Annotated in this window: 59 protein-coding genes (1 of these 59 running past the window's edge); 49 read left to right on the top strand and 10 right to left on the bottom strand. The window is 38.7% G+C overall.

The window, feature by feature from the left end:
• The 4 genes from K1I43_RS00285 to K1I43_RS00270 form a co-directional block, all read left to right on the top strand.
• Positions 1-444: the 3' portion of a proline dehydrogenase family protein gene (locus K1I43_RS00285; RefSeq protein ID WP_009362545.1), read on the top strand. The gene continues 471 nt to the left of window position 1, outside the view; only the last 444 of its 915 coding nucleotides appear in the window; the start codon falls outside the window, past its left edge; its stop codon occupies positions 442-444.
• 85 nt (positions 445-529) lie between these two features.
• Entirely contained in the window at positions 530-1,987 is a 1,458-nt protein-coding gene (putP, locus tag K1I43_RS00280) for a sodium/proline symporter PutP (protein ID WP_019418467.1), read from the top strand.
• A 109-nt stretch (positions 1,988-2,096) separates the two neighbouring features.
• Entirely contained in the window at positions 2,097-3,341 is a 1,245-nt protein-coding gene (locus K1I43_RS00275; protein ID WP_019418468.1) for a GntP family permease, read from the top strand.
• Between the two features lie 104 nt (positions 3,342-3,445).
• Positions 3,446-4,435 carry a CapA family protein gene (locus K1I43_RS00270; RefSeq protein ID WP_483297889.1) on the top strand — a complete coding sequence of 330 codons (990 nt, stop codon included), beginning with the start codon at positions 3,446-3,448 and terminating at the stop codon, positions 4,433-4,435.
• Between the two features lie 176 nt (positions 4,436-4,611).
• On the opposite strand, the gene K1I43_RS00265 is transcribed toward K1I43_RS00270, so the two are convergent.
• Complete coding sequence (locus K1I43_RS00265; RefSeq protein WP_220382585.1) at positions 4,612-5,028, bottom strand: universal stress protein; 417 nt, start codon at positions 5,026-5,028, stop codon at positions 4,612-4,614.
• 223 nt (positions 5,029-5,251) lie between these two features.
• On the opposite strand from K1I43_RS00265, the gene K1I43_RS00260 reads away from it, so the two are divergent.
• A complete protein-coding gene (locus K1I43_RS00260; RefSeq protein WP_220382584.1) occupies positions 5,252-6,721 on the top strand; it encodes a SulP family inorganic anion transporter in 1,470 nt (489 codons plus the stop codon).
• Between the two features lie 21 nt (positions 6,722-6,742).
• On the opposite strand, the gene K1I43_RS00255 is transcribed toward K1I43_RS00260, so the two are convergent.
• Complete coding sequence (locus tag K1I43_RS00255; RefSeq protein ID WP_042894122.1) at positions 6,743-7,117, bottom strand: zinc ribbon domain-containing protein; 375 nt, start codon at positions 7,115-7,117, stop codon at positions 6,743-6,745.
• Between the two features lie 159 nt (positions 7,118-7,276).
• Between K1I43_RS00255 and K1I43_RS00250 the strand changes: the two genes are divergently transcribed.
• Positions 7,277-7,939, top strand: coding sequence for a DUF975 family protein (locus K1I43_RS00250; RefSeq protein ID WP_163151296.1), 663 nt, complete (start codon positions 7,277-7,279; stop codon positions 7,937-7,939).
• Between the two features lie 30 nt (positions 7,940-7,969).
• On the opposite strand, the gene K1I43_RS00245 is transcribed toward K1I43_RS00250, so the two are convergent.
• The gene (locus tag K1I43_RS00245; RefSeq protein WP_220382583.1) at positions 7,970-9,076 is read right to left on the bottom strand and encodes a GGDEF domain-containing protein; all 1,107 of its coding nucleotides are present in this window, start codon (positions 9,074-9,076) and stop codon (positions 7,970-7,972) included.
• A gap of 347 nt (positions 9,077-9,423) precedes the next feature.
• Here K1I43_RS00245 and mqo point away from each other — a divergent pair, with 347 nt between their 5' ends.
• From mqo to K1I43_RS00190, 11 genes are all read left to right on the top strand, one after another.
• A complete protein-coding gene (gene mqo, locus K1I43_RS00240) occupies positions 9,424-10,914 on the top strand; it encodes a malate dehydrogenase (quinone) (RefSeq protein ID WP_220382616.1) in 1,491 nt (496 codons plus the stop codon).
• Positions 10,915-11,112: 198 nt separating this feature from the next.
• On the top strand, positions 11,113-11,559 hold the full coding sequence (locus K1I43_RS00235; RefSeq protein ID WP_035050645.1) for a MarR family winged helix-turn-helix transcriptional regulator: 447 nt from the start codon (positions 11,113-11,115) through the stop codon (positions 11,557-11,559).
• 67 nt (positions 11,560-11,626) lie between these two features.
• Positions 11,627-12,487: a permease gene (locus tag K1I43_RS00230; protein ID WP_009362558.1), complete on the top strand. Its 861-nt coding sequence runs from the start codon at positions 11,627-11,629 to the stop codon at positions 12,485-12,487.
• Between the two features lie 18 nt (positions 12,488-12,505).
• The gene (locus tag K1I43_RS00225) at positions 12,506-12,661 is read left to right on the top strand and encodes a hypothetical protein (RefSeq protein ID WP_220382582.1); all 156 of its coding nucleotides are present in this window, start codon (positions 12,506-12,508) and stop codon (positions 12,659-12,661) included.
• Between the two features lie 325 nt (positions 12,662-12,986).
• Positions 12,987-13,742 carry an HIRAN domain-containing protein gene (locus tag K1I43_RS00220; RefSeq protein ID WP_220382581.1) on the top strand — a complete coding sequence of 252 codons (756 nt, stop codon included), beginning with the start codon at positions 12,987-12,989 and terminating at the stop codon, positions 13,740-13,742.
• 372 nt (positions 13,743-14,114) lie between these two features.
• On the top strand, positions 14,115-14,606 hold the full coding sequence (locus K1I43_RS00215; RefSeq protein WP_220382580.1) for a hypothetical protein: 492 nt from the start codon (positions 14,115-14,117) through the stop codon (positions 14,604-14,606).
• Positions 14,607-15,079: 473 nt separating this feature from the next.
• Positions 15,080-15,331, top strand: coding sequence for a type II toxin-antitoxin system HicB family antitoxin (locus K1I43_RS00210; RefSeq protein ID WP_220382579.1), 252 nt, complete (start codon positions 15,080-15,082; stop codon positions 15,329-15,331).
• A gap of 360 nt (positions 15,332-15,691) precedes the next feature.
• Positions 15,692-17,023 carry an IS4 family transposase gene (locus K1I43_RS00205; RefSeq protein ID WP_220382578.1) on the top strand — a complete coding sequence of 444 codons (1,332 nt, stop codon included), beginning with the start codon at positions 15,692-15,694 and terminating at the stop codon, positions 17,021-17,023.
• 321 nt (positions 17,024-17,344) lie between these two features.
• The gene (locus tag K1I43_RS00200) at positions 17,345-20,533 is read left to right on the top strand and encodes a helicase-related protein (RefSeq protein WP_220382577.1); all 3,189 of its coding nucleotides are present in this window, start codon (positions 17,345-17,347) and stop codon (positions 20,531-20,533) included.
• A complete protein-coding gene (locus K1I43_RS00195) occupies positions 20,530-23,976 on the top strand; it encodes an Eco57I restriction-modification methylase domain-containing protein (RefSeq protein WP_220382576.1) in 3,447 nt (1,148 codons plus the stop codon). The genes K1I43_RS00200 and K1I43_RS00195 overlap by 4 nt, the downstream gene beginning before the upstream one ends.
• Before the next feature lie 130 nt (positions 23,977-24,106).
• Positions 24,107-24,514 carry a hypothetical protein gene (locus tag K1I43_RS00190; RefSeq protein ID WP_220382575.1) on the top strand — a complete coding sequence of 136 codons (408 nt, stop codon included), beginning with the start codon at positions 24,107-24,109 and terminating at the stop codon, positions 24,512-24,514.
• A gap of 78 nt (positions 24,515-24,592) precedes the next feature.
• Here the strand turns inward: K1I43_RS00190 and K1I43_RS15605 are convergent, their stop codons facing one another.
• Both K1I43_RS15605 and K1I43_RS15600 read right to left on the bottom strand, forming a co-directional pair.
• Entirely contained in the window at positions 24,593-25,123 is a 531-nt protein-coding gene (locus K1I43_RS15605) for an IS630 family transposase (protein ID WP_370628342.1), read from the bottom strand.
• An 8-nt stretch (positions 25,124-25,131) separates the two neighbouring features.
• Positions 25,132-25,650, bottom strand: coding sequence for a helix-turn-helix domain-containing protein (locus K1I43_RS15600; RefSeq protein ID WP_255571752.1), 519 nt, complete (start codon positions 25,648-25,650; stop codon positions 25,132-25,134).
• Between the two features lie 181 nt (positions 25,651-25,831).
• On the opposite strand from K1I43_RS15600, the gene K1I43_RS00180 reads away from it, so the two are divergent.
• The 7 genes from K1I43_RS00180 (at position 25,832) to K1I43_RS00150 (ending at position 34,143) form a co-directional block, all read left to right on the top strand.
• Positions 25,832-27,799 carry a DUF262 domain-containing protein gene (locus K1I43_RS00180; protein WP_220382574.1) on the top strand — a complete coding sequence of 656 codons (1,968 nt, stop codon included), beginning with the start codon at positions 25,832-25,834 and terminating at the stop codon, positions 27,797-27,799.
• Between the two features lie 138 nt (positions 27,800-27,937).
• Complete coding sequence (locus K1I43_RS00175) at positions 27,938-28,822, top strand: Rpn family recombination-promoting nuclease/putative transposase (protein WP_116052102.1); 885 nt, start codon at positions 27,938-27,940, stop codon at positions 28,820-28,822.
• Between the two features lie 15 nt (positions 28,823-28,837).
• Positions 28,838-29,065 (top strand): hypothetical protein, encoded by a 228-nt coding sequence (locus K1I43_RS15840; protein ID WP_035065755.1) that lies wholly within the window; start codon positions 28,838-28,840, stop codon positions 29,063-29,065.
• 319 nt (positions 29,066-29,384) lie between these two features.
• Positions 29,385-29,900, top strand: coding sequence for a hypothetical protein (locus K1I43_RS00165; RefSeq protein WP_019418711.1), 516 nt, complete (start codon positions 29,385-29,387; stop codon positions 29,898-29,900).
• 233 nt (positions 29,901-30,133) lie between these two features.
• Entirely contained in the window at positions 30,134-31,351 is a 1,218-nt protein-coding gene (locus K1I43_RS00160; protein ID WP_116052101.1) for an RNA-guided endonuclease InsQ/TnpB family protein, read from the top strand.
• Between the two features lie 206 nt (positions 31,352-31,557).
• Positions 31,558-33,531, top strand: coding sequence for a Piwi domain-containing protein (locus K1I43_RS15835; protein ID WP_238148413.1), 1,974 nt, complete (start codon positions 31,558-31,560; stop codon positions 33,529-33,531).
• A 147-nt stretch (positions 33,532-33,678) separates the two neighbouring features.
• A complete protein-coding gene (locus tag K1I43_RS00150) occupies positions 33,679-34,143 on the top strand; it encodes an NUDIX hydrolase (protein WP_033383479.1) in 465 nt (154 codons plus the stop codon).
• Between the two features lie 256 nt (positions 34,144-34,399).
• Here the strand turns inward: K1I43_RS00150 and hepT are convergent, their stop codons facing one another.
• Positions 34,400-34,807 (bottom strand): type VII toxin-antitoxin system HepT family RNase toxin, encoded by a 408-nt coding sequence (hepT, locus tag K1I43_RS00145; protein WP_026011738.1) that lies wholly within the window; start codon positions 34,805-34,807, stop codon positions 34,400-34,402.
• Entirely contained in the window at positions 34,797-35,192 is a 396-nt protein-coding gene (gene mntA / locus K1I43_RS00140; RefSeq protein WP_019417965.1) for a type VII toxin-antitoxin system MntA family adenylyltransferase antitoxin, read from the bottom strand. Before mntA ends, hepT begins: the two co-directional genes overlap by 11 nt.
• Positions 35,193-35,412: 220 nt before the next feature.
• Between mntA and K1I43_RS00135 the strand changes: the two genes are divergently transcribed.
• From K1I43_RS00135 to K1I43_RS00030, 23 genes are all read left to right on the top strand, one after another.
• Positions 35,413-36,285, top strand: coding sequence for an Rpn family recombination-promoting nuclease/putative transposase (locus K1I43_RS00135; protein ID WP_116052100.1), 873 nt, complete (start codon positions 35,413-35,415; stop codon positions 36,283-36,285).
• Positions 36,286-36,353: 68 nt separating this feature from the next.
• Positions 36,354-36,575 carry an RpnC/YadD family protein gene (locus K1I43_RS00130; RefSeq protein WP_019417955.1) on the top strand — a complete coding sequence of 74 codons (222 nt, stop codon included), beginning with the start codon at positions 36,354-36,356 and terminating at the stop codon, positions 36,573-36,575.
• Positions 36,576-36,896: 321 nt separating this feature from the next.
• A complete protein-coding gene (locus K1I43_RS00125) occupies positions 36,897-37,658 on the top strand; it encodes an IclR family transcriptional regulator (RefSeq protein WP_019417954.1) in 762 nt (253 codons plus the stop codon).
• Complete coding sequence (gene pxpB, locus K1I43_RS00120) at positions 37,645-38,391, top strand: 5-oxoprolinase subunit PxpB (RefSeq protein WP_019417953.1); 747 nt, start codon at positions 37,645-37,647, stop codon at positions 38,389-38,391. Before K1I43_RS00125 ends, pxpB begins: the two co-directional genes overlap by 14 nt.
• Positions 38,369-39,022, top strand: a complete 654-nt coding sequence (locus K1I43_RS00115) for a 5-oxoprolinase subunit C family protein (RefSeq protein WP_370628340.1) — start codon at positions 38,369-38,371, stop codon at positions 39,020-39,022. The genes pxpB and K1I43_RS00115 overlap by 23 nt, the downstream gene beginning before the upstream one ends.
• Complete coding sequence (locus tag K1I43_RS15830; RefSeq protein WP_370628339.1) at positions 39,015-39,374, top strand: 5-oxoprolinase subunit C family protein; 360 nt, start codon at positions 39,015-39,017, stop codon at positions 39,372-39,374. Before K1I43_RS00115 ends, K1I43_RS15830 begins: the two co-directional genes overlap by 8 nt.
• 2 nt (positions 39,375-39,376) lie before the next feature.
• Positions 39,377-40,135: a 5-oxoprolinase subunit PxpA gene (pxpA, locus tag K1I43_RS00110; protein WP_220382573.1), complete on the top strand. Its 759-nt coding sequence runs from the start codon at positions 39,377-39,379 to the stop codon at positions 40,133-40,135.
• A 165-nt stretch (positions 40,136-40,300) separates the two neighbouring features.
• Positions 40,301-40,702, top strand: a complete 402-nt coding sequence (locus K1I43_RS00105) for a gamma-glutamylcyclotransferase family protein (RefSeq protein WP_220382572.1) — start codon at positions 40,301-40,303, stop codon at positions 40,700-40,702.
• 2 nt (positions 40,703-40,704) lie between these two features.
• Positions 40,705-40,863: a hypothetical protein gene (locus tag K1I43_RS00100; protein WP_220382571.1), complete on the top strand. Its 159-nt coding sequence runs from the start codon at positions 40,705-40,707 to the stop codon at positions 40,861-40,863.
• 353 nt (positions 40,864-41,216) lie between these two features.
• A complete protein-coding gene (tnpA, locus tag K1I43_RS00095; protein ID WP_220382570.1) occupies positions 41,217-41,618 on the top strand; it encodes an IS200/IS605 family transposase in 402 nt (133 codons plus the stop codon).
• 5 nt (positions 41,619-41,623) lie between these two features.
• A complete protein-coding gene (gene tnpB / locus K1I43_RS00090) occupies positions 41,624-42,763 on the top strand; it encodes an IS200/IS605 family element RNA-guided endonuclease TnpB (RefSeq protein WP_220382569.1) in 1,140 nt (379 codons plus the stop codon).
• A 168-nt stretch (positions 42,764-42,931) separates the two neighbouring features.
• Positions 42,932-44,071, top strand: coding sequence for a conserved virulence factor C family protein (locus tag K1I43_RS00085; RefSeq protein ID WP_220382568.1), 1,140 nt, complete (start codon positions 42,932-42,934; stop codon positions 44,069-44,071).
• Between the two features lie 44 nt (positions 44,072-44,115).
• Complete coding sequence (locus tag K1I43_RS00080) at positions 44,116-44,487, top strand: VOC family protein (RefSeq protein ID WP_220382567.1); 372 nt, start codon at positions 44,116-44,118, stop codon at positions 44,485-44,487.
• Positions 44,488-44,951: 464 nt separating this feature from the next.
• Entirely contained in the window at positions 44,952-45,377 is a 426-nt protein-coding gene (locus K1I43_RS00075) for an NUDIX domain-containing protein (RefSeq protein ID WP_220382615.1), read from the top strand.
• 163 nt (positions 45,378-45,540) lie between these two features.
• Positions 45,541-47,223, top strand: a complete 1,683-nt coding sequence (locus K1I43_RS00070) for an AAA family ATPase (RefSeq protein WP_255571751.1) — start codon at positions 45,541-45,543, stop codon at positions 47,221-47,223.
• 23 nt (positions 47,224-47,246) lie between these two features.
• Entirely contained in the window at positions 47,247-47,687 is a 441-nt protein-coding gene (locus tag K1I43_RS00065) for a DUF1257 domain-containing protein (protein ID WP_220382566.1), read from the top strand.
• 10 nt (positions 47,688-47,697) lie between these two features.
• Positions 47,698-47,910 carry a DUF2997 domain-containing protein gene (locus tag K1I43_RS00060; protein ID WP_220382565.1) on the top strand — a complete coding sequence of 71 codons (213 nt, stop codon included), beginning with the start codon at positions 47,698-47,700 and terminating at the stop codon, positions 47,908-47,910.
• Positions 47,911-47,914: 4 nt separating this feature from the next.
• The gene (locus K1I43_RS15825; RefSeq protein ID WP_220382564.1) at positions 47,915-48,604 is read left to right on the top strand and encodes a ComEA family DNA-binding protein; all 690 of its coding nucleotides are present in this window, start codon (positions 47,915-47,917) and stop codon (positions 48,602-48,604) included.
• Positions 48,604-49,230, top strand: coding sequence for a 4Fe-4S single cluster domain-containing protein (locus K1I43_RS00050; protein WP_220382563.1), 627 nt, complete (start codon positions 48,604-48,606; stop codon positions 49,228-49,230). The genes K1I43_RS15825 and K1I43_RS00050 overlap by 1 nt, the downstream gene beginning before the upstream one ends.
• 282 nt (positions 49,231-49,512) lie before the next feature.
• Positions 49,513-50,292: a GNAT family N-acetyltransferase gene (locus tag K1I43_RS00045; RefSeq protein WP_019417944.1), complete on the top strand. Its 780-nt coding sequence runs from the start codon at positions 49,513-49,515 to the stop codon at positions 50,290-50,292.
• A 72-nt stretch (positions 50,293-50,364) separates the two neighbouring features.
• The gene (locus K1I43_RS00040) at positions 50,365-50,793 is read left to right on the top strand and encodes a thiol-disulfide oxidoreductase DCC family protein (protein ID WP_083842731.1); all 429 of its coding nucleotides are present in this window, start codon (positions 50,365-50,367) and stop codon (positions 50,791-50,793) included.
• A gap of 28 nt (positions 50,794-50,821) precedes the next feature.
• On the top strand, positions 50,822-51,805 hold the full coding sequence (locus K1I43_RS00035; protein WP_019417942.1) for a TlpA family protein disulfide reductase: 984 nt from the start codon (positions 50,822-50,824) through the stop codon (positions 51,803-51,805).
• 212 nt (positions 51,806-52,017) lie between these two features.
• Positions 52,018-52,725, top strand: coding sequence for a DsbA family oxidoreductase (locus K1I43_RS00030; protein ID WP_019417941.1), 708 nt, complete (start codon positions 52,018-52,020; stop codon positions 52,723-52,725).
• Between the two features lie 236 nt (positions 52,726-52,961).
• Here the strand turns inward: K1I43_RS00030 and pdxR are convergent, their stop codons facing one another.
• Positions 52,962-54,341 carry a MocR-like pyridoxine biosynthesis transcription factor PdxR gene (gene pdxR, locus K1I43_RS00025; RefSeq protein ID WP_220382562.1) on the bottom strand — a complete coding sequence of 460 codons (1,380 nt, stop codon included), beginning with the start codon at positions 54,339-54,341 and terminating at the stop codon, positions 52,962-52,964.
• Between the two features lie 119 nt (positions 54,342-54,460).
• On the opposite strand from pdxR, the gene K1I43_RS00020 reads away from it, so the two are divergent.
• Both K1I43_RS00020 and K1I43_RS00015 read left to right on the top strand, forming a co-directional pair.
• On the top strand, positions 54,461-55,078 hold the full coding sequence (locus K1I43_RS00020) for an FMN-binding negative transcriptional regulator (RefSeq protein WP_019417938.1): 618 nt from the start codon (positions 54,461-54,463) through the stop codon (positions 55,076-55,078).
• 29 nt (positions 55,079-55,107) lie between these two features.
• Positions 55,108-55,743 (top strand): LysE family translocator, encoded by a 636-nt coding sequence (locus tag K1I43_RS00015; protein WP_019417937.1) that lies wholly within the window; start codon positions 55,108-55,110, stop codon positions 55,741-55,743.
• Between the two features lie 82 nt (positions 55,744-55,825).
• Here K1I43_RS00015 and K1I43_RS00010 read toward each other — a convergent pair whose 3' ends face one another.
• A complete protein-coding gene (locus K1I43_RS00010) occupies positions 55,826-56,206 on the bottom strand; it encodes a hypothetical protein (RefSeq protein ID WP_019417936.1) in 381 nt (126 codons plus the stop codon).
• Entirely contained in the window at positions 56,203-57,177 is a 975-nt protein-coding gene (locus K1I43_RS00005) for a ParA family protein (RefSeq protein ID WP_009360896.1), read from the bottom strand. Before K1I43_RS00005 ends, K1I43_RS00010 begins: the two co-directional genes overlap by 4 nt.
• Positions 57,178-57,671 lie beyond the last annotated feature (494 nt).

Below are 57,671 nucleotides of genomic sequence, written 5' to 3'. Positions count from 1 at the left end.
GGAACGGTCATTCAAGCATATTTATATCGCGCTGAACAAGATGTAAAAGATTTGAAAGGAGTATCGCTTCGTTTAGTGAAAGGAGCGTATAAAGAGCCGCCAGAAGTGGCGTTTCAAGAAAAACAACAAATTGATGAGAACTACATGAATATGATTCGTCTTCACTTATTAAGCGGAAGTTATACAGCGATTGCCACACATGATCATCATATTATTGAAAAAGTAAAAAAGTTTGCGAAAGAAAATAATATTCCGCGTAACCAATTTGAGTTTCAAATGTTATATGGCTTTCGAACAGATATGCAACAACAGCTTGCAAAAGAAGGCTATACGATGCGCGTATACGTTCCATTCGGGAATGATTGGTTCGGCTATTTCATGCGCCGATTAGCAGAACGTCCACAAAACGTCGCGTTCGCATTAAAAGGCTTTTTTGGAAAATAATTTTTTGTACAAATTGTGAACATATTTTAGTATAATGATACGTACAAAGGGGTTTTTATAGACAACAAAGGAAGGGGAGATTGTTTTGGTTATTACATCTGTCGTTGTGTATATGGTGGGGATGTTATTCATCGGATATTGGGCGTATAAACGGACATCGAACTTGTCTGATTATATGTTAGGCGGACGAACGCTCGGTCCAGCCGTTACCGCATTGAGCGCGGGAGCATCGGATATGAGCGGTTGGTTGTTGCTCGGATTGCCGGGAGCGATGTATGCGCAAGGGTTAAGCGCTTCATGGATTGTGATCGGATTAGCCCTTGGAGCGTATGCGAACTGGTTATACGTTGCTCCACGTTTACGAGTATATACAGAAGTAGCGAACGATTCGATTACGATTCCATCGTTTTTAGAAAACCGTTTCGGTGATACATCGAAGTTATTGCGTCTCGTTTCTGGATTCGTCATTATGATTTTCTTTACCTTTTACGTTTCTTCTGGTCTCGTTTCTGGCGGGGTCATGTTTAAAAATTCGTTTGGCACAGATTATCATACAGGATTATGGATTGTAGCTGGTGTTGTTGTCGCATACACATTGTTCGGGGGATTTTTAGCGGTCAGTTGGACGGACTTTGTGCAAGGACTCATTATGTTTATTGCGCTTATTCTCGTGCCGGTTGTGACGCTTATGCACATTGGGGGATTAACTGAAACGACGACAACGATTCGCGATATGGATCCGAACTTGCTTGATTTGTTTAAAGGGACAAGCGTTGTCGGTATCATCTCGCTATTTGCATGGGGACTTGGCTATTTCGGTCAGCCGCACATTATTGTTCGTTTTATGGCGATTTCATCAGTGAAAGAAATGAAACAAGCGCGCCGCATCGGAATGGGCTGGATGATCTTTTCATCTGTCGGTGCGATGTTAACAGGTCTTTTTGGAATCGCTTACTTTAAACAAGCAGGCATGAAGTTGGAAGACCCAGAAACAGTATTTATTAAACTTGGGGAAATTTTATTCCATCCGCTTATTACAGGATTTTTACTTGCAGCCATTTTAGCGGCAATTATGAGTACGATTTCATCTCAATTGTTAGTGACATCTAGTTCACTAACGGAAGATTTATATAAAATTTTATTCCGTCGCTCAGCGTCTGATAAAGAGCTTGTATTTGTCGGTCGCTTATCTGTCCTACTTGTATCGATTGTTGCCTTGTTGCTCGCATACGAGCAAAATAATACCATTTTAAATCTTGTCGGTTATGCATGGGCAGGATTTGGGGCTTCATTCGGTCCTGTGATTATATTAAGCTTGTACTGGCGCCGTATGACAAAATGGGGAGCGCTTGCGGGAATGATTGCAGGAGCAACGACAGTCATCGTCTGGGCGAATTCCTCATATGCAAGCGTCATGTACGAAATGGTGCCGGGCTTTATCGCCAGCTTTGTTGCAATTGTCATTGTCAGCTTATTCACAGCTACACCTGAAAAACGTGTGACAGAGCAATTTGATACGTTTAAACGTACGATTTCATCATAAGAAAAAGGTGTCCGAACAGGGCACCTTTTTTGTGCTTGCATGACTTCGAGCAATGCTCATACAATGGGATTATATATATTTTTTGTAATTATGTGCATAGAAAGGGGAGTTGACAGTGAACACATTTGGAGCAATGATCGCATTTTTACTAGCTATTATTTTTATTTTACGGAACGTTCCGGTAGGGTATGGGATGATGTGTGGGGCGTTTATTGGCGCTTTACTTGGTGGGGCTTCGATCGATGAGGCCGTTCGTTTCATGATAGATGGTGCAAAAGAAATGATCCCTTCTATTTTGCGCATGTTAGCTGCTGGTGTGCTAGCTGGCGTATTCATGCAATCAGGGGCGGCTGTCGCGCTGGCAGAAAAACTTGTGCAAGCGTGTGGAGAAAAATATGCACTGTTTACGCTATGTTGTACAGCGATGATGTTAACGGCTTGTGGAGTGTTTGTTGATGTTGCCATTATGACAATTGCCCCTGTTGCGCTTGCAATTGCGCATCGGCTTGAGCTGTCGCGCTTTGCGATATTGCTTGCATTAATTGGTGGAGGAAAAGCAGGGAATATCATTTCCCCGAATCCGAACACGATCGCCGCAGCAGAAGCGTTTCATGTGCCGCTTTCTTCATTGATGATTGCAGGCATCGCGCCAGCAGTTGTCGCCCTTTTTGTCACGTATCAACTTGCGAAACGATGGTCTCGTGACGTCGTACATAGCGTACAAGTCGAAACAGTGAAAAAAGAAACACTTTCATGGCAAAAGGCAATCGTTGCCCCTCTTGTTGCCATTAGTCTGTTGTTGCTCCGTCCACTTTTTAGCATCGCGATTGATCCGCTCATCGCATTGCCAGCCGGTGCGCTCGTTGGCGTAGTTGTAATGAATAAAACGAATGAGCTAAACATGTTTTTGCGCGTGGGTATGGAAAAAATGAGCGATGTTGTGTTGATGCTTATAGGTACAGGAACGCTAGCCGGCGTCATAGCAAATTCATCGTTACATGAAACGTTTATGGATACGTTTCAGTCGCTCGGCCTTTCTCCATATGTCATCGCTCCGCTCGCCGGTGCATTATTATCAGGCATGACTGCATCAACAACAGCCGGTGCGGCAGTAGCGAGCCACGTATTCGGAAAAGCATTAATGGAAGCAGGCGTCTCCCCGCTCGCCGGTGCGGCGATGGTACATGCGGGCGCAACGGTGCTTGATCATTTGCCACACGGCAGTTTTTTTCATGCTACAGCAGCAAGCGTGCATATGTCACCGAAAGAGCGTCTCCAATTGCTTCCGTCTGAAACGCTCATCGGCTTAACGATTGCAGCAACATCTACGATTGTTTTTACTTTACTTTTATAAAACAATGTTCTAAATCATCAACAAATAAAATAAAAAAAGGACTTTCCATCCATATGTAGAAAAATGATATATGAAAGGGGAGTGGGGAAGTGAGAAACGTATATATTTTTGTATTTGTCTGTCTGTTCTTATTTGCACATCCTGCTTGGGCGCAAGGAGAAACGAGCATTACATTAAGCGTTGCTGGCGATGTGACGCTTGGTCGCGATGACAACTATGGCTATACATATTCGTTTGATCATGAAGCGAAAAAAAATGGTCTTGCTTTTTTTACAAAATATATTGAACCGATTTTTAAGAAAGATGATTTTACAACCGTCAATTTGGAAACAACGTTAACAAATGCAACGCAAAAAGCGGAGAAAAAGTTTCGTTTTCGAGGCGATCCGTCGTACGTTAACATTTTAACACGCGCGAGCATTGAAGGGGTCAATCTTGCCAATAATCATACGTTGGACTATGGACAAAAAGGATATATAGATACGATTGCTACGTTAAAACGAGCGAACGTCGGATATTTCGGGAACGGAATACGGCTTGTAAAGACCGTCAAAGGAGTGAAAATCGGTGCGCTCGGCTATAAAGGATGGAGCGATACGAAGGCGGTGCGACAGCAAATGGCAAACGACATAGATGCCCTACGAAAACAAGGAGTCCAAATCGTTCTCGTTCATTTCCATTGGGGTGAGGAGCGAAGCTATGTGCCAAATAGCACGCAAAAAGCGTTAGGGAAATTTGCGATCGATAGCGGAGCAGATCTTGTCGTTGGCCATCATCCGCACGTCATTCAAGGAATGGAGCAATATAAAGGAAAAATGATCGTTTATAGCTTAGGCAACTTTATGTTTGGAGGCAATAAAAATCCGAGCGATAAAGATACGTTCGTTTATCAACAAACATTTTATTTTGTTAACGGAAAAAAACAGCCGAAAACAACGATTCGCATCATTCCATTTCGCATCTCATCTGTCACGACGCGAAACAACTATCAGCCGATTCCACTTCAAGGAAAAGAAGCAAGTCGCGTAAAAACAAAAATTGTTCATCTATCAGCAAAAATTAACAAACCAACATGGCTCGTATATGAAAAATAAAGTATAATGGAAAGAAAAGGAGTTGATTTTATGTACATCGGGGACATTGTATTTCAACTCGTGATGCTCGGCACGTTGTTTGGGGTTTTTGCTGTGTTTGTTTTTGGTTCTGTATGGTTGATGCGATCTATAAAGGGAAAAAGAGGGTAAAAAGTTCGGCAGGCGCCGAACTTTTTTTACTTTACAATTAATACGGGTGCGTCTACTCGTTTAGCGACTTTATGACTCACGCTTCCTAACACCATTTCTTGTAACGTATTTAATCCGCGACTACCGACAATGACAAGATCAAAGGGATGCGCGTTTGCAAATTCAACAATCGCAGGTCCTGGTTCTCCTCTTAACAGACGAATTTCGTACGGAATGTTAGCTTCTTTCAGCAACGCTTCAGTTGAAGATAAACGTTTTTTACGCATCGCTTCGCGTTCTTCTACGTTTCCTTCTAGCAATACGTCTGTTTTCGCTGTCGTTGTGTTAATGACATACACAACAGTGACCGTTGCTTTTTGAATGTATGAACAAAGTTCAATTGCTTTTTTTGTCGCGCGTAAAGCATGTTCAGAGCCATCTGACGCAAGTAAAATGTTTTTCATTGTTTCAACCTCGCACCTATTTTTGTTCATTATATCGTCTAATGAAAGCTTTTTCAAAAAAATTTTTTGGTATCGCTTTCTTTGTTGATATGTATGCATGTATAGCCGTTTTTAAGCCGTTATAAAAGATTGAGCATGTGAACAATGTTATGTATAATCGGCTTTGTTGTGTACGGGACGCTTCTTTACGGAAGAAGCAATATAAAAAGGAAAGAGGGGTTGTATGTTTAAACATTGGAAGGAAGAATGGTTTGGAAATATAAGAGGAGATGTATTAGCTGGACTAGTCGTTGCACTTGCGCTTATTCCAGAAGCGATTGCATTCTCGATTATCGCAGGTGTCGATCCGATGGTTGGTTTATACGCTTCCTTTTGTATGGCGGTCGTCATCTCTTTCGTTGGCGGAAGACCGGGGATGATTTCTGCAGCAACGGGGGCAATGGCGCTTGTTCTTGTTAGTTTAGTCGCAGAGCACGGTTTACAATATATGCTGGCAGCTACAATTTTAACAGGTGTCATTCAAATTGTTTTAGGTTTACTTAAAATCGGGAATATATTGAAATTCATTCCTCGTCCAGTTATGATCGGATTCGTTAACGCGCTTGCTATTTTAATTTTTGCTGCTCAATTGCCACATTTCCAAGGAGAATCTTGGGTGATGTATGCACTTGTTGCGCTCGGTTTGATCATTATTTACGTTTTCCCGCGCATCACAACAGCGATCCCATCTCCGCTTGTTGCGATTATCGTCATTACAACGATCGCTTTCGTAGCTAAATTAGATGTGCGCACCGTTGGAGATATGGGGGCCATTTCTGCAACATTGCCGAGCTTTTTGATTCCGAATGTGCCATGGACTTTTGAAACGCTTATGATTATTTTTCCTTATTCATTATCTCTTGCGCTTGTTGGATTAATTGAATCTCTTTTAACGGCACAAATTGTCGACGATTTGACCGATACAGAAAGCGATAAAAATAAAGAGTCGCGCGGACAAGGAATTGCTAATATTGTGGCCGGTTTCTTTGGCGGTATGGCAGGCTGTGCGATGATTGGACAATCGGTTATTAACGTAAAATCAGGTGGGCGCGGTCGCCTTTCTACCCTCGTGGCGGGTGTGTTTTTAATGGTGCTTATTGTGGTGTTTAACCGTCTTGTTGTTGCGATTCCACTTGCGGCGCTCGTTGCCGTTATGATTATGGTGTCGATCAGTACGTTTGACTGGGGTTCGATACAACGACTCGCTAAAGTGCCAAAGGCAGATGCTTTCGTCATGATTATTACTGTTGCCACAGTGGTAATCACGCATAACTTAGCGATCGGAGTGATTGCTGGAATGATGTTAAGTGCGTTATTTTTTGCAGCAGATATGTCTAAAGTGAAGGTGACGAAAACGATAAAAGGTGACATCGTAACATATGATGTAGAAGGCACGCTCTTTTTCGCCTCCGCGAATGATTTTGTCCGTGCGTTTTGCTACAATGACGATGTGAAAAAAGTAAACATTAACTTGGCGAAGGCGCGTATTAAAGATGAAACAGGTGTGCATGCGATCGACCGCGTCGTCATAAAAATGCACCAAAACGGCATAGAAGCGAATGTCATCGGCTTAAGTGAAGCGTGCGAAACGCTTGTAAATCGCCTTGCGCTCTACAACAAGCCAGGAGGTCTTGAACAAACGATTGGACATTAAAACCGAGCGATATGCTCGGTTTTATAATGCCTTTCCGCAAGATGGACAAAAGCGAAAATCTGTTTGTACGTTTGTTCCGCAGTATGGGCAAAACTTCCCTTCTTCATGATGGGCGAAGCGAGCATTTAGCGGATCTTTTTCTTCATTTTCGTCAACGATATCGACGATGGACATCCGTTCTTTCCCTGTAGCGTTTTTATAATGATATACCGCCTGAAAAATACCGATACCAATAACGATCAATCCGAAAAAAGGAAAGATTTGTGTTCCTGCAATTGGAGATTCTTTTGTAATGGAAAAAGTCATAAACGTCCAAAATATCCCGAATAAAATGGTGGCGATACTGCCGATAAATCCTTGCATGGACGGTCCACGGCCAGGCTTTATACTTTTCATATGTATTCCCTCCAATTTGTTTGATACATCCATTATATACAAGAAATAGAGGAAGTTCATGTTGTTTTTAAATAAAAGGAGTAGAATGTATGCTAGAATGAGTATTGATGCCATAAAATATATGGTAAGCATCATGGCACAGAAGGAGGGTTTTATGATATGTCATTATCATCATTAAGGCGTGAAGCGAGGAAAGCATTGAAAGGAAAATGGGGGAGCGCGGTGCTTCTCATACTTGTTTATGCCCTTGTAACGATGGTTGTTCCTTTCGGTGTTGAGGTTGTGTTCAGTGGAGGATGGGAAGCGTGGCTTTATCAAGAAACTGTACCGGCATCTGCCTCGATTGTAAGCATGTTTGTTTCGTTTGCACTCATCCCGCTTAGTGTCGTCTTGTATTGGGTGTTTTTAGATGCGTATCGCAATGAGCCCATTCGTATCGCTCCGCTATTTACTGTTTATCAAAACGGAAAATTAGCTTTAAAGCTGATTGGTACTTCGCTTTTATTCGGGCTTTTCGTCTTTTTATGGAGTTTATTGCTCATCATCCCGGGAATTATTAAATCGTTATCTTACTCACAAACGTTCTTTTTATTAAAAGATCATCCAGAGTACAGTGCACTTCAAGCGATTAGCGAAAGTAAAAAACGAATGAAAGGGTATAAAGGAAAGTTATTTTTACTATATTTGAGCTTTATCGGTTGGGGACTTCTCTCAATGCTCACGTTTGGTATCGGATTTTTATGGCTCGTCCCATACATCTACACATCGCTTGCTGCGTTTTATGATCAATTTATTCGTACGCAAGAAGCACCGGCTGAATAAAACGAACAAGGGCGCCCTTGTTCGTTTTATTTATATTGCTGAGACAACGACACGATTTCTTCCGAGTTGTTTTGCTAGATAAAGCGCTTGATCGGCTTTCGGATAACAATGTTGGAAAGAATGAATGGCTTGAGCAATACCGAAGCTTGCGGTGATATGAATCGTATGTTCTTTGTATTGAAATGGATATTTTTCGATGTTTTCGCGCAACGTTTCGGAAAGATCTTGGGCTTTTTTGATGTTTGTTTTAGGTAAGAAAACAATAAATTCTTCCCCGCCGAGTCGTGCTGAAAGATTCGGATGTTGAAAATATTGTTTAATGATGGTAGATAAAACTTTTAGTACTTGATCTCCTGCAGGGTGACCGAAATGGTCGTTGACATGTTTAAAGAAATCAATGTCAATGATTAAGATGCTTGCGTCTTCGTGATTTGATTCATTTAAATACGTATTAACGAGATCTGCAAAGTGGGTACGGTTAAATAAACCGGTTAAGCGATCTTGGATCGCTAAAGCTTGAAGGGATGCATTTTTTTCTGCTAGTTGTTGTTGCTCTATATTTGTCAGCAGTAGTTGTTTGTAGTTTTTTGTGTAATTCCTCCAAACGATAAGGGAAGCTCCAAAACCTAATCCTTCTGGAATGACGAGATGGGTTGGAACATGTGTGATCCATTCAAATAGTGTAGGTGCGTCATGAGAAGATAGCACAATGGCGGAGGCGATAAATGTCAGTACATACATGATTACCCCGACTAGTGGAGGGATGAGAAATAGCACGCCCATTCCAATGCAACCGATCCAAAGTGCATTCATATATTGATCATGTATGCTTAGTAAAATACTAAGGAAGAGATGGAGCATGAAGTAAGCCGCTTGGATGATATATGCTTTTTTTGTTCCTTCCGATTTCTGTCTCCTTACATAATAAAACAATAGTCCGAAGCATATGTTTGTGATGATGATGAAAGGAAGTGAATCGTAACCGTAAACTATATATTGCTTGTTTTTAAGTCTCTCGATTAATGAAAGTAAAAAATATATGATCGTTATGATGGCGATCGCCCAACTTAATTTGTATAAGCGATCGATGTTCGTTTTGCTTGCGGCTTTGAGTAAACGGTCATTAAAAAATGTCATCTCTTTCATCTCCTTATGGCGATATATGTCGAGAGATGTCGATTATATTGTTAACTCATTATAACACGAGACATTGAGTCCGTGTTTTTATTTTCTGAAAAAATTTTGACGAGATGTCGCTTGATTTAAAAATAAAGCTAGTAAAATATCGAATTGTTTTGTAAAATCATTAAAAAAAGAATATTGTTTCTTTTTGTCGAACATATGCAAGGGTAGAGGTGTTTTGATTTAACGATATAACCACGTTTGTAAAATAAACAATAATAGTGACATACTATAATTGAAATGTGTTATAATAAATACGGAGAAGTTTTTGATCGAATCGATGGGATTTAGGGGGTCCAATGATGAAAACAGATGTCATTTTAATTGGTGCGGGGATTATGAGTGCGACTTTAGGGACGTTGTTAAAAGAATTGGCACCAGAGTGGGATATTGCGGTATTTGAAAGATTAGATCAACCAGCAGATGAAAGTTCGAACGAATGGAACAATGCCGGAACCGGACATGCCGCACTTTGTGAACTAAACTACACAGTGGAAAAAGTGGACGGATCAGTTGATATAAGCAAAGCGATTAAAATTAACGAACAATTTCAAGAGTCGCTACAATTTTGGTCTTATCTCGTTCAAAATAAGCACATTCGCAACCCGAAGGACTTTGTTATGCCAATCCCGCATATGAGTTTCGTGCAGGGAGAAGAAAACGTCGCGTTTTTAAGAAAGCGCTTTGAACAGATGGCTAATCATCCGTTATTTAAGGGGATGGAGTTTTCTGACGATCCGCAAAAATTGAAAGAGTGGATTCCGCTGATGATGGAAGACCGCATCGTCACAGAACCGATTGCTGCCACGCGCATGGAGTCAGGGACAGATGTGAACTTTGGGGCTTTAACGCGCATGTTATTTGAACATTTAGAACATAAGCATGTCAATTTATATTATAAACATCATGTTGAAGATATGAAACGGACAAGCGACAATTTATGGGAAGTAAAGGTGCGCAACCTCACAACCGGCGAGGTCGAAGTCCATACAGCGAAGTTCGTCTTTATCGGTGCAGGCGGCGGAAGCTTACATTTACTACAAAAATCCGGCATCCCTGAAGGAAAAGGAATCGGTGGATTCCCGGTAAGCGGACTATTTATGGTGTGCAACAATCCGGATATCATTGCCCAACATCATGCGAAAGTGTACGGAAAAGCGAAAGTTGGTGCACCGCCGATGTCTGTCCCACATTTAGATACGAGATTCATAGGCAATGAGAAAATGTTATTATTTGGACCGTTCGCTGGGTTTTCACCAAAGTTTTTAAAGAACGGTTCGATATTCGACTTAATTACGTCTGTCAAACCGCACAACGTGTTGACGATGCTTGCAGCAGGGGCGAAAAACATGGCGCTTACAAAATATTTAATTGAACAAGTCATGTTATCAAAAGAACAACGCATGGAAGAATTGCGCGAATTTATCCCGAATGCGAAAAGCGAAGATTGGGATGTTATTATCGCTGGTCAGCGCGTGCAAGTCATTAAAGATACAGAAGCAGGTGGCAAAGGAACGCTTCAATTCGGTACGGAAGTTGTTGCCGCCCATGACGGCTCCGTTGCTGCTTTACTCGGTGCATCACCAGGCGCTTCAACGGCTGTTCATGTCATGCTTGAAGTCATTGAAAAATGCTTCCCAAATGAAATGAAACAATGGGAACCAAAAATTAAAGAAATGATCCCATCATACGGTGTATCACTGATGAAAAACGAAACACTTTTACGCGACGTACAAATGCTCGCTGCTGAAACGCTTGGCCTAAAAGAAAATATGCCTCTCCAAATTGCATAAATGCGAAAGGCAGAAGTCGTCGGTGGACTTCTGTCTTTTTTGTAGCGTTCATGCACACATTTGTTATAATGAGGAAATAATTTACCTTTGTTTCGTCTTAGGTTGGACTAGGATGTTATAAACGAGGAGAAAAATATTTTTTATTTTTTAGTTGCAAAATGCAAATAATGACGTATAATAAAATCAAGAGGTGAGGAAATGGAAAATGTTCGCGAACTATTCCACACGATGACAAAACGTCTCGGGCTGTTAGACCGAAATTGCTGTACGGTTGGTGGGGTTGAATTATCGCTTGTGCAAAGCCATATTTTATACGAAATTGACCGGATGAACGAACCATCGATGCAACAAGTGGCTGATGCGTTAGCCATCGATATTACGACGTTCAGCCGGCAAATTCAAACGCTTGTCAAAATGAACTTAGTGAAAAAAACACCTTATTCCCAAGACCGCCGCGTCTATATTTTATCGTTAACGCCGGAAGGAAAATACGTCACAGCAAAAATTGACGCGGAAGTGAACGAATATTTAGGTGAAGTATTTTCACATATGAGCGAGTTTGAACGCGAAACGGTTCTTCGCTCCATTCAGTTGTTGAATGAATGCATGGCCAAATCAACAGTCTGTTGCAAACCGTTATTTTAAGGCAAGAGAAATCTTGCCTATTGCTTGAACAAATACTTGCATTTTGCAAATAAAGGGGAGAATTCATTTGGAAACGATACAATCGTTTTTCTTTTTAGCGTTAGAGCTTACGTTCCTTTTTCTTGTTATTTCGTTTTTTATTCAATTCATTGAGGGATACATCCCGTATGATCGCATGCAACAGCTGTTGGCAGAGCGCCATCCGCTCATTGGAGCAATCATTGCTGTCATGTTTGCATTTGTGACTCCATTTTGTTCATGCTCGACCATCCCGGTCGTCGTGTCGCTCTTAAACAAAAACGTTCGGTTCGGGCTTGTCATGATTTTTTTATTCGCTTCCCCTGTACTTGACCCGACGATTTTAACATTAATGACCGCATTGCTTGGCATCAAAGTAGCCGTCGTATATACATTATTGACGGCGATGCTTTCGATTCTCATCGGTTTTATGCTAGAGGCTTTTGGATTTGAACGCGCAGTCAAACGCGTGATTGTGAAAGGAAACGTGGATATCGGGAAAAAACGGACGTTGAAAGAAGCGTGGCATGAGACGCTTCATCTCATGAAAACCGTATATCCGTATTTATTGTTAGGTGCTGGCATTGGCGCATTCATCCATGGCGTTGTGCCAACGGACTGGATTTCAACCTATATGGGAGGTGATACATGGTGGCTTGTTCCGCTTGCGGCAATCATCGGCATTCCTTTGTACATCCGTCTCTCTACGATGATACCGATTTCGCAAATGCTCCTTGCAAAAGGGATGGCGCTCGGTCCGATGATGGCGCTCATGATTAGCTCCGCAGGCGCAAGCTTACCAGAGATTACACTACTGCATAGCATTTTTCATAAGAAACTCGTTTGGGCGTTCATCGCCTCGGTCATCTCGATGGCGACTTTGTCAGGATTTTTGTTTTACATCATATAAAACATGGAGGAGATTCGTATGTTTAAAAAATTGTTTGAGAAAAAAGAAAAAGGTTGTTGCGATGTGCAAATTATTGAGGTCAAAGACGACGCATGCTGCGAGGAGAAAGAGGATTGTTGTGAAGAAAAGGAAGATTGCTGCGAAGAGAAAGAGAACCAACAAACATGTTGCTAGCACCAGAGCACCAGGGGAGCCTGGTGCTTTTTGCGTGTTATACATGTGGCAGGATTTTTAGTGAGGATGACGAAGTAAGGGGGGTGTTTTTTTATTTGGGAGACATTCTTTGATTGGATTGCCGAGTAAAAAGAAACCTAAGTATAAGGAGTTGTTAAGTTTTATTTATGGGCTATATCCTAAGGAAATACAAGAGATTATAGAACGAATCAGCAATGAATGAAATTCCAGACAGTTGTATGAATGATATTTACAAGCGGTGGGTATCAAAATTACTACTGCATCGCAAACAATGGTTGATCAAATGGTATATGGAGGTGAAAGGATGAGTCGACCTTTTGTACTTTGGCTTATTTGGCAGAACGAACGTACTCGTCAGCGGTATCATGTAGGCAATTTAGTTCATCTTGAAGGGAAATATATGTTTTATTATGAGAAACACGCACAGGGAAGAGGGATTATTGAAGCATTGAAAAATGGATATCGCCTCCATATATCTTTTCCGGATATGGATAAAGTTTATGTATCTGATCGTTTGTTTGGCCCTTTTGAACGACGGTTACCCGATCGTCGTCGTCCAGATTTTCAAGAAATTCTACGGGCGCATGGCTTATCCAATGATTATACAAATATGGATTTATTGCGTGCGACTGGTGGAAGACTTGCGACTGATACGTATGAATTCGTCCCGCCTATTTATGTGTACAGAAATGAATTCGACTTTGAGTTTCACGTTGCTGGATGGGGATATTACGAAGGGGAGCGAGTACTTGACCGCTTGCAAGTGGGGGATGACGTGATGTTTCAACTAGAGCCGACAAATAAACAAGATCCAAAAGCGGTTGTCGTATTGACGAAACAAGGTGAAAAATTGGGCTACGTCCCCGCTTTTTATAGCGAATTTATGTTTCGGCTTATTGAAGAAAGTGGTGGAACATATAAAGCAAATATCCAATTTATTCACCCAAATGCTAATCCGCAGTTAAAAGTAAACGTTTATATACACGGAACGCTGACGACAACAATGAAAAAACTTCAGCGAGACATGGTGCATGATATGGAGTTAGCCGTTACGGTGTAGTAGAAAATAACGCAAAGCTTTCAGAGGATGGAACAGGCAGCTATCGTCCTTGTTGGAGATGTAGGAGTGCCACCCCGCCTGAAGCTTTGTAGAATTGAATGAATCCGTAGCGGGAGAGGCTATGGGTTTTTTGTTTGATCAACATGATTGTATCCTTCTTTAAGGGTTAGTAGTATGTATACGCCAACATCTAAATTTAAGTGATGACGTGAAAAACACTTGAAACGCCATATTAGTCTATAGAATGTAAATATATTGTATAATGATGAAGTAAATGTTATGGGACGCTTCAAATACATTAAAAAGAACCCATAGTGTCTGTTTAGAAGCGATATTCTGTCCGGCTTGTTGGGTAATGGAAGGAGGATTTCAATGGTTAAAACAGACATTGGTGAATATATCGTGGGCGGCTATTTGAAGGTGATTAAACATTGTGACTTTGTTGATTATAACGTGCGTATGCCAGGAGGCGGATTGAAAGGATTGAGCGAACTAGATGTCGTCGGGTTGGATTTTAAGACGAAGACTGCCTATCTTTGTGAAGTGACGACACATATACGCGGCTTGCTTTATGGAAATAATCAAACGACAGTGGAAAAAATTAAACAAAAACATGAGGTGCAAAAAGAATATGCAGAACTTCTACTACAGGACTTTCCGAACCGCGTGTATATGTTTTGGTCGCCATATGTACCTGAAGGGTATGTTACAACAGAGTTGCGTAAAATTGATTCATTACAACTAGTTATTAATAAAGACTACACTCGATGTATCGAAGAAATGAAAGTGTTTGCGGCCCAAAACACGAACGATCTCGGGAACCCGTTTTTGAGGATGTTGCAAATTTTGGAGCATTTACGGTGAAATCGCTCAGCCCCATTTCTGTAAATTTGCAAATTATTTGTTTTGCACATTAGCTAATTATTTCGGATTGGAATATACTTACAAAATCAGAAGCACGGGCTTTACATGGAGTGGCGGACATGTTAGGCTAGTTGCCTAGCGAAACAAGGGCTAGTGCTCGCCCTTTTCGCTAGAAAACATGTCCGCAGAGGCTCCATGTCAAGCCACCAAACGGTTTTTCTGTAAACAGAAGGGAGGAAATTTGCACAATACTCTAGATTTTTGCTGGATTAACGCGCAAAAACCCGTTTGAATTTGCAAAAAAATGGCCATTTTTTTTCCGAAATAACGTGCTAATTTACACCATTTCAAGTACAGTCGCTAACATAAATGAGCGAAGAGAAGATATGAACCATATTCTTTTGGTCGAGGTTCACTGTCACATCCATCGACAATTGAAACGGATTTACGATCAAGGAAAGAGGTCTGTGCATATGAAAAAAGACCGCTATATTTATCCGGCTATTTTCGACTATGACAGCGATGGAATATGTGTTGAGTTTCCTGATCTTCCCGGTTGCTTTACATGCGGAGATACAGAGGAAGAAGTGTTGCAAATGGAAAAAGAGGCGTTGGCATTGCACTTATACGGATTAGAACAGGAGAACGAAGTGATTCCTGGGCCTTCCAAATTGTCGGATATTCCATCAAAAAATAATAAAGTGATCGTATTCATTGAGGCATAGATGTCGCCTTTTCGGTAGAAAACCGAGCTGTAAAAAAACGTTAACAATTTCAAAATGGTTTGACGACTTAGCGCAAGAACATCATGTGAACGATTTGCAAATTTTTTAAGGGATGTTAAAAAGTGTTTGGAAGGTTATGATTGAAAAATAAAAGAGGATTATGTACAATAAACGTGAGAATGTTTGCATATAAATAAGTTAGGCAAAGCTTTCAGAGGATGGAACAGGCAGCCATCGCCCTTGTTGGAGATGTGGGAGTGCCACCCATAGCCATCAAGTTAAGAATTTGGTCCTTTGTACACTGTTAAAAATATGGTATCCTTTCTAGCGAATACTCTTCGTTAGAAAGGATTTTTTTCTATGGAAAATCAAATGCAGGTATGGATGAAAACCATCCGTCAACTCTTCTCGCCTGAGGCATTGACTCAACTTGCTCAAGAAACGGGATTTATTCAACGAAAACGAGCATTAACCGCAGAAGCGTTTTTGACTCTTTGTGCATGGGGAGATGGCTCATTGGCTCAACAATCGCTCCAACGGTTATGTACGTCCCTCACGCTCCACCATGACTGTTCCCTGTCGAGTGAAGGATTAAATCAGCGGTTTACCGAGCGAGCCGTGACGTTTTTGCGAGAAGTGTTTTTCCTTCTCCTCCATCGACAACGCCCGTTGCTTTGGTCTACCATCCAAACCTATCGGACGTGTTTTACTCGCTTGCGGATGTTGGACTCGACCAGTTTTTTAGTTCCTGCCGACTACGGGGAGGACTACCGAGGCTCCGTCTCATCAGGAGCGAAAATTCAGTTTGAATATGATTTGTTGTCTGGTGCCTGTCTTCAATTATGTGTTCAATCGGCTAATGACTCGGACGCTCGTTTTTCCTATCATGCCCAACACACGATTTTGCCGAATGACCTATGTATTCGGGATTTAGGCTTTTTCTCCGTTGGTGCACTGGCCGAGATCGACGCCCGTGGAGCGTATGATATTACTCGGCTCCGTTCCGATATGAAAGTGTATATCAAAGAGAATAGCCAGTGGAAGGAATGGGATTGGGAATCTCTTGGGAATCAATTAGAGGAAGGGGAATCAGTAGAGATGGAGCATGTATACATCGGGCATGAGCGCTTGTATATTCCACGTTTGATTTTTCGACGTCTGACGGAAGAAGAATGGCAAAAACGGATGGCGCATGTACGAAAAAAGGAAAAAAGAAAAGGGAAGGCGCTGGCACGCCAAACCCTCAAACAAAAGAAATATCACATCTTACTGACTAATTTACCACAAGAGTCGTTTGATGGGCAACAGGTTTATGAGCTTTATTCCTTACGGTGGCAAATTGAACTGTTGTTTAAGGCGTGGAAGTCCGTTTTTGATTTGGAGAAAGTCAAAAAGATGAAGAAAGAACGGTTCGAATGCCATATATATGGAACGCTAATTGCCATTTTGGTGACCCAGACGTTTCTGTTTCAAGCTCGAACATATTGGCAACAAAAGGAAGGGATTCAAATCAGCGAACGGAAAGCACTAGATGTTCTCCAATGTTATTGGCAACAACTGCTTTTGCGCGTATCCAAGGAGGAAATCAACATTTCATCTCTTCTCGCCCTATTGAGAAAACATGGAAAAAAGGATCGAAGGAAAGGGAAAGAAACAACATTAGATCTCTTGATAAAATTGGGCATTTATTAATTTTATTCATAAAAGTGCCAAATAACCCTCTCAAAGAGGGTTATTTGGCATGCCTAAAACATGTGGTATTCTTCTTCTTCGGCTAATGATCACAAACATGGTGTATGGATACAGCGATGCTTAACCACTAAACTTGACGGGTATGGGAGTGCCACCCCACCTAAATCTTTGCGGAATCGGACGGATCCATAGCGAGAGAGGCTATGGATTTTTTGTTTAAGATTGAAGTATATTTGATATTATCTGAAAAACAATGTAAAATTTAGGTTATAAGGCTCATTTGATGTACATTAAGTCTATTTCGGAGGTTAGGGATACATAATGATCCATAATGATTTAACTTTTTTTACAAATGAACCTGAACGAACTTTATACGATAGGTTTAATATGATTTTAAAAAGCAATACGCAATTTTTTGATATTCTAGTTGGTTATTTCAGAACAAGTGGATTTTATTTGCTGTACCCAGCACTAACTGATGTTGAAAAAATTAGAATTTTGGTAGGTTTGAATGTTGATGGTCAAACAGTGAGGATTATTCAGAAATCAAATGAAGAACAAATGTCTTTTGAAATGTCCCATAAAGAAGTAAAAGAAGAATATAGAAACGAATTAATTCGTGAAATGAATAAATCGGAGGATAGCTACTGGGTAGAAGAAGGGATTAGAACATTTATTAAGTGGTTGCAAAGCGGAAAAATTGAAATTCGAATTTACCCTGATGCTCCTATCCATGCGAAAGTATATATTATGAGAAAAGATTTATCAAAAGTTTTTGATCAATTTGGAACCGTTATAACTGGCTCCAGTAATTTTTCACAGGCGGGGTTAATTAATAACCTTGAGTTTAATGTGGAGTTGAAGGATAGTCGCGATGTACAATTTGCACTTAAAAAATTTGAAGAACTTTGGGAACAAAGTATCGATATTTCTAACGAATATATAGAAACAATTTTTGAGAATACTTGGATTCGTGATGATATTACACCATATGAGCTATTTTTAAAAACTTTATATGAATATTTTAAAGAAGAAATTAATGAGGATAAAAATAATAGATGGGAGGAAATGCTCCCTGACGGTTTTATGAAGTTACAGTATCAAATGGATGCTGTTATCCAAGCTAAAAAGACTTTAGAAGCCTATGGCGGGGTTTTTATATCTGATGTGGTTGGACTTGGAAAAACATATATTTGTGCTATGTTAGCGCAAAATTTAAAAGGGAAAAAGTTGTTTATTTGTCCTCCGGTGTTAAAAGATTATTGGGAAGAAGTCTTATTTAATTTTGAAGTTCAAGGCTATAAAGTTGAGTCGCTTGGCAAGTTAGACAGTCTTCTTGAGATGGGAGTAGATCAGTTTAAATATGTATTTATTGATGAAGCTCATCGATTTAGAAACCAAAACACAGAAAATTTCCAAAAGCTTCACCAAATTTGTTATAACAAGAAAGTTATTTTGATTACTGCTACTCCACAAAATAACTATTCAACTGATATAGCTAATCAAATATACTTATTCCAACCAAAAAATAACAGTACTATTATTCCTAATAATAAAAATTTAGAACGTTTCTTTCAAAACCTAGAGGTAGAACTAAAGAAACATGAAAAAGGAACACCGGAATACATGGAAACATTACGGAGAAATTCAGAAGTTATTCGTGACAAAGTTTTAAGAAATATAATGATCCGACGAACAAGAAATGAAATAAAGGAATTTTATGCAGAGGATTTAAAAAAACAAGGATTAGAGTTCCCGCATTTAGGTTCACCTGAAAAAATTGTATACACGTATAACAATGAAATAGAGAGAGTATTTAATGAAACGATTAAAGTAATTCAACGTTTAGATTACGCTCGGTACAAACCATTGACATATTTAAAAAATATTGATAAGCAACTTGCTACAATGATGGTATCACAACGAAACATGAGCGGCTTTATGAAATCTATTCTTGTAAAACGCTTGGAAAGTAGTTTCGAAGCGTTTAAAAAGACGTTGAATCGTTTCATCAAATCCTATGTGAAGTTTATTGATATGTGTGAAAAAGGTAAAGTCTATATTAGTAAAAAAGTAGATGTATACGATTTATTAGATAGTGGCGATGATGAAAAGTTAATGGCGCTTGTGGAAGAAGAAAAGGTGCAATATTACTCAATCGAAGAGTTTAATGAAGGATTTTTACCTTCCCTTAGACGGGACTTAATGTTACTAAGAAGACTGGAAGAAGAATGGGAATTGATAACCGAGGATCCGAAAAAGGATCAGTTCTTATATGAATTGGAGAATAACGAATTATTGAAAGGTAAAAAAATGATTATTTTTACTGAATCAAAAGAAACCGCTGAATATGTTGGTGCTTATTTAGAGCAACGTTATCCTGAACAAGTGATTGTATTTAGCGGACAAGGCTCCAGAAAGTTGAGATTAGAAATTGAAGCAAATTATAATCCAAACTTCACGGGGACAAAAAGAGATGATATTAGATTCTTAGTCACAACAGATGTATTAGCGGAAGGGATTAACTTACATCGTTCGAACGTTCTTATCAATTATGATTTACCTTGGAACCCTACAAAAGTAATGCAGCGTGTAGGGCGTATTAACCGTGTAGGTACAGAACATAAAACTATTTACGTATTTAACTTTTTTCCAACTGCACAAGCAAATGCACATTTGCCTTTAGAAGAAAATATTATCTCTAAAATACAGGCTTTTCATGATACATTGGGTGAAGATTTCAAATATTTATCTGAAGATGAAGAGGTAACTTCACATCAGCTTTATCAAAAGTTAAATAGTAAAGATAGCTTAGAGGCAGAATATGACGAGGGAGAATCAGAATTAGCATATTTAAATATTATTCGCCACATTCGTGACCATGAACCTGATTTATTTGAAAAAATTAAAAGACTTCCTCAAAAAGCTAAAAGCGGTCGGATGTGTAAAGATGTTTTATCTAACTCAACGATTAGCTTTTTGAGAAAAGGGGCTTTAAAGAAGTTTTTTATTACGGATGGAAAAGAAACGAGAGAACAGACATTTTTAGAAGCCATGAAATATCTCAAGGTGGAAAGAAACGAAAAGAAAATAAAACCTTTAAAAGACTATTTCAATCATCTAGAAGCAAACAAGGAACAATTTGAATTGTGCTTTGTAGAAGAGGATTCTTTAGTAACCGAAAAAACAATGAAGAGTGGAAATGATGCAAAGGTCATTAAGTTACTTAAAGCAATTTCTAAATTTAAAACATTTACGGATGAACAAGAAAAAATGATCCCACGATTAATAAAGCTGTGGGAAGAAGGAAATATCCCTGCAAGTATCACGAAAGAAATTGTTAAAGCAACGAAAGGTATGAATGATCCAATAAAAATCTATTATGAAATTGTCCATCTTGTTCCAGACAAATATTTAGATGTAGAAAGAAATGTAAAAAAATACAATGCTACAGCCGGAGAAACAGAAGTAATCTTATCATCTTATTTGCGAAAGGAAGAGGGTAATTGAGTACAGCAAAGTTAAAAATCTTGCAAGAAACGTTTGAAAATAGCTTTGACATCGATAAATTTAGAACTTTCACAAGGGAATTTTTTAATGAACCGGAAATGTTTCCACATAGAAAAAGAGTAGGTATCTGGAAGGAATATGCCGATCATATTGCCTCTTATGAAGAGATTGCAAAATATACTGACCGTGAAGGAAATAACTTAATCGTTTTGGCTGTTGAAATTAAAAAGGAAAAAAGTGTTGAGCGGGCGAGAAGTTTGCAACGTAACTTTATTTCCAAGCTTTTAGAGATGAATAATTATGAAGCGGCTATTGTCGCCTTTTACTCACCTAATGAAGATAACTGGAGATTGTCTTTTGTACGACTTGATTATACATTTAATGAAAAGGGCTTAACCTTAGATTTAACTCCCGCTAAAAGATATTCTTATTTAGTCGGGAAAGGAGAACCAAATCATACTGCTCAATCACAGCTTTTACCGATTTTCGAAGATGATAAGCATAACCCAACACTAGATGAGATAGAGACAGCTTTTAGTGTTGAAAAAGTAACTAAGGATTTCTTTGAGCAGTATAAGGAAAAGTACATTCAATTAAAAGAATATCTTGAACAAGATCAAGCTTTTGTAAAAGAAGCGGAGAAACTAGGGCTACAAGTTCAACAATTCTCTGAGCAATTTGCAAAAAAATTAATGGGACAACTAGCATTCCTGTATTTTTTACAGAAAAAAGGCTGGCTTGGCGTTCGGATTATGCCGGAAGATAGAACATTAACGGAAGTAGAATTTATTGAAATCTATCAAAGACAAGATGAGCCTCACAGAGCAGTACTTGAAAAAGTTTTTATTAAAACATCGGATGGAAGAAGAAAGCTTTCTTCTAGAGAGATGTTTAATATTTCGGATCAAGAAGCAGAGCTTTTATCTGATTGTTTTATTGGCACAAAGTACGATATGCCTTGGGGGAGTGGAAACAAACAATTTATTAGGACGCTTTTTAACTTTTGTATGGAAAATACAAATAAAAATTTCTTTGTTCATTTCTTACAACCGTTATTTTACGAGGCATTAAATAAAAAGCGTAAAAATCATTACTTTAAAAAATTTAACTGTAAAATTCCTTTTTTGAACGGTGGTCTTTTTGAGCCATTGGAAGGTTATCATTGGAAAGACGTTGATTTTAATATTCCTAATGAAATTTTCTCTAATGCTAACCAAAAGAATAGAGAAGCGGACGGCATTTTAGATATTTTTGATCGCTACAATTTTACAATTAATGAAGATGAGCCATTAGAAAAAGAAGTTGCGGTTGATCCTGAGATGTTAGGGAAAATTTTTGAAAACTTATTAGATGTCAAAGATAGAAAATCCAAAGGGGCTTTCTATACTCCTCGTGAAATTGTTCATTATATGTGTCAAGAGAGTCTCACGAATTACCTTGTTAACGAAGTTGGAGTTCCATATGAAGATATGAAGGAGTTTATCTTATATGGTGAATTAATAAGAGATGCGGATAAGAGACGGGATGTTGGGTATGGAAAAGATTTCACTATTAAACAAACTATTTTTGATAATATTGTAAAAATAGATCAAGCTTTAAAGAATATAAAAGTTGCTGATCCCGCTGTTGGTTCTGGAGCATTTCCTCTAGGTATGTTAAGTGAAATTGTTCGTATTAGAAACAACATTACTGAGTATCTGGTTTGGAAAGATAAAGAAGGAGCATTGGGAAGAAGATATGGGGAAGAAATAATTCGTAAAAAACGTTCTCCATATAGGTTGAAATGGGAAACGATTAAAAATAGTATTTTTGCTGTCGATATTGAACCAAGTGCAGTTGATATTGCAAAACTTCGGCTCTGGTTATCTGTTATTGTTGACCAAGAAATTAATGATGAAACACCTGAACCTCATCCATTACCAAATCTGGATTGCAACATAATGGTTGGCAATAGCTTGATTGACGAATATGAAGGAATCAAGTTATTTGATGAAAAAATATTAGTGAAAAAGAAAAATAAGGTTAAAGAAAATAGTGAGAATTATAATACAATAGTTCAACTTAGCTTGTTAATTGATAACACGGATGAAATGCTAAACGAAATGTTCCAATTACAAGATAGATATTTTGATGAAGAAGACGAACAACGTAAGAAAGAAATTAAAAATAAAATTGATAGAATTAGGGATGATTTAATCGAATATAAGTTACAGTTGGACGGAAATGAAGAAGGTTTAAAAAAGTACAAGGAACTGCAAAAGAATAAGCAAAGACCATATTTCTTGTGGCATCTAGAATTTGCAAAAGTATTTCAGGAAAAGGGTGGATTTGATATTGTCATAGGTAATCCTCCTTATGGAGCAAAGATTAGCGACGAAGATAAGGTTGTAATAAAAAAATGGTTAAAAGATACTAAAAATATGAATAGTGCAGCACTTTTTATTGACTATTCAAAAAATTCTTTATTAAATAATAGGGGGATTTTGTCTTTTATTGTACCTAAGTCACTGTTGTATTCCGAGAAATGGTTTAGTCTTGTAGAGGCACTTTTAAAGAATACTAATGTGTTGGTAGATGTTGAAAAGGCATTTGAAAAAGTAAAACTAGAACAGGTTTTGTTTGTCTATAACGCGGCTTTTGAATATGAAACTTACACTGCCAAAAAATTCTTAGATAAAAAATTTATTCGTTCAACGATTATAAATAATAGTTTAGTAAAGAAATTCAGTGCTTGGGTGTGTGATGTATCAAAAGAAGAACTTGATATCATAAGGAATTTAAAAGTGGATATCAAATATATGAAGGAAATATCGGTAACAAAACGTGGAGTAGGATTACAAAAATTTCTTCAAGAGGATGGTGATTATCCGGTAATAGGTGGAAAAAATATAGTAAGGTTCGGTATTAATGGAGTTAAAGGTTTTATACCTAAAGATAAAATTGATAGTCATAAGAAAAAGTTAGAGTTTATGCAACAACCAAAGATAATGTCACAAGATTTAATCGCACATATCCAAAACCCTACTCCTCATATCAAAATAACTTCTTGCTTTGACCCAACAGGAGAAGTACTATGTTTAGATACAGTTCAAAATACAGTAATTATTGATGATAATTATGATTATAACTATATACTAGCTCTACTAAATTCAAACTTTGTCAGTTGGTACACCTATAAATTTATTTATTGTTCAGCAATTAGAACAATGCATTTTGATAACAATTATATAGGGAGAATCATAATCCCCGTATTAACAAAAGATGAGCAAAAACCATTAATTGATATAGTAAATGACATTCGAGAAATTTATAAGTCTACCTTAAATAACCTTGACAATGAATACACTAAAAAGGTTAATGAACTATTGTTTGAACTTAATAATATGGTCTATCGTATATACGGGCTCAAAAATAAAGAGATAAATATTATTGAAAATAAATAGAGATGTAAAAAACCCCTCAGATAATTCTGAGGGGGGTTTTTTATATAATTAGAAAAATAGATGAAAATATGTAAGATTTTTTATATAATGGATTTGAATAAAAAGATTACCGTTGACAGGGGGAGAACAAATGACAGATGCAGAATTTTTTGAAGCAATTGGTTACTTGAGTGTAAGAAATATTTTAATCGAAGCTGAGGTTGCTGAGGGAGCTCCTTCTACAAAATTTGAAAGAGAATATCTCGAAATTACTGGTGAATTAGTTAATGGTTTACCTGAATATCATAAAATAAATGATAAGTGGGGAAAAGAATTAAGATTGTATATTGATGATGTAACGAATATACCGGCACAATTAGGTAGAGAATTAAGATCAGATAATTATAAAGGTTATGCAGGGAGAATTAATAATAATAACCTAATCACAAGAATGTTTGAATATGGTTTTCGTGTTGGTACTACGCAAAATGTTTCTCTTATAAGAAGTAAGGTACCGGCATCATTTGTCAGCGATTTTGAGAGAGGTCAAAATTTATAATAGTTAGGGGTTTATAAAGAGAAATAGGATAAGTCGGAGGAAAATATATACATCCAATTTAAAATTTTAACCTCTGATTCACACAGCACACCCCATGCGGCGTAACACCTCATCCGGGTGTTGTAGAACGTACTGTTCAAAGCGAGTAATGGATTGGGCAATGTCATTTTGATCCTTGTGAAAAACGTTGGCAATCACTTCATCTTTCAACCACTTCCACAGCCGTTCAATCGGGTTCAACTGTGGAGAATACGGTGGCAAAAAGATGAAATGAAAAGCATCGCCTTCCTCGCCATCAAGAAAGGCTTGCACCATCTTGGCATGATGAATACGCGCATTGTCCAACACAAGCACGAGGAATCGGTCCGTATATTTCTCTTTCAATCGGCGCAAAAAGTCGAGGAACGTTTCGGCATTGGCGGATGATGCGCGATGAAATACCACATCGCCTTGTTGAACATCGACGGCGCCAAAAATGGACACATGGTCATGGTGTCCGTAGCTTGGCACGTGTTTTTGATTCCCTACTTCTGCCCATGTCGTACGTAGCGCTTGATAAGCACGAACATGTGTCTCATCCACATAAAACAGCATGGCATTCTCGGTAATTAGTTTTTTTATAAATTCAAGTTCTCTTTGAAAAGCAGCTTGACGCTTAGCGTCTCCTTGACGAGCTTATACGTCGGGCGTGTCCATGACAAACGCAAACGATGCAACAACTTGCGAATCCCTTCCCGTGACATGGAAACACCATAGGTTTGTTGAATGTAAGATTGTAAAATGCGCGTGTTCCATGACGAAGCGATGCCCCAGCCAGCATCCACAGGTGTAGTAGTTAACACGAGTTGTCTAATTTCTTGTTGTTGTTCTTCCGTAAGAAACGGCACACGACCAGGCGGCAACCGACGATCGAGTAGATGATCGAGCCCACCTTGATTAAACCGTGCAACGTAGATGGCAACGGATTGACGGCACAGATTGACCATTTTGGCCACATCTTTACCGAGGTGACCTTCCATGACAAGACGAACAGCGGTCACCCGAACACGAAGAGAAGCATCTTTGATTTTCCGTTCTTGTTTCCGAAGGGTTCGAGGTGTCCAGCCGTGATCATTTGTGATTTTCAGACGTTTCATGCCAATTCCGCTCCTTTTGTATAGAAATATTTAGGAGCAGTATAGCCATGAAAAAAGGTGTTCATACAGAAGTCATGGTTTTAAGGTGCATGTATATAGCACTATGGGTTATAAAAGTGATTTTTGAGCAGTATGAATATATATGGTGTGGAAAGTTTTATAAAAAAGGAGCGAATTTAGCATGAAGGCTAATGAAACAAAACTACAACCCATTATAGAAGGCACTAAGCAATATGTACTTCCTTTATTTCAGCGTTCGTATAGCTGGGATAAAAAAGAGTGGGAAGTTCTATGGGATGACTTAGTTGAGTTATGCGAAATAGAAAATCCACGTGACCATTTTATTGGCTCAATTGTCAGCATACCAACTAATTCAGTTCCTGAAGGGGTTGCAAAGTTTTTGCTAATTGATGGCCAGCAAAGATTAACGACTATTTTTATTATACTGACCCTATTGAGAGATTTAGCAAGACTATATGGGGACATTGAGTTAGCCGATGAAATTAATAACACATTAATAGTAAATCCGTATAAAAAGGATAGTGATTATTTCAAATTACTTCCTACACAAGTGGATCGCTCAGCATATAAAAAATTAATTTTATCAGAAATCGAACAGAGTGATGATTCTCAAATTTATAAAGCATATCAATATTTTGAAAGAAAAATCAAGCAAAGTCATATGGATATTTCAACGTTAAAAAATGTAATATCTAATCGTTTGTCTATCGTTAGTATCGTATTAGATCCGGACGATAATCCTTACCTAGTTTTTGAAAGCTTGAACGCGAAGGGACGACCTCTTACGCAAGCAGACTTGATACGTAACTTTTTCTTCATGAGGATACATATACAAGATCAAAAGTTAATTTACAATAAATATTGGCGACCAATGCAAGATTCCCTTGGTGAGAATTTGACCGAATTTATTCGCCATTATTTAATGAAAGACGGTCTTTATGTTAAGCAAAATGAGATTTATTTTTCTGTGAAGGAAATAGCAAGTGAAAATGACATTTTAGAATATATAAAGAACATGTATGTTTTTTCTACGCATTATGAGAAATTATTATCTCCAGATAAAGAGTCGAACAGAGAAATACAAAGGGCATTAAATCGTCTTAATCGTTTGGAGGCAACTACAGTTTATCCTTTTTTATTAAATTGTTATGATGATTACTACCGCGGTCAAATTTCTGATACACAATTCGTTGAGGTAATCTCAACCATTGAAAACTTTTTAGTGAGAAGATTTGTATGTAATGTCCCTACAAATCAACTCAATAAAATTTTTAATAGTCTTTACAAAAATACGAAAGACGACATCTTTGATAATTTTATTAAATTGTTAAAAAATCATCTTCAATCAAAGAACTATCCGAAAGATAATGAATTTTTCAGCAGACTTATCGAGGCAAAACTTTACGGTAGTGGAGAGCGTGGAAGAAAAACAAAATTAATATTGGAATCGATTGAAGAATTTTTTGAGCATAAAGAGCAGGTAGATTTAGATAATTTGACTATTGAACACATAATGCCGCAGACACTCACGCAATCATGGCAGGAACATCTAGGGGAAGAATGGCAATTGGTGCACGATTTGTATTTGCACACGCTTGGAAATCTTACATTGACAGGGTATAACTCAGAATTATCCAATGATGATTTTGACATAAAAAAAGAAAAATTAAAAGCAAGCCATCTTGAAATAAACAAATACTTTGAAAAGGTAACTTCTTGGAAAAAAGAAGATATAGAGCAGAGAGCTAAGTATTTAGCAGAAATATGTTTGAAAATTTGGACGTATTTTGGAAATGAAAGAACAGATGCTGACGTTAGAGTGACAGGAACAAACCCAAAAGAACTATATATTTTAGGTCAGCAATTCGAAGTGCATTCATGGAGAGATGTTTTGGAAAATACAATGAATACGATTGCAGAATTGGAGCCAGAAAAATTTGAACAAATTATGATGCAGTTCCCGAAGTTAGTAGGAAGAGATCCTAAAAAATTTCGAGCTATACGTCGATTAAAAACCGGAGAGTATATTGAGGTGAACTTAAGTGCTCAAAGTATCCAGCGTTTTTGCGTACAAGCGATCGAAGCTATAGATTTAACAACTGATGATTGGAAGGTTATTACAGAATAGACTCTTTATACGGTGACTGCACATCTCGATCCAAAAAACAAACAGAGAGCCACGCCTCTCTGTTTTTTTCATTCCCAAAGCAGGAATCTCCTCGCTTTTATCGAAAACATGCAACAAAATCGAAAGCGAGGTGCATATATGGCCATTGATCATGATCGGTTGTTTAAAGAGTTGATTACGACGTTTTTTGAAGAGTTTCTTCTTCTCTTTTTCCCGCATGTGCATGAGCATATCGACTTTCAGCATGTGGCGTTTTTATCGGAGGAACTGTTTACCGATGTGACGGCAGGGGAAAAGTATCGCGTGGATTTGTTGGTTGAGACGAAGTTGAAAGGGGAGGATAGCCTCATTATCGTCCATATCGAAAATCAAAGTTATGTGCAGCCATCGTTTCCAGAGAGAATGTTTATTTACTTTAGCCGCTTGTTTGAGAAATACCGAAAGCGAATGTTGCCAATTGCCGTATTTAGCTATGATTCTCTCCGACATGAACCTTCATCGTTTACGCTCCAATTTCCTTTTTTCGATGTGCTCCAATTCCGATTTCTTACTGTTGAGTTACGCAAACAAAATTGGCGTGACTACATTCGCCATGACAACCCAATCGCCGCTGCGTTGTTAAGCAAAATGGGGTATACTGAAAGTGAACGGGTAGAATTAAAAAAGCAGTTTTTACGAATGATTGTGCGCATGGAATTAGACGAAGCAAAGCAACGATTGTTAATCGGCTTTTTTGAAACATATGTGAAGCTGTCGGATGAGGAAGAACAACAATTGCGAAACGAGGTGAATGAGATGGAAACGAAAGAAAAGGAAAAAGTGCTTGAATTGTTAATCTCGTATGAACAAAAGGGAATACAAAAAGGAATACAAAAGGGAAAAAAGGAAGGATTGGAAGAAGGATTTAAACAAGGAATGAAACATCTTGTTCGCAATATGTCGAAAAAAGGAATGACACCAAAAGAAATCGCAGCCCTTGTGGATCTTACGGAAGAAGAAGTACATCATTTGCTTGAAAGTTGAGAAAGATTCGGTGTGATGCCACACCTCGAAGCATGGGCGCGGTGCCTGTCACGCCTCGAAGTAATAACTTTAAATCATAGTGTTGATTTTGAAACATATGTGAAACTATCGGAGGAAGAAGAACAACAATTGCGAAACGAGGTGAATGAAATGGAAACGAAAGAAAAAGAACAAGTGTTAGAGTTAATCATTTCGTACGAGAAAAAAGTGTTAGAAAAAGGCTTGAAAGAAGGTCTGCAATAACAAGATCGCGAAAAAGATGCTAGCAAAAGGCTACGATGTACAGACAATTCACGAACTGACGGAGTTGTCTTTGAAGGAAATTGAGATGTTGAAATGAGATGGTGTTCTTCCTCTTTCTTAAACATGATCTTATATTAACAAAGGGGGTCACTCGGCTCCCTTTTGTTGTGTATGTGTATGCCAGAAAGAAGGAAAAATTCCCCTTACGTAGCAATACATACTCAAAATTTATCCATCAGTTTCTACAATATTCGACAATATTTTCTGCTTTCTTTCCGTATAATGGGATTGGGATATTTGATTTTATGGGGGGATCGGAGTGACAGCAATTTGCAAAGCGGATTATTATGATGGTGCGCTTCTTTCTGCATTAGTGAATGGAGGATTGGCACCAGCATTGTTTGAAAAAGAAAATGAAAGTAGACAAATTTACACGGTTACAACAAATAAAGACAATTACATCATTTATGCAAAATATCATACTACCCCATCTGGCTCCGAAGATTTTACATGGTCTTTCACATTTAGTGACAACGAAATACAGGAAATTATCAATGTCCATGAAAATCATTCAGATAAAACGCTAATTTTTGCTTTTATTTGTGGTCAGAAGCAAGTAAGTGACAATAGCCAAATTATCGCCATTGTTCGTTGGGACGAATTCGTTGCATGTGTGGATGTAAATAAACAGCAATCTCGTGGAACACCTCGGTTATCAGTGAAGGTCGTAAAAGGATCCCCGCGTTTTCGCATTTACGGAAGTAAGCGTGCTGATCTACTTGATGGTAAAGACAATACGATTAAAATTGAACGAAACCGATTAAGAGAGTTATAAGCACGATGATTGTCAACGAATCAACGCACGGATGACTATTCATCATAAGGGGTGATTGGTTAGATGAATCAATACTATATGGTTCTGTTTTTTCATTCAATCGCAAAAATATATTAAAAATTTTGATAAAATATATTTGAGATCCCACTTCTTTCGTGATTATCTTTACATCTTATTGCATGGCTCTCTGATGAACATATATAGTAAAAGAGAAAGTGAGGTGAACAACGATCATGATGGCGAATCGAGTGGAAAGACACATCATTTATCCAAACCATCCGTATTATCCGATGCTCGATGAGTATTGTTTTCGTTCAAAAAATTTGTACAACTTCGCCAACTATCAAGTGAGGCAAACGTTTTTTCAACACGGCACGTATCTTTCTTACAACAAGCTAGACAAGCTGCTGAAAACAGAAGGGATGGATACAGACTATCGAGCGATGCCAATGGCTCAATGTGCCCAACAAACGTTAAGAATGCTCCATCAAAATTGGCAATCATTTTTTAAGTCGATGAAAGATTGGGCAAAAAACAAAGACAAATATACAGGCAGACCGAAACCGCCCAAATATCTCAAAAAAGACGGACGGTATGTACTTGTGCTAACGAATCAATCATGCAAAGTCGTCGATGAACACATCACGTTTCCTGCCTGTTTTCAAGGGTTTCGGTTAAAAACAAACATGAAAGGGAAGCTACAACAAGTCCGATTCGTTCCAAAACACCGCCATATCATCGTCAAAGTCGTTTACAAAATCCCTATTCCGCCGCAAAAACAAGATCACAACAGATATATCAGTATTGATTTGGGTTTAGATAACTTCGCAACCATTGTGAACAATGTGGGCAAACAACCGATTGTCATCAATGGTAAAGGTCTAAAATCCGCCAATCAATACTACAACAAACAAATGAGCCATTATCGCAAAGTAGCGAAACAGATGAATGGACTCGATTGGACAAAACGAATGAGCAAAATGACAGAAAAACGAAACCGCATCGTAGAAAACTTTATGCACCAAGCGAGTGCCTTTGTCATCAAACATGCGTTGGCTTTAGACTGCGATACGATTGTGGTGGGGATGAATAAAGATTGGAAGCGTGAAGTCCATCTCGGAAAGCGTACAAATCAAGCGTTCGTTCACATTCCGTATCAAACGTTTCTTCATCAGTTGCAGTACAAAGCGGTACAGCATGGCATTCGCGTCATCGTGACAGAAGAAAGCTATACATCGAAATGCAGTTTTTTAGACATGGAAGAAATCAAGAAACAAAAACAATACAAAGGAAAACGAATCGAGCGTGGACTGTTTCAATCTGAAAACGGAACGCTCATCCACGCAGATGTCAATGGGGCATATAACATCATGAGAAAAGTATTCCCAAAGGCGTTCGCCAATGGGATAGCGGGTGTGGGGTTACACCCGATCCGAGTACATGTCGCTTAAACGACGTGGACGGATAAACAATTTTATTAAAATCTTTACCATTATTCTATGATTTTGATAAAATTGATAACCTAACCGAGTGTATCGCAAACGAAAATGCAAGCAACATTCCACTTCATATTTATACTGTATCTTTATTAAACCCGAACCAAAAATACTCGTTTGCTCATCACATTGTTTATGAGTTAAGAAAGAGGAATCCTAATGTGACCATTGCTGCTCACGGCCAATATATTGCATCGTTTCAAGAGATCACTCATTGGGGTGATCATGAATATATTAAACATGAGTACCGAGCAATAGAATGTTTCAATGCCGCAGAAAGAACGGTATTGGAAAGGTTATTGAAACAAGAGTTAATAGAACGATGCAAAAACGACTATAAAATTTACAAAGATTTGTTTTGTTTGAAAACCGAACAATCGATTGAAATGAACGAAATTATTGTTTACCCGGCTATTTACTTATCTTTTACAGTTGAAGAGAACGGAAATATATTGATCGGCTTTGAATATCAACATCGTTTTGAATATAAAAAAACATTAGAAGACTTACTTCGTGATCGATCTCCACTGATCAAAGAAGGGGTGGAAGTCGTTGATTCATACAATAAAAAATCGTACTACTATACTTTTGTTGAGGTGGCTCCGTATACAGCTGGAGAAAAAAGCCCGTATTTACAACAAAGTGTGATAGATTATTACATAACAAAAGATGAAAAATGGAAATTAAAAGGTGTTCATAATAAGACACCTATTGTGCATGTCAGATCACAAACCGGTGATATTTTTCCATACTTGCCTCATTTATTACGTCTCACTTGTTCGTATGAACAATTGATGCCATCAACCGCGAAGCAAGTAAATCGTATCATTAAGTTGCCACCGAATGAGAAAATGCCGAAACTTTATCAAGAGATATTTCGTTTGTTGCAATATCAGAACATGTTGACTTTCAGAAAAGAAAACGTTCGGGCGGCAAATCTTAATTACGATATTTTTAATCTCTCCCCACCGTTAATGGAATTTGGTCGAGATTATAAAACAACGAAAGTGTCTGATGGTTTAGGTCAAGCTGGTGTTTATGAGCCGAAGAGTGTCACCGTTAGCTATTTTGTTGATCCAGAATTAAATTACGATCAAAGGAAGAAAGATGAAATATTGGATTTTACAAAGAAATTACAAGATTTATCTGAAAAGCTAGGTGTAAAGTTAAATGTCTCGAAAAAACCGCGTCAGTTATTTGGAGTATTGCCTGTCGATTTTTTCAAAAGTGAGCGTCTTTCGTTCGAACTAAAGTCGATCGCTGATGCGTTCGATGGGACTGTTATTGTCATTGGAACGGAAGAAAATATCGATCGAGCATATGTGGCAATTAAACGAGAATTTGGTGCGAAAGCAGATATAATGACACAGTTTGTCATATTTGATTCGTCAGTTGTAAAAAATTTGTACTATCAATATAATGTGCTACTAGGAATTTACGCAAAATCGGGAGTTCAGCCATGGATTTTGTCAGATGAGATGAATTCAGATTGCTTTATCGGTTTAGATGTCAGTCATGAACATGGAAAACATGCTTCTGGGATTATTCAAGTGATCGGAAAAGACGGGCGAATGATCAAACAAAAATCAGTCATGACTGCTGTAGCTGGTGAAACGATTGCCAATCGTACAATGGAAGAAATTATAGATGAGAGTATATTTAGCTATGAGAAAATATATGGAATGAAGCCAGCTCATATTACATTTCACCGCGATGGCGTATGTCGCGAAGATTTAGATCATTTAACACGGTATATGCAGTCATTCCAAATCCCATTTGATTTCGTTGAAATTATTAAAAGACCGCGAAGAAGAATGGCTGTATACACAAACGGACGTTGGTTTACTGTGCAAGGATTATGTTATGCGAAGGAAAGGATGGCTTATTTATGTGCAACTGATCCAAGAGAATCTGTAGGAATGGCGCAAGCTGTAAAGATTGTTCAAAAGACGCAATGTTTGTCTATTCGGGATATCGTTTCAGATGCATATAAGCTATCATTTATGCACATCCATTCTATGCTGAAAACACGTTTGCCAATCACCGTTCATTATGCTGATTTAAGTTCAACCTTTCATAATCGAGGGTTGATCCATCCACGTTCAGTCCATGAACAAGCGTTGCCGTTTGTGTGAGGGATAAGTATTCATTGTTTTATACGGTTGGTTCATTTTATTTGAAATGGATATATTCTCACAAAAGTGAAGTTTGCTAAATACATGAAGAAAAATGAGTTAACTGCATGTATGTCTAAATTTAAATCAGTGAAGGATGAGAAGAACATGAGGATTGTACCGAAGCACTTAGTGGCTGTCTCTGGTTATATTGTAAATGACCATGGGGAAGTATTGCTTGTAAAAACACATTACCGTTCCGATACATGGGAACTTCCTGGTGGACAAGTAGAAGAAGGGGAATCTTTGCATCACGCATTGGTAAGGGAAGTATATGAAGAAACAGGATTAAAAATAGTACCACTAGGAGTAACGGGAGTATATTACAATGCTACGGACCATATATTAGTTGTTGTATTTCGTGCGAAGTATGAAGAAGGTGAATTGGACATTCAGCCTCAAGAAATAAAGGAGGCAAATTTTTTTCTGCTAAATAATAAAAACATTTCAAAATATATAACGAGACCTCATATCGCTTCACGAGTACAGGATGCAATGAAATGTAATTGTTTAGTACCATATGAAGCATGGGAAGTTTCACCATTTCGAATGTTAGGAAGGATTGGGGGATAACCGAACTTCTTTATCTAAAATATATCAACTTTAAGGTATTTCAAGAGGATGCTGGGTTGGGATTCACCCTTGACTAACACTCTCCAAAGATTTGTATCGGCGACGACGGTGCCAACGGCTCAAAATCAAAGAGAAACTCGCAATAAATATATCGAACTTTAAAGGCATGTGGCGCGTGTTGAAAATTTTCTTTTCCGGAAGTGTCATCCGTCGCAAGTTCTAGAATAAGTAGTTAGGCGGTGTACGCTCACACCGCCTACTTTTGCCTAACAATCGCTTTCGTAAACTCCGTGAAGTCTGTTAAATGGTTGTCGAGTATTTTTTGTAAAATGGTCAAGTTCAGTTCTTGACAGTCATGCACGGCGATATTGCGGAATCCGACCATTGCTTTCATTTTTTGCGATAGGGATGAAGAGATGATGCCGTGTTGTTCTAAAAGAGCGAAAGCGTCTCGGCTTGTTTGTGGAAGTCCGAGCTTTTTTTGCGCGACGACGTGCATCGCTAAGTCAATGCTCGCTTCACACGCTCGTTGAAGATTGAGGACAATGGAATCTTGCTTTGTGTAATTCTCCAAATGTTTTGGATTGTTTTCGTATTCTTCATGAATACGTTTCATACAACGTTCAATGACACTTACTTTATTTAGGATCACATCATTCATTATAAACCGACCCACTTTCAACAATGTTTCGTAAAATTTCCGCTCGTTCTTCGTTTAGTTTCGCATACATTTTCAATGCTCGCCATTCGAACTCCGTTTTTTTATGTTCGTCCGCACAATAGATGACTTTACCGCTACTGACGATTTGTGCTTGAAAAACGGTGCTCGCTTGCTTTAAATCGATGAGATCGACGTCTCGTTGTAACTGCTCTGCCAATTGTTGCGCAAGTATAAAGCGTTCATAGTGGTCTAATGATCGTTCATCGCTCAAAAAAGCAATGTCAATATCGCTATCGTGGCGAATATGTCCTGTTGCTGTTGATCCGAACAAATAAATGACAGAAGGGGAGACCGCATTCTTTAATGTTTCAACAATGATTTGTTCCATCTGGTCACCGTCCTATTTTACTATTTCCATGCTATTACAATTATATTATTTTCGATTGTATGTGTCACGTTCCGAGAGAAAACGGGTTTTTCATGGGTTGTTACTATAATGAACAAACGCTAAACTTTGCTGAAAGAAAACACTAGTTTTTCATTCCCAAAGAAGGATCACCACCATTTTTATCGAAAATACACAACAAAACTGAAAGCGAGGTGCATATATGGCCATTGATCATGATCGATTGTTTAAAGAGTTGATTACGACGTTTTTTGAAGAGTTTCTTCTTCTCTTTTTCCCGCATGTGCATGAGCATATCGACTTTCAGCACGTGTCGTTTTTGTCGGAAGAGCTGTTTACCGATGTGACAGCGGGGGAGAAGTATCGCGTGGATTTGCTTGTTCAGACGAAGTTGAAAGGGGAGGATAGCCTCATTATCGTCCATATCGAAAATCAAAGTTACGTGCAGCCATCGTTTCCAGAGCGAATATTTATTTACTTTAGCCGCTTGTTTGAGAAATACCGAAAGCGAATGTTGCCAATTGCCGTATTTAGCTATGATTCTCTCCGACATGAACCTTCATCGTTTACGCTCCAATTTCCGTTTTTTGATGTACTCCAATTCCGATTTCTTACTGTTGAGTTACGCAAACAAAATTGGCGTGATTACATTCGCCATGACAACCCAATCGCCGCTGCGTTGTTAAGCAAAATGGGGTATACTGAAAGTGAACGAGTAGAACTAAAAAAGCAGTTTTTACGAATGATTGTGCGCATGGAATTAGACGAAGCAAAGCAACGATTATTAATCGGCTTTTTTGAAACATATGTGAAACTATCGGAGGAAGAAGAACAACAATTGAGAAACGAGGTGAATGAGATGGAAACGAAAGAAAAGGAAAAAGTGCTTGAATTGTTAATCTCGTATGAACAAAAGGGAATACAAAAAGGAATACAAAAGGGAAAAAAGGAAGGATTTAAGCAAGGAATGAAACATCTTGTTTGCAATATGTCGAAAAAAGGAATGACACCAAAAGAAATTGCAGCCCTTGTGGATCTTACGGAAGAAGAAGTACATCATTTGCTTGAAAGTTGAGAAAAATTTGGTGTGATACCACACCTCGAAGCATGTAGAAACAACAATTGCGAAACGAGGTGAATGAAATGGAAACGAAAGAAAAAGAACAAGTGTTAGAGTTAATCATTTCGTACGAGAAAAAAGCGTTAGAAAAAGGCTTGAAAGAAGGCGTAGAACGAGGGTTACAACAAGGGCTGCAACAAGAAAAACGCAAGATTGCGAAAAAGATGCTAGCAAAAGGCTACGATGTACAGACGATTCACGAACTGACGGAGTTGTCTTTGGAGGAAATTGAGATGTTGAAATGATATTTTGTGTTGTACCTGTTGCCTGTAGAAGGACGGGCACAATTGTAGGGACGAAGAAATACCAGTGAACATAGTTGGAAAAGAGATATAGGAGAATTAGATAATCGAAACGAAAAAATGGAGAAACAATAATTTAAGAAAACGCTCAGGTGTGTCTTGAGCGTTTTTTATTTGAGCCGAAATGTTTTTTACTATAAGTATTTTAAATTTTTGAATTTAAAGATAATTTTATTGATTTTCCTTTTATATGAAATATAATTACTTTAAATACGAAAAATTCGGAATATTAATTCCGTTATTCGGAACAAAGGGAGGTGCTTTATGAACAAAACAGTGATCAAAACACTTGAACTATTGCGGTTGTTTATGACATATGAACGGTTGACACTACAAGAAATGGTGAAGTTGACGAAACTGCCAAAAACAACGGTTTTTCGAATGGTTCAGTCGTTGGAGATAAGCGGCTTTCTAAAAAAAGATGAGGAAGCGTATGAGCTTGGATTGTCCTTGTTACAATTGGGTTGTTTAGTTGCAGAGCGATTAGATGTTCGAAAAGTAGCACTGCCGATTATGAAGAAATTAAAAGAAGAAACGAATGAAGCGGTGAACTTAGTTGTTAAAGATGGTGATGAGGCGATTTATGTAGAAAAAGTAGAAACGTCAGAGCCGATTCGAGTGTATACACGGGTAGGGAGAAGGGCACCTCTTTATGCTGGAGCTTGTCCGCGCGTGTTACTTGCCTTCATGCCAAGCGAAGAGCAAAAGAAATATATTGATCGCGTCAAGTTAATTCCAATTGCCTCAAAAACAATTGTTGAGCGAGAACAATTAAAAACGGTGATCAACGAAGCAAAGGGAAAAGGGTATACAGTCAGTTACTCCGAATTAGCCGACTATTCTTCTGCTGTGGCTGTTCCGATTTTTAATCACGAAGGTAAAGTTGTGGCGGGGCTAAGTGTCGTTGGACCAGAAAATCGCTTTCAGCCTTCTTACATTAAACAATTAGTTCCAAAATTAAGGTATGCTGCAGAACAAATTTCAAAAGCACTTGGTTTTATTGGGGGAAAAAATGTTGAATTATGAGTTTATACCGCTTAGTGAGCATGCCCTAATTGTTAAGTTTGGCGAACAAATTAATCATGACATTCATCGACGAGTTCGTCAATTTACAAATTATTTTACAGATCATCATATAGAAGGAATTATTGAAGTTGTTCCTGCTTATACAACTGTTACCGTCTACTATCATCCGATACAGTTTGTAAAGAATCTAAACCGAAAATCCCATATCGAGGTTCTCCCTTTTGAAAGAATTTGTACTGTATTAAAAAATATTCTTTCATCGTTAGAGTCTGTCAACATTTCTCACGGAAATGAAGTCGTGATTCCTGTTTGTTATGGAGGGGAGTTTGGGCCGGATTTAGAAGAAGTGGCTAAAAAAAATGAATTGACAATTGAAGAAGTAGTGAATATTCATACGAACGGCCATTACGTTGTGTATATGATTGGATTTGCGCCTGGATTTGCTTATTTAGGTGGCATGTCAGAAAGAATTGCTACGCCGCGAAAACACTCGCCACGATTACACATTCCAGCAGGTTCTGTTGGCATTGGCGGTATGCAAACAGGAATATATCCGATTGAAAGCCCAGGGGGATGGCAACTCATCGGGAGAACACCGATCCAATTATTCCGTCCCCACCATCCTCAACCGAGTTTACTACAAGTTGGAGACTGTGTTCGCTTTCAAGCGATAACGAGGGAAGAATATAAGCAGCTTCAGGAGGAGAACAATGAGTATTCGTGTGATTCGTAGTGGTTTACTAACGACGATTCAAGATTTAGGTCGATTCGGTTTTCAAAAGGATGGCGTCATTGTGGGCGGGGCAATGGATCAATTTGCACATCGCATCGCCAACATTCTTGTCGGAAATGAACAATCGGAAGGTACGCTGGAGATGACGTTCATTGGTCCAACACTTGCTTTTGAGGAGGAGGTATTGATTGCGATATGTGGCGGAGAATTTGAAGCAATGATCGACGGGAAAAAAGTGCCGTTGTGGCGCCCTGTTTTCGCTAAGCAAGAAAGTGTACTTACGATCGGGCATTGTCGTGTAGGATGTCGGGCTTATTTAGCTGTGTCAGGGGGATTTCATATTCCTAAGGTAATGAACAGCCAATCAACGTATTTACTTGCACGTATCGGAGGTTTTCAAGGAAGAGCTTTGCAAAAAGGAGATGTGCTTTTCCTTCGAGAATCAAGAAAAAAATCGGCGTTGTTTCAATTCTATAACAAGAAAACATCTCTTCCTTTTATAGCTATGAGCTGGGGGATTTCATTTGAGCTTCGTGCATATTTTTACGAATCGCCGAAAACGATTCGCGTCATGCGCGGCGCACAATTTGCTGATTTTACAATGCAAAGTCAACAATATTTTTTTGAATGAACGATATGAAGTCACTTCTCAATCGAATCGAATGGGCTATCGTTTAGACGGACCTTTGCTTCAAAGAAAACATTCAGTAGAAATGGTTTCGGAAACGGTTACGTTTGGGACAATTCAAGTGCCGAACGAAGGAAAGCCAATTATATTAATGGCAGATCGTCAAACGACGGGAGGGTATCCAAAAATCGCGCAAGTCATTGCCGTTGATTTACCCATTTTAGCACAAACCAAACCAGGAGAGCAGGTTGTATTTCGCGACATTTCATTTGAGGAAGCGCAACGATTATATCTTCAACATGAGCTTGGCATGAAGCAATGCGAAAAAGTAATGATGTTGAAAATGGGAGGATAAAGATGTACCGCATCGATCTGAATTGTGATATGGGAGAAAGTTTTGGAGTATATCGAATGGGAAACGATGAAGAGATTTTGAATTACGTGACATCAGCAAATATTGCTTGCGGGTTTCATGCGGGAGATCCATCTACGATGCGAAAGACGGTTCAGTTGGCGCTTGAAAAGGGGGTGAGTATTGGTGCACACCCGGGGTTGCCTGATTTAATTGGATTTGGAAGAAGAAATATGGCAATTACTCCGGAAGAAGTATATGATCTCGTTGTTTATCAAGTGGGGGCGTTATATGGTTTTGTAAAGGCTGCTGGTGGAAAGATGCAACATGTAAAACCGCATGGGGCTTTGTACAACATGGCTGCAAAAGATAGTGCACTTTCAGAAGCGATCGCAAAAGCAGTGTATGACATTGACTCGTCGTTAGTATTGTTTGGATTAGCAGGAAGTGAACTAATTAAGGCGGGAGATCGTATAGGCTTAAAAACAGCAAATGAAGTGTTTTCTGATCGGACGTATGAGCAAGATGGTTCGTTAACACCACGACATAAACCTAACGCTTTAATTCATGACGAACAAGAAGCCATACAGCAAGTCATTCGTATGGTAAAAGAGGGAAAAGTTCGGTCGCAACAAGGAACTGATGTGGAAATTCAGGCAGATACGATTTGTATTCATGGTGATGGGGTACACGCATTAACATTTGCTAAAAAAATTTTTGAAGCGTTAAAAAAAGAAGGCATTGTCATTACATCTTTATTTTAAATCGAGGTAACGAGTTTTTTACCCCTTCCTTTGTTTTAGATTATTGTGTACGGGGTTACATCGATTATCTCGGAAACAGTGAAGATGGTAAGTTTTTTATGGGAATGTGCATGAAAAAGGAAAGGGATATATTTATAATATCGTCGAATGTTAGGAGGAGAAAACATGACGTTATTTCAAGTGTTCGTGTACGGGACGTTGCTTCAAGGAGAGCAAAATCATCATGTTGTTGCTCCGTACGTTACACATATAGAAACAGGTACTGTATACGGTTGGCTTCATAGCGTTGCCGACTTGTATCCAGCTTTAGTGCTCGATTCATCTGCCCCTCCAGTAGAAGGTGAATGGTTGACGGTAAACGAAAAAGGACTACAGGCGATGGATCGGCTTGAAGGATATTATGGGGAGGGAAAACGTAATGATTATGAGCGAGTATTTGTGACAGATGTAGACGGAAAAAAGGCAGGATTTGTGTACGTATACTCAAGCGAACGGGCAAAACATTTACCACGAATAGGCACTTCGTGGAGAGCATACAAGCAGTCATATGAGCGTGGCTTCAAGTGATCATGTTTGAAGTCCGGTGTTTTTTATCGCGACTCAGCTCGATTGCGTTAAGGGTGCGTGCAGAAGGGAAGTTTTTGCGTCATTACTTCCCAATTATTGATAGTTGTTGCTTTCGTCTGTCATTTGATCCGAACAAACAAATTATGACGCAAGAAAAGTAGATTCATCACGACTATTATATGCAAAAAAATATTAGTTCACTTGTTTTCTCTAAGAAACACGGATACGGTGCCCGTCACGCCCGAAAAAACTGTTCCATGTTATTTTTCGTCTTCTACAATATTTTACAAATATAGTACAATGAAATTGGAAGATAAGTTCCATCCATCTTGCATAACTTTTTTCGAGTTTATGACTTTAGCCGAGAACACTCGTGACTTTAGTCATGAGATGAATCGGCTTTTTAAACAAATGACATATGTCGATGTGTGTTTTGATTTAAAATGCTTGTTTTAAAAGGAATTGACTTTAAAACTCCTCTGATATATGTTGCGCTATTATTGAGGTGAACCACATGGCAGAAGTGAAACGTGGCAGAGGATATGTGTACTCCATTCAATATCACGTGGTGTGGTGTGTGAAATACCGTCACAAGGTGTTGGTTGGCGACATAGATACAAGGTTAAAAGAAATCCTACATCAGATTGCGGAAGAACATGGTTTTGCGATTGTGCAAATGGAAAGTGATAGCGACCATATTCATTTGCTCATTGACTGCACGCCACAACACTCTATTCCAAATATGATTAAAGCATTAAAAGGTGTGAGTGCGAGGTTGCTGTTTAAAGAATTCCCTCAACTAAAAGAGAAATTGGGGGGAGGGAACTTGTGGAATCCTTCTTATTTTGTCGCAACCGTAAGTGAACACACCGAAGCGCAAATAAAACAATACATCCAAAATCAGAAAGCGAGGTGAAAGCCATGCTCGTCCATAAAGCATACAAATTTCGAATTTATCCAACCAAAGAGCAAGAAATCCTGATTGCCAAAACATTCGGTTGCGCTCGTTTTGTATTCAACCATTTCCTTGCTGAATGGGAACGTGCATACCGAACAACAGGAAAAGGGTTAACATACAAGGTTTGTTCTTCTCAATTAACCAACCTCAAAAAACAATTTGTATGGCTAAAAGAAGTGGACAGCATTGCGCTCCAAACCTCGCTGAAACATTTATCTGATGCGTACACCCGATTTTTTCAAAAACAAAATAACAAACCACGTTTTAAATCAAAAAAGAACAAGGTGCAATCGTACACAACAAAGTACACGAATGGAAATATTGCCATTGTCGGCAATCGAATCAAACTCCCGAAACTTGGTCTTGTGCGTGTTGCGAAAAGTCGGGAAGTCGAAGGACGCATCTTGTCTGCGACGATTCGACGAAACGCAAGCGGAAAATATTTTGTTTCTGTTCTTGTGGAAACAGATGTGCAACCACTCCCTAAAACGAATCGTGCCGTCGGGATTGACTTGGGCGTAAAACATTTTGCGATTCTTTCAGACGGTACGACGTATGCGAATCCAAAGTTTCTTCGCAAACTAGAAGAAAAATTAGCGAAAGCCCAACGTATTCTTTCTAGGCGACAAATAGGAAGTTCGAATTGGCATAAACAACGAATCAAGGTCGCACGCCTACACGAGAAAATGACAAATTCCCGAAATGACTACTTGCATAAACTCTCGACCGAGATTGTCAAAAACCACGACATCATCGGAGTCGAAGATTTGCAAGTGGCAAACATGATGAAAAACCACAACTTAGCCAAAGCCATTGCCGACGTATCATGGTCAACATTTACAAACATGCTCATGTACAAAGCGACATGGTACGGCAAACAAGTGGTGGTAGTGGCAAAAAATTTTCCGTCTAGCCAATTGTGTTCCCGTTGCGGATACAAAAACAAAGACGTGAAACATCTTCACCTTCGTGAATGGGAGTGCCCTTCATGTGGCACACATCACGATCGAGATGTGAACGCAAGTATGAATTTAAAAAACGAAGCCATTCGGCTTCTAACCGCAGGAACTGCGGGGCTAGCCTGCTCATTCTCTCTTCGTTAGAAGGGACAGCGCAGGAATCTCGTGGCTTCAGCCATGAGAGGTTCAAGCTTGTTACATTTTCATTGAGCGAAATGTTTGCTTTTCTTTGTTTCTTCCTTTTCAATAAAGTTATATGATTTTTTGGCGTATGAATATATTGGAATGTTATCGTGAATAGGAGAGAAGCGGATGAAGATTCGATCAATTGAACCGACACCAAGTCCCAATACAATGAAAGTGTTGCTCGATGAAGAGCTTCCATTCGGAACAAGCTACAACTATAAGTCAGCGCAGGCTGAACAAGCTCCTGAAATCATTAAGCAGTTATTGAAAATCGAAGGTGTAAAAGGCATTTACCATGTCGCTGACTTTTTAGCTGTGGAACGGCATGCGAAATATGATTGGAAACCGATCTTAACAAAGGTGCGCGAAGTGTTTGGCGAACAGGTGGAGGATCTTAAAGAAAATGAATCGGTGCGCAATGAGCATTTTGGCGAAGTGAAAGTGTATGTGCAAATGCTTTATGGCTTGCCGATGCAAGTGAAGTTAACGGACGGTCACGAAGAGAAACGAGTGGGGTTGCCACAACCGTTTGTCGATGCGGTGCTAGAAGCGCAAAAACATGCGGGGAATATTGTCGTGGAGCGGAAATGGGTCGAAAAGGGCGTTCGATACGGAACATTTGAAGAAATCGGCGCTGAAATTGTCGAGGAGTTGTCCGCTGCTTATCCGCCAGAACGGCTCGAGCGATTCGTACACATGTTTAAACAAGGGGAGCAGGCGAAAACACAAAAACGAACAAGTGTTCAAGTGACTGAACAAATGCTAGATGATCCGGACTGGATGAAACGATATGCAGCGTTGGAACAGATGGCGGAGCCGACGGAAACCGATTTGCCCGTATTGGCAAAGGCGTTAAAAGATGAGAAAGTAGCGATTCGCCGTTTAGCGACAGCTTACTTAGGAATGATTGGTGGGAAAAACGTGCTTCCATATTTGTATGAAGCACTAAAGGATCCAGCTGTTTCTGTGCGGCGTACCGCTGGTGACTGTTTATCTGACATTGGTGACGTTGAATCGATTCCTGTTATGGTCGAAGCGCTAAAAGATGCAAGCAAGTTAGTTCGCTGGCGTGCAGCGATGTTTTTATATGAAAATGGAGATGAAACCGTCCTGCCTGCTTTAAAAGCAGCCGAAAACGATCCGGAATTTGAAGTAAGCATGCAAGTAAAAATGGCCATCGAACGAATCGAAGGTGGCGAAGAGGCGAAAGGATCTGTTTGGAAGCAAATGACGGAGAGTAGAAAGAGAGAGGAAGGGAAATATTGAGCCACTCTTCGAATGCTGAAAAGAAGATAGAGAGGAGAAGCAGCATGAACATTGTTATCAAACGACTCGATCATATACAAATTTGCATCCCAATCGGTGCAGAGGACGAAGCGCGGGCTTTTTATACGGGCGTGCTCGGTTTTGCCGAAATCGAAAAACCGGAAACGTTGAAAGCAAATGGCGGGCTTTGGTATAAAATTGGCGATATTGAACTGCATATCGGTGTTGAAAACCGCGAAGGATATCGAAGCAAAAGCCATCCGGCGTTTGAAGTGGAAAATATCGAAGCAGTGCGGCGCTACTTGGAAGAAAAGGGAGTAGTGACACAAGACGAAAAAAACATTCCAGGTGTGATTCGCTTCTCCTTTCACGATCCGTTTCGCAACCGAATAGAATTTCTTGAGAAACAGCAATAAAAGCGTGGAACAGTCTTCGTTTGACTTTGTTGACAATAAATTGAGACAGAAGTGGAGAAAACTTCTGTCTTTTTTTGCTTTTGTGACAAAATTCGACATCATTTGTCTTCGTTTTTGTGTAAGATAAGGGTAGTCATTTTAGTTGAGGGTTGAGAGTAATGGATAATTTTCTCAATTTTTTCGTTCCTGCTTTTATTATGACAATGAGTGCATTTGGACTGATTTATGTTATACGGAGAGAGCGGGACTATTGTCCAAAATGTGGTGGAAATCTGCTAGATTTTTATGTTGATCGTAATCAAAGAGCGTTTACCGAGGGAGAGTTAGAGGCGTTTAAAGTTTTACACCCAGAAGATCGTTCAACATTTCAGAAAGTGAAATATTGCCGCCAATGTCGAAAAGCATATCGGCGTATACATTAATTATGGATTCACTGCATAACAAAAATAAAGAGGAGAAACATGATGCGAATACGCAAATGCGCTAGAGCAGTAATCGTCAATGAATGTCATGAAATTCTTCTTCAAAAATTTGAATTTACGGATGTCGTAGGAAACGTCGTGTTATGGGTAACGCCTGGCGGTGGCGTCAAGGAAAATGAAACTCCAATCGAAGCTTTAAAAAGAGAATTGCGTGAAGAACTTAACATTGCTGTTGACATTCATGGCGAGCCATTATTTGAAATTGATATACTCATTGAAGGAAAAAACGGTTCTTTCATAAGCCGTGAGATTTACTATAAGGTAACGATTCAATCTAATACTGTATTTTCTATGGAGAACATGACTGAAAAAGAGAAAAATACGTTTATGGATTTAAAGTGGTGGAGGAAAGAACAGTTGAAGGAACTCGAAAACTTTGCGCCGCGTGAAATATTGAACTATTTTTAAATATTATGTTTTGGGGTTTTTATGCGCAAAATTGATAGGGTGAAGAATTTTTATTCGCTGTCATTTTCCCGTTAGTAACTGTGAAATCCGTATCGATTCTTACAGTGCCGTTGACTCCAAAAAAGGAGAATGTGTAACCAAAGCAGTGGAGGAAAAGACAGGCTTGCATATTGAATTATCTCCAATGGAAAGGAAGATTTCGGTGGCAAATAACCAGAATGCAAATATGAAAAAAGTAGTCGCAAATTTATTTCGAGCTCGTTTTCCATTTCTTTATATTTCTACATGGGAAGAAGAAAGGGTTCTCTCATTTATTCGCTCTATTGCTTCTGACATTTCGTTAATTAAGACGTCTAGAGAAGTAATTACGTGGAAGTTGACAACAGGGCTTGTGATCAACGGGAAACCGTTGCATGATACAAAAAATCCAATGAAGGCATTGGAGTTTATAGAAAATTATGAAGAACCGTCTGTTTTTGTTCTTCACGATTTTCACATATACTTTGGGGAACAAAATAGATGTCCAGATTTTCAAATCATAAGGAAGTTAAGAGATATGGCTGTAAATATTAAGCAAAGTATATATCCAAAAAATATTGTTTTTATTTCCCCTATTCTTCTGCTTCCAGTAGAACTTCAAAAAGATATTACCATTATCGATTTCGAACTTCCTACTTTCGAAGAGATTATGGGTATTTTAGACGAAATGATTGATGTGAATAAGCAAAATGGTCGGATTACGATTAACTTAAAAGAAAATGAAAAGGAAAAATTGGCTAAGGCAGCGTTAGGATTGACTCTTTCGGAAGCAGAAAACGCCTTTGCAAGAGCAATGGTGGAAGACGGTCAGCTTGATGTCGATGATGTAGAAGTGATTTTAAAAGAAAAAGAACAAATTATCAAAAAAACAGGAATTTTAGAGTTTATACATAGCGACTTCAGTATGGATGATGTAGGTGGATTAGAAAATCTAAAAAGATGGCTTAAGAAGCGAAATAAATCATGGTTGGAGTCCGCTCAACGATACGGTCTTCCTTCTCCAAAAGGAGTATTAATTACAGGTGTTCCTGGGTGCGGAAAAAGCTTAATTAGTAAAGCAATTAGTGCAATGTGGCAACTTCCACTTCTTCGGTTAGACATAGGAAAAATTTTTAGTGGTGTGGTTGGAAGTAGCGAGGAAAATATGAGAAAAGCCATCAAAACAGCTGAAGCGATCGCCCCTTCTATTCTTTGGATTGATGAAATCGAAAAAGGTTTTAGTGGAGTGCAATCTACCGGTGATAGCGGCACAACATCACGGGTTTTTGGGCATTTTCTAACATGGATGCAGGAAAAAATGAAGCCGGTGTTTGTTGTCGCGACAGCAAATAATATTTCTAGTTTGCCTTCCGAGTTTTTACGGAAGGGGCGATTTGACGAAGTGTTTTTCGTAGATCTCCCAACCTATCGAGAACGAGTTGAGATTTTCCGAGTCCACTTAAATAAAAGACTAAAGGATCCAAGAGCGACGGGGACCTTTACTGTTTCTGAGGAAATTTTAAATAAACTTGCTAGTTTAACAGAAGGGTTTATTGGGGCAGAAATTGAACAAATCGTCATTGATGGATTGTTCGAAGCATTTTTCGAAGAGCGAAGTGTAACATTTGAGGATTTTGAAAAAGCATGTAAAAAAATTGTTCCTCTCTCTGTGACGCAAGCAGAGCAAATTCAAAAGATTCGCGAGTGGGCCAACGTTCGAGCTGTAACAGCAACCCCTCGAGAAGATTTAGAGGAATATGTTGCTAGTGATTCAAATAGTCATGATAATATATGCCGATTACGTGGGGGAAGAACGATAGATTTCTAAAATAAATTTGAAAGGTGAGAGAGATGAGTATTGAGCTTGTGTTAATTCCAGTCGGGATTGCAGTTGCGCAATCTGTCAGTTCGATGCTTGAAAATAGAATAGATCGTAGTTTCAGGCTCAGAACGGTCATGAAGGATGAAATTTTGTTGCAAAAGGCATTAGAGCAATATGGATGCCATGTAAATGTATTGACAAACGATAACTATGAAACGGAAATAGCAACAACAAAAATATGGTTTGAAAAAAATGAGGATGGGGTTTTCGAAGCGATTTTTCCTAAAGAGGTAAAAGTGGATGATGCAACGGTTTTTATCGAAAATCTAACGAGTGAATATAAATATGTTCTTCAACAAGAGACATATAAAAAAGTAATCGAGAGAGCGAGAGAAAAAGGATTTATTTTAGAAACGGAAGAAATACAACAAGATCGAACGATTGTGCTGACTTTAAGAGTAAATTCATAAGGTGATTGAGATGAACGAGAAAAAAGTTATTATAAAAATTACAGAAGATGGGAAAATATTAGCTGAGACGGTGGGGATTAAAGGAAAACAGTGTCTTGACTATATTCGTGTATTAGAAGAGTTGCTTGAAGCTGAAACAATCGATTCTCAATTTACACATGAGTATTTTGAAACAAATGTTTTAATTAATGACATTCAACAGCAAATGATTAAAGAGGAGTGAGAGTGTGAGAAAACAGATTACAAGTAAGGGAAGAAAGTGGGAGATAATGAATTCTTTTTGGATGATTTGGACTTTTTTTCCTTTTGGTTTTTTTAACTACATTTCTTTTTTTTACACCTCCTACAGAGTGAAACAAAAAAAATGGTTTATTGCTGGAGTAATCTATTCGATTCCGTTTATATTGTTTTCGATTGTGAACGAAATAGTGAGTGAAAACCATTGGTTAAATGATTTGTCATTTATCGTTCTTTTCATTTCTTGGATTGCATCGATTGTCCATGTTTTCAACATGAGAACGGAGTATTTGCTTCGTCTCGAAGCAAGAACTCTATCAAAAGCACGCGAACTCGAACAGTTGAAAACAATAATTAAAGAAGAGTATAAAGGCATTGATATGTCAATGATGGAAGCTGAAAAACGATACGTAGAAAAACCTGTCATGGAGAAATTAGTTGATATTAACAAAGCAACAGAAGAAGAAATCTCCTCTATCCCTGCCATTGGAGGGCTATTAGCTAAAAAAATAGTTATGGTTCGTGAAAAGGAAGGAGGATTTCGATCTTTAGAGCACTTCTCTGAGTGTTTACAGTTAAAGCCACATGTAGTCGAAAAGATAAGACCGTTCATTAAATTTCCTGAACTTGAATCGCCATCGAAACAAAATAAATATGAAGGAAGGATCGTCGATTTTTAATGGAACTTATGATTCATCATTTTTTACCGTTGACAATGGTAGAAGGGCCAGGGAAAAGATCGTGCCTTTGGGTGCAAGGGTGTTCAATCCGTTGCCAAGGGTGTGCAGTACCTTGGACATGGGACCAAAACAAAGGGAAGAAGAAAGAGATTCAAGCTTTGTTTGCTGAAATCGAAAAAAGCAAGAGGGAACATGGCATTGAAGGAGTTACTTTTCTCGGAGGAGAACCGTTTGATCAAGCACGACCTCTAGCCAAGTTAGCTGCGATGGTGAAGGAAATTGGCTTATCAGTGATGACTTTTACCGGTTATTTATATGAAGATATTATATCATCAAACAATCCACATCATATGGAACTTTTACAAATGACCGATTTACTTGTCGATGGTCCATTTATAAAAGAGAAATTGGATGTGAGCCGACCGTGGGTTGGTTCTTCGAATCAAAGGTATCATTTCTTGACACCGAGGTATGAATACTTGAGGGAACAACTTTTGAGCATTCCAAATAAAGTTGAGGTTCGGTTAAATATAGATGGATCAGTGGCCGTGAATGGTATGGTTACGCTAGATTTATTAAAAGAAATTTTGTTAGAGAAAGAATATAAGGTAGAAAAGAAAAGATAGCGTATATACTGTTAAACCAAAAGAATGATCGAGATTTGTAGAAGAGGCTGACCTTTTCGTTCTAAAAGTAGCTACATCCTGGATGAAGATATATATCGCGTTGTTTTTACGTATCTTGTCCAAAGTATGAATACGATACATTCTTTTAGAAAAAGTGTTCAACGAAAACAAGCGTTAGCGTAGAAAGCATATCGTAATCATTGTTATTGGGATCGTTCGCGGAAGGCACATGTATTTTTGACAGTCTAGTAGGATGAACATGTATCGGCAAGGGGGATGGGGATGATTCGTAAATTGAGCGGGGCAGATCATGATGTTGTGTTTTCTTTTTTAAAGCAGGAGCCTTCATTGAATCTTTTTATTATTGGTGATATTGAGGCGTTCGGTTACGAGCAGGAATTCCAAGAGTTGTGGGGCGATTTTGATGAGAATGGTAGATTGAGAGGCGTATTGTTGCGATTTTACGATTCGTATATTCCCTATGCTCCGGGGGATTTTGATATTGACGGATTTGCAGAAGTGATGCGAAATACTTCTCATCCTGTTCGTCTTTCTGGGAAAACGGAGCTTGTCGCAAAATTTGAACCTCTCTTACTGCTTGGAAAAAAGCGAGTCACGTATTTTTGTGAATGTAACGAAATCACATTTCCAGAAGAGCAAAGTCGCTATGAAATTAAGCGAGCAACGATTGATGATGTCGATCGAATACTTGAACTGCGTCGTCGCATCACGGAGTTTTCGGTACCGCCGTCATCGCGAGATATGCTAGTCAAATCGTTAGAAACAAATACAGGGCGTGTGTACTATATCGAGGAAGATGGTCGCATGGTGTCGTCTGTCGCAACAACTGCAGAAAATACGCTATCTGCGATGGTTGTCGGCGTGTGTACAGATCCGAATCGTCGCCACAAAGGATATGCAAGCGAAATTATGAAGCGCGTCATTCAAGATTACGTTCGCATTGGAAAAACGTTATGTTTATTTTATGACAATCCGAATGCGGGTCGTATTTATAAAAGATTGGGTTTTCATGATATCGGGATGTGGACGATGTACGGATAATTTCTGGATAGATGTAGAAAACGTGGAGTTAACGGGCTTCACGTTTTTCTTTTGTTGCATAGGTGAGCTATAATGGAGAGGTCAGATGAACCGAAGGGGAAGGATTGGTCGGTCATGCACATCATATTGTTTGATGGCGTTTGTCATTTTTGTAGTGCAACGGTTCGGTTTATTATTGAAAGAGACGAAAAAGCTTATTTTCGTTTTGCTTCGTTGCAAAGTGAAGCAGGTCAAGCGTTGCTTAAGAAATATCATATCTCTCAACAACTCGATAGTTTTATATTCATCGATGAATCTACATACTATGTTAAATCTACTGCAGCGTTACGCGTATGCAAACATTTGCGAGGATTTTGGAAGTACTTATATTGGTTTATTCTTATTCCTTTTCCTATTCGCGATCGAGTATATGATTGGATCGCGAAAAATAGGTATCGTTGGTTTGGAAAGACGGATTGCTGCTTTGTTCCGACAGAGGATATAAAAAAGCGCTTTTTATAGTGAAACGTGGTCAGTAAAGGAGGAAAAAATGATTCAAGGAGAAAATTTGTTGCTTGTAGCAAGTCTAGTTATGACATATTTGTTTTTTTATTATGGTGTGTTCGTTTTAAAAGCAGAACGACGCATGATGGATATGATTTTTAATAGTTTCGTGTATGGTTTGATCATATGGAAATTAAGCTACGGCATTGTACATCCGAACATGGTGCTAGAAAATCCATTAACACTTCTTTATTTTAACGGTGGTGTTGTGGGACTTGTTTTGGCAGGGGTATTCATTGTCGTGTATACATATTGGCAGTTGAAAATACAGCACATTCCGTTCGACGCTTATATACGCGTAGCTACCTCAATATATTTTGGATATTGGATTGTATTTCTCGTATGGAAAGGAAGTGGATTTCCAGAAAATCGCTTCATTTGGCTACAAGCTGTCGTCGCTGTTGTTTTCTTTATTATTTCTTCACGTATAAAAACGACGAGAAAGCTATGGCAACTGCTTGTTTCGTTCCATATTCTCGTCTTCATCTTCTCATCCACATCGGATATGACAAAAGAAACAACTTCGCAGCAATCGAGTTCGAACATTGGGATTGATGTAGGAGAAATTGCCCCTGATTTCGAGTTAATGACATTACAGGGCGAAAAAATGAAGCTGTCTCAGTTTCGAGGGAAAAAAGTAGTTTTAAATTTTTGGGCATCATGGTGTCCTCCGTGCCGTGCGGAAATGCCAGAGATGCAACGATTTTATGAGCAGTATGGACAACATGTCGCGATTGTAGCGGTCAATTTGACGAATAAAGAAAAAAATCGTCATGTTGTCGAAACGTTCGTGAATCAAAAAAGATTGACATTTGATATCATGCTTGATGAGCAAGGAACAGTTAGTAAAACATATAAAGTGATCACCATTCCGACTTCGTATATCATCGATGAACAAGGGGGCATTCGTAGCAAACATGTCGGTCCACTTTCATACGAGGCAATGAAACGAGCGATGTTGTCGAAATGATGTTGCGGTATCAAACATTGAGCGAACAGCTGTTATATCTGTTCGCTCATTTGCTTTTGCGATTTTCTATTTGCATATAGCCAAGCAAAACTGCAATGGCTTAACAGTACCCGCCACACTTTAAGCAGATGATTTGAAGGAAAAAAGATATGTTCGTTACAATAAGGGAGAAAATTTCCTCCGCTTTGGAGAGATGAAACTGAGGTGTATCGATGAAGATTGAAATATGGTCCGATTTTGTTTGTCCGTTTTGTTATATTGGAAAGCGGCGGTTAGAGCAGGCGCTCGAGTCTTTTCCGCATCGGGAGAATGTTGAGGTTGTTTTCCGTAGCTTTGAACTTGATCCGAATGCGAAAAAAGAAACACCATTTAGCATCCACGAAATCATTGCGCAAAAATACGGCATGTCCGTAGAAGAAGCGAAGCGAGCAAATGCCGATATTGGCAAGCAAGCGGGGGCGATTGGTCTCACGTTCCGCTTTGAGACGATGAAGCCGACCAATACGTTTGATGCGCATCGTTTGGCACAATACGCGAAAGAAAGAGGAAAACTTCATGAAGTGGTGGAGCGGCTGTTTTACGCCTATTTCACTGAATCGAAGCGAATTAGCGATCGCGATGTGTTGCTTGAGCTTGCCGAAGCAGCAGGACTTGGCCGCAAAGAGGCGGAAGCGGTGCTTGATGGCGAGCATTATGCAGAACAAGTGCGAAAAGAGGAAGCAATGGCGGCTCAACTCGGCATCCGCGGTGTACCGTTTTTCGTGTTAAATGGAAAATATGCGATTTCTGGTGCTCAGCCCGTCGAAGTATTCCGTCAGGCGTTAGAGAAAGTGTGGATGGAAGAACAGCAGTCATCCTCGCTACAATCGCTAGCAGAAGAAGGAAAAACGTGTACGGATGGAAATTGCTCTATCGACTAAATAACTCAAGCGAATAAATGCCGGCTAGAAGCTAGCCGGCTCATCTTGTTGAAAAAACGACAAGCTGAGACGCTCAAGACATAACAATTCAAGCGTTTTTTTCTTAATTTTTGGCATTATGAACATCTTGTTTGTCAAACGCATTTTGTAGCAAAGAGCGCGTTTTTTCAAATTCCTTTGCTTATTCAACTTTCCCACCTTAGCTGAAGGGCATCCTTTTCCCTATAAGTGAGAGGTCAAGACCATGCTTTTTTCAACAATTCCACTCCGAGTTGGATTTCATCAAAAGAAAGATTGCTAAAACCAAGTTTAATCATTGGTTTGTCTGAATGGTTTTTAATAACGTAGCGCGAAGTAGGATACACTTTTACTCCATAAGAGAAAGCTCGCTCGATAAGCCATTCTTCTGAACAGTTCAAGTGTACCTTGATTAATATATATAACCCAGACTGTTCACCGATAATGGTTATCTTATCCTCAAACGCTTTTCTTAATAATGATACGAAGTGTTGCATTTTTCGCTTATAAACAAGGCGCATTCGTTTAATGTGTCGGTTCCATTCGCCTTCTTCCATAAACTTCGCCATAGCGAGTTGGCTAATGAGTGATGCAGTATTTTCGAAAAGGAAAAATTGCTCTTTGTAACGATTTAACAGATGTTGTGGCAACACCATGTAGCTTAAACGAATCCCTGGAAGAAAAGCTTTTGAGAAATTCCCTAGATAAATGACTCTTGTCGAATCAATGGAAGCAAGAGCAGGGAACGGTTTTTGCGTATAGCGAAATTCACTATCGTAATCATCTTCAATGATATATCCCTTCACTTTGTTGACCCAATGAATGAGCAGTTGTCGTTGTTGGATGGACATGCTTACTCCCATCGGGCTTTGATGAGAGGGGGTTACATAAATTAATTGGGAGTGCATTTGTTCTAGCTTGGAAAGATCCACACCCGTTTCGTAAACCGGCAATGTTTCGAACATAAAACGATGAAATTGAAAGGCTTCCCGAGCACCGTCGTAACCAGGATCTTCAACGATAATACTTTGGAACTCATCCCTCAGTATACGCCCAAGGTATACAAGCATTTGTTGGGTACTACTTCCGATGATCACTGCATTTGGATCCGTTTTTACACCACGCGATTGAAAAAGATAGGCTGCAATTTGTTCGCGCAGGCATAATTCTCCAAAAGGATCTCCATACCGAAAGCTATCCTTTATTGTTAGTACTTGATTAGAGATTTTTCTCCATGTTTTGAAAGGAAAATGTGATTGATCTACGACATCTGCCCGAAAGTCAACAAAAACAGTTGGCGCAAGATTTATTTGCTTAGGTTGCGAAGCGGTGTAAATTTCATGAACGAGAAAGGGCTCTAATTCATTCACAAAATAGCCTTTTCGACTTTCTCCACGAATATATCCCTCAGCAACAAGCTGCTCGTATGCCATTAGTGTTGTATTGCGGCTAACATGTAAAGACTCTGCAAGTTGCCGAATGGATGGCAATCGCTCGTTCGGTTTTATGTCGCCTTGCTCAATAAAAAATTTGAGTTTTTCGTAGATTTGTTTGTATTTAGGGGAGCGATCATGGAAAGGGAAAATCATATTTTGCATTTTTATCATCCTGACATGTTAATTTTTTTATTATTGTACCTTTTTAAATGTCAGTTTAAATTATACCATGTTTTGTAGAGAGTTGGTTTATATCAAAAATAAAGTAGAGGAGAGTGGCTATGTATATTCCAGATGATTTTGCGATCACAGAAACAGCGGTTGCTTATGAAACTATAGAGAAAAATAGTTTTGCCACATTGTTCTCTATCCATAGAGGGGAGCCGTTTGCTACACATTTACCTTTGCTATTGAATAAGGAGAAAACGTATTTGTATGGTCATTTTGCCCGTTCGAACCCACAATGGAAAGATATTGAAAATCAAACTGTTTTAGCGGTGTTTCACGGTCCGCATTGTTATATTTCTCCTTCTTGGTATGAAACGAATCAAGCCGTGCCAACGTGGAATTATGTAGTGGTGCATGTGTATGGCGAGGTTGAGTTAATCGAGGATGAACACGAGCTAATGAGTTCCTTAAATGATATGGTACTTAAGTATGAAGCTGATAATCGTTCGTACAGGCTGCAAGATGTAGGCGCGGACCTTCTTCATGGCATGATGAAAGGAATTCAAGGATTCAAAATAAAAATCAATAAGATCGAAGGGAAGGCAAAACTAAGCCAAAACCATTCTCGTCATAGACAAGAACTCGTGATAAAACAATTAGAACAAATCCCGTTACCAAACGAGCAACAAATCGCCACTTTAATGAAAGAAAATTTGAAAAATAAAATGTAATTTTATTGGTTGAAAAGGAGTGAAATATAATGGATTCAACAATTTGGTTATTTGTTATTTCGGCGACTGTATTATTAATCATGCCTGGACCTGCGGTGTTTTATATTATGGCAAGAAGTATCGATCAAGGGAAGGAAGCGGGGCTTGTGTCGGTTCTTGGTGTTTCTCTTGGTGGCGCTGTTCATGTTTTGGCAGGAGCAGTTGGAGTATCCGCCATTCTCATGACATCTGCTACAGCTTTTACGATTGTGAAATATTTGGGGGCTGTTTATCTCGTTTATCTCGGGTGCAAAACTTTATTTTCTACATCTCACGAAAATCATGTCGCCAGTTCAAAAACGAATCATAAAAAATTATGGAAGATTTTTTATGAATCGGTAATCGTCGAAGTGATGAATCCTAAAACAGCATTGTTTTTTCTCGCTTTCTTTCCGCAGTTCATCACACCTTATGCAGGCTCGGTCCCTGCACAATTTTTACTTTTAGGAACGATATTTATTATCCTCGCTTTTATTAACGATAGTCTATATGCCATTCTTGCAGCGAGCATTCGAAAATGGATCGTGGGAAAAAAGGGACATGCGAAGGTAGTGAACAAGGTAACGGGTTACTTATATATTGTCTTAGGGATATTTTCAACCTTTGCAAGCCCGTCTAACAAGTAGAGGATGATGTCATTTATTACGGACAAATTTGCGATCCTATCCATTCGATTTACTGTACGTAAATTAAATAAGCGAACAGTTGTTATATCTGTTCGCTCATTTGCTTTTGCGATTTTCTATTTGCCATTTTGGCATATAGTTCAGGAAAGCTGCAATGGGATACAATTGATTCAATTAATATTTGTTTCGTGTCTCTCTTTTGTAATTTCATATTCATTTGTAATCCGATCTGAAGTAGTTGTTCTTTTTTGAAAGACGATAAAAATGTTGTTGCGTCCTCTTTGTTCATATTTTTAATTTGTTTCATGACATGTGAGTAATCAATTTCGCTTGTGATTTGTTTTTTTTGATGTTGCAACTTTGTAGAAAGATCATCTAGCATCTCATCAACCGTACAGTGTTCGTAATGCTTTAAAATAATCAGTGTTTTTTCTAATATATTTGCTAATGTTTTTACATTCATACAACAATTCCTCCGCTCATTCGGTTTAAAAATTCAAGTGTAATTTTTTTCACACATTCGCTTTGTTTTGCTTGGTTGTTTTCAACAGCAAATACAGGATAGCTGAGCGCAGATGCTTTTGTGATGGCATCACCGTATGGTAAATAGTTGTTAAATATCATATCAGGTGAAAGGGTATGTTTTAATGTATTGATCATATTTGTTTGTGTATGTTTTGGTTGGTTTCCGTACTCTCGAATGAAATTGAGGACGATGCCGATGAGTTTTGTATCGCTATATTCTTTCGAACTCGATTGAAATCTTTCATTTAATTCATCTACTTTATTTTTAATTGCTGAAATACCATATGAAGAAAGACGATCAGGAATCGCGGGAATTAAGTAGTAATCGCTTGCGTACAAGGCGTTTTGTGTAATGTAATTTAAATTTGGCGGACAATCGATAAAAATAAAATCATACTCATGTTTCACCGTGTTTAAAATGTGGTGCAGCATTTGAAATTTATAAATGTCTGAACCAAATAAATGTTCTTTAAAATGTGGTCGGGAATAAACGGCAATGTCCATGTCCGTATGAATAAGTTCCGCATGTGCTGGAAGCAAATCAATATGTTCATATACTTTCCCATTTCCGCTTCGCACGCATGCTTTTAAAATAAAGTCGTCCACATCGACTTGTGGATGCTCATTTTTCAAGTAATGTTCGATTAAATCTTTCAATGTGCCGATCGGAGGTGTTTTATGATAGGCTAATTGTTCAAACCATTCTGGTGTTAGACATGAAATGGAAAGGTTACATTGGGCATCCGCATCTACTAATAACACCTTCGGTTGAGAATATGTAAGATCAAATAACTCCAATTCGTCAGATGATAAATGTTGCAGTCCTGTTGCTAAATGATGGGTGACGGTTGTCTTTCCTACGCCACCTTTCCAGTTGATGATGCTCACTACTTTTGCTTGCCGCTCCATGATGATCCCCCCCTGTTGCATATAGACGGTTTATTTGTATGAGAAAAACGGAAAGGTTATGACGGATTTTTTCTATAGAAGCAAGAGGTAGAGCCGGCCCAAAAAATAAAAAAACAATATTTTACAATCTCCTATATCGATTTGATAAATCCCCATTTATGATAAAATAAAAGGAAAAGTAGCACGATATGAAAAACAGTTGTAAACAAGTGAAGGGAGAACACGAAACGATGGAAGTTTTCGCGAAATATTTAGCAGCTATCGACAACGTTGACCACCGCAATCGGATAGAAGAGTAACTATTCACCCCAGTGCTAGTGTATAAAAAAGCCCAGCACAAATAGGGCATTTCGGTCATAGAAAATGCCCTAGGTAGCGGAAAGAACTCGATCGATCGTTTCGCCTGCCAACAGAAGACACAACGAGTCCCACACGTTTTTTTCGTGTTTCGTAAGTGTGGAAACGATGCTTCTTGCGATGCAAAACGACTGCGC

This window comes from Anoxybacillus sp. ST70 (genome assembly GCF_019553625.1).
In the GTDB taxonomy this organism is placed as follows: Bacteria; Bacillota; Bacilli; order Bacillales; family Anoxybacillaceae; genus Anoxybacillus; species Anoxybacillus gonensis.
Note: the sequence above shows the minus strand (reverse complement) of the source record. Positions and strands in the feature narration are given on the sequence as shown.

Excerpts from the sequence above, each read along its gene's own strand:
- K1I43_RS00080 (WP_220382567.1), top strand. The coding sequence starts at position 44,116 with ATGAACATTGTTATCAAACGACTCGATCATATACAAATTTGCATCCCA.
- K1I43_RS00005 (WP_009360896.1), bottom strand. The coding sequence starts at position 57,177 with ATGGAGCGGCAAGCAAAAGTAGTGAGCATCATCAACTGGAAAGGTGGC.
- K1I43_RS00060 (WP_220382565.1), top strand. The coding sequence starts at position 47,698 with ATGAACGAGAAAAAAGTTATTATAAAAATTACAGAAGATGGGAAAATA.
- K1I43_RS00245 (WP_220382583.1), bottom strand. The coding sequence starts at position 9,076 with ATGACATTTTTTAATGACCGTTTACTCAAAGCCGCAAGCAAAACGAAC.
- K1I43_RS00030 (WP_019417941.1), top strand. The coding sequence starts at position 52,018 with ATGAAGATTGAAATATGGTCCGATTTTGTTTGTCCGTTTTGTTATATT.
- pdxR (WP_220382562.1), bottom strand. The coding sequence starts at position 54,341 with ATGCAAAATATGATTTTCCCTTTCCATGATCGCTCCCCTAAATACAAA.
- pxpB (WP_019417953.1), top strand. The coding sequence starts at position 37,645 with ATGTTGAATTATGAGTTTATACCGCTTAGTGAGCATGCCCTAATTGTT.
- K1I43_RS00015 (WP_019417937.1), top strand. The coding sequence starts at position 55,108 with ATGGATTCAACAATTTGGTTATTTGTTATTTCGGCGACTGTATTATTA.
- K1I43_RS00260 (WP_220382584.1), top strand. The coding sequence starts at position 5,252 with ATGTTTAAACATTGGAAGGAAGAATGGTTTGGAAATATAAGAGGAGAT.
- K1I43_RS00065 (WP_220382566.1), top strand. The coding sequence starts at position 47,247 with ATGAGTATTGAGCTTGTGTTAATTCCAGTCGGGATTGCAGTTGCGCAA.
- K1I43_RS00020 (WP_019417938.1), top strand. The coding sequence starts at position 54,461 with ATGTATATTCCAGATGATTTTGCGATCACAGAAACAGCGGTTGCTTAT.
- K1I43_RS00200 (WP_220382577.1), top strand. The coding sequence starts at position 17,345 with ATGATCCATAATGATTTAACTTTTTTTACAAATGAACCTGAACGAACT.
- K1I43_RS00160 (WP_116052101.1), top strand. The coding sequence starts at position 30,134 with ATGATGGCGAATCGAGTGGAAAGACACATCATTTATCCAAACCATCCG.
- K1I43_RS00180 (WP_220382574.1), top strand. The coding sequence starts at position 25,832 with ATGAAGGCTAATGAAACAAAACTACAACCCATTATAGAAGGCACTAAG.
- K1I43_RS15600 (WP_255571752.1), bottom strand. The coding sequence starts at position 25,650 with ATGAAACGTCTGAAAATCACAAATGATCACGGCTGGACACCTCGAACC.
- K1I43_RS00135 (WP_116052100.1), top strand. The coding sequence starts at position 35,413 with ATGGCCATTGATCATGATCGATTGTTTAAAGAGTTGATTACGACGTTT.
- K1I43_RS00115 (WP_370628340.1), top strand. The coding sequence starts at position 38,369 with ATGAGTATTCGTGTGATTCGTAGTGGTTTACTAACGACGATTCAAGAT.
- K1I43_RS00175 (WP_116052102.1), top strand. The coding sequence starts at position 27,938 with ATGGCCATTGATCATGATCGGTTGTTTAAAGAGTTGATTACGACGTTT.
- K1I43_RS00150 (WP_033383479.1), top strand. The coding sequence starts at position 33,679 with ATGAGGATTGTACCGAAGCACTTAGTGGCTGTCTCTGGTTATATTGTA.
- K1I43_RS00220 (WP_220382581.1), top strand. The coding sequence starts at position 12,987 with ATGAGTCGACCTTTTGTACTTTGGCTTATTTGGCAGAACGAACGTACT.
- tnpA (WP_220382570.1), top strand. The coding sequence starts at position 41,217 with ATGGCAGAAGTGAAACGTGGCAGAGGATATGTGTACTCCATTCAATAT.
- K1I43_RS00040 (WP_083842731.1), top strand. The coding sequence starts at position 50,365 with ATGGAGAGGTCAGATGAACCGAAGGGGAAGGATTGGTCGGTCATGCAC.
- K1I43_RS00045 (WP_019417944.1), top strand. The coding sequence starts at position 49,513 with ATGATTCGTAAATTGAGCGGGGCAGATCATGATGTTGTGTTTTCTTTT.
- K1I43_RS00225 (WP_220382582.1), top strand. The coding sequence starts at position 12,506 with ATGTTTAAAAAATTGTTTGAGAAAAAAGAAAAAGGTTGTTGCGATGTG.
- K1I43_RS00085 (WP_220382568.1), top strand. The coding sequence starts at position 42,932 with ATGAAGATTCGATCAATTGAACCGACACCAAGTCCCAATACAATGAAA.
- K1I43_RS00215 (WP_220382580.1), top strand. The coding sequence starts at position 14,115 with ATGGTTAAAACAGACATTGGTGAATATATCGTGGGCGGCTATTTGAAG.
- K1I43_RS00075 (WP_220382615.1), top strand. The coding sequence starts at position 44,952 with ATGCGAATACGCAAATGCGCTAGAGCAGTAATCGTCAATGAATGTCAT.
- mntA (WP_019417965.1), bottom strand. The coding sequence starts at position 35,192 with ATGGAACAAATCATTGTTGAAACATTAAAGAATGCGGTCTCCCCTTCT.
- tnpB (WP_220382569.1), top strand. The coding sequence starts at position 41,624 with ATGCTCGTCCATAAAGCATACAAATTTCGAATTTATCCAACCAAAGAG.
- K1I43_RS15840 (WP_035065755.1), top strand. The coding sequence starts at position 28,838 with ATGCCACACCTCGAAGCATGGGCGCGGTGCCTGTCACGCCTCGAAGTA.
- pxpA (WP_220382573.1), top strand. The coding sequence starts at position 39,377 with ATGTACCGCATCGATCTGAATTGTGATATGGGAGAAAGTTTTGGAGTA.
- K1I43_RS00125 (WP_019417954.1), top strand. The coding sequence starts at position 36,897 with ATGAACAAAACAGTGATCAAAACACTTGAACTATTGCGGTTGTTTATG.
- K1I43_RS00130 (WP_019417955.1), top strand. The coding sequence starts at position 36,354 with ATGGAAACGAAAGAAAAAGAACAAGTGTTAGAGTTAATCATTTCGTAC.
- K1I43_RS00235 (WP_035050645.1), top strand. The coding sequence starts at position 11,113 with ATGGAAAATGTTCGCGAACTATTCCACACGATGACAAAACGTCTCGGG.
- K1I43_RS00250 (WP_163151296.1), top strand. The coding sequence starts at position 7,277 with ATGTCATTATCATCATTAAGGCGTGAAGCGAGGAAAGCATTGAAAGGA.
- K1I43_RS00105 (WP_220382572.1), top strand. The coding sequence starts at position 40,301 with ATGACGTTATTTCAAGTGTTCGTGTACGGGACGTTGCTTCAAGGAGAG.
- K1I43_RS00050 (WP_220382563.1), top strand. The coding sequence starts at position 48,604 with ATGGAACTTATGATTCATCATTTTTTACCGTTGACAATGGTAGAAGGG.
- K1I43_RS00190 (WP_220382575.1), top strand. The coding sequence starts at position 24,107 with ATGACAGATGCAGAATTTTTTGAAGCAATTGGTTACTTGAGTGTAAGA.
- mqo (WP_220382616.1), top strand. The coding sequence starts at position 9,424 with ATGAAAACAGATGTCATTTTAATTGGTGCGGGGATTATGAGTGCGACT.
- K1I43_RS00210 (WP_220382579.1), top strand. The coding sequence starts at position 15,080 with ATGAAAAAAGACCGCTATATTTATCCGGCTATTTTCGACTATGACAGC.
- K1I43_RS00265 (WP_220382585.1), bottom strand. The coding sequence starts at position 5,028 with ATGAAAAACATTTTACTTGCGTCAGATGGCTCTGAACATGCTTTACGC.
- K1I43_RS00035 (WP_019417942.1), top strand. The coding sequence starts at position 50,822 with ATGATTCAAGGAGAAAATTTGTTGCTTGTAGCAAGTCTAGTTATGACA.
- K1I43_RS00100 (WP_220382571.1), top strand. The coding sequence starts at position 40,705 with ATGTTTGAAGTCCGGTGTTTTTTATCGCGACTCAGCTCGATTGCGTTA.
- K1I43_RS00205 (WP_220382578.1), top strand. The coding sequence starts at position 15,692 with ATGGAAAATCAAATGCAGGTATGGATGAAAACCATCCGTCAACTCTTC.
- K1I43_RS00255 (WP_042894122.1), bottom strand. The coding sequence starts at position 7,117 with ATGAAAAGTATAAAGCCTGGCCGTGGACCGTCCATGCAAGGATTTATC.
- K1I43_RS00010 (WP_019417936.1), bottom strand. The coding sequence starts at position 56,206 with ATGAATGTAAAAACATTAGCAAATATATTAGAAAAAACACTGATTATT.